We start from the raw sequence: 57,671 nt of genomic DNA on the forward strand, positions 1-57,671 counted from the left end.
GTCGAGCATATATTACCGCAAAATCCTGCCCATGATAGTCTGTGGGTGAAGTGCTTTACAAGCTTGAAAGAACGCGAAAAATATGTGCATCGTTTAGGAAATCTGGCTTTACTCTCTTGTTGTAAAAACAGCGAAGCGCAAAACTATGACTTTGATGTGAAAAAGCAAAAGTATTTCACCACTAAAAAAGGTGTTTCTCCTTTTGCGCTAACAACTCAAGTGCTAATGGAACAGGAATGGACACCCGAAGTCATTGAGGCGCGGCAGAAAAATCTGATCGGCGTTCTCAAGAAAGTTTGGCGCTTAGATTAGTAGGCTAATGCAAAGGCGATCGCTTCCTCATTTTCTCTAATCCCGAACGCGATCGCTCCTACTTTTTCTGAAGTTTAGATGTGCCTAAACCATCTGCCGAAGTGGAATCTCAATAATAAACTCCGCTCCCCTACCCGGTGCTGAGAGACATTCCAATTTACCATTGTGCTTTTCTACAACGATCTGGTAGCTAATTGCCAAACCCAGCCCCGTGCCTTTGCCAATGGCTTTGGTAGTAAAAAAAGGATTAAATAGCTGTTGTCTCACCGCCTCTGTCATTCCAGAGCCATTATCCGCAATTTTGATAACGACGCGATCGCAGTCTAGTACCTCAGTGCGAATTTTGATCCAGCTGGGATTTGCCTTAATTTCTGAGAGCGATCGCTGTTTGTTATACTCATCCAACGCATCAATGGCATTAGCGATCAAATTCATAAACACTTGATTAAGCTGCCCTGCGTAGCACTCGACTTTAGGTAATTGACCGTACTCCTTAATCATCTGAATGTTAGGATGATCCGGTTTTGCTTTCAGGCGGTTATGCAGAATCATTAAGGTACTATCAATTCCTTCGTGAATATCAACCGCTTTCATTTCAGCTTCGTCAATTCGCGAGAAATTCCGCAAGCTAAGCACAATCTCCCGGATGCGATCTGCACCCACCTTCATTGATGACAACAGGTTAGGAAAATCTTCCATCATAAAATCCAGGTCAATTGCTTCTATCTCTTCCTGAATTTCTGGCGTTGAATTAGGATACTGCTGATGATAGAGCCGCAAGAGATTTAATAAATCTTGGGTGTATTCTCTGACATGGGTGAGATTCCCAAAGATAAAGTTAACTGGGTTATTAATTTCGTGAGCAATCCCTGCAACTAATTGTCCTAAACTGGACATTTTTTCGCTTTGGATTAGTTGACCTTGAGTACGTTGAAGTTCTTGGAGAGTATGTTCTAGCTGCTGATTTTTTTCTTTTAACTGAACTTCTTTCTCCCGACGGGCTTCCTCAGCTTGTTTGCGAGCGGTAATATCCATCACGGTGACACCAATACCCATCGGCTTGCCGTCTTCTCCAGGTATGGGAAATTGAGAAGTCAACCAGTGCATCAGGACGCCTGGATTGCTAGGTAATTCACCGCACCCCTCAATGTTGAGAATCGCTTCGCCTGTCGTCAGTACTTTGCGTAACGTCGATTCAATCTCTTGTGCAACGTCGGGCAATACTTCAGCCAGGGATCTTCCTAAATGTTCTTCTACAGACACGCCATTGATCTGTGCTAACGCTTCGTTGATTTGCAGATACCGCATCTCGTCGTCAAGAATAGAGAGTCCGATCGGCGCAACGCTAATAAATGAGTTCAAAAGCTGCTCGCGCCGCGCTAATTCTTTTTCCAACGCCTTGCGATCGCTAATGTCTCGCGACATTCCAATCAAACCGATAACGTTTCCTTGGGGATCGCGGTAGATATTTTTTGTTGAGAGATACGTTACCGCGATGTCATTGATATAGACGATCTCCTCTAACGTCTGAGTTGTCCCAGAAGCCATAATTCTGCGGTCAGTCTCCATAAGTTGAGGGGCAACCTCAGGTGGAAATACCTCGGAGTCATCCTTCCCAATCATCTCCTCTACAGACTTGCCAAGTAGGCTGGCACCAATGGAGTTGACCATCAAATAGCGACCCTGAAGATCCTTGATAAAAATGATATCGGTAGTTCCTTCAATGACTGCCTGTAAGAGGTTATAGCTTACCTGGAGCGCGTCCTCTGTTTGCTGGCGTTCGGCAATTTGCTGGTGTAATTGCTCGTTCAGTTGACTCAGCTCGATCGTGCGCTCCTCAACTCTATCTTCTAGCTCTTGATTTAGCTGTTTTAGTGCTACTTCTGCTCGGTGGCGCTGGGTGTCAACAGCATTTAGGAATTTGGCATTCCACCAGATTAGAAAGCCAAAAATAACTACGTTAAAGACGCCAAAAATAGCCAGCCCAGCTTCGCTGTCATAAATCTGAGATTGGTAGCCCCATAAAATGAACCAGCCCAAGGCTGAGGGAATGCCAATCGCGGCTGGGGACATCCGCCGCGCCATCAATCCGCCTGCTTTGTCGCTTGTAACAACTGTCATCAGTCCTCGATCGGGACAAGCAAACAGGATGCCGCTAGAAAGCAGGATAAATGCGATCGCTGTGTGCAACGCCACACCTGTGTTGTAACTCTTGCCGTACAACGAGGTGATCCTGTAGATATAGCCCAAAAGGCCCAGGAAACCAATCAAAAATCCGCCTAAGCTAATGCAATGAGCCGGACGGTACACCCTTTTTGATAACAGCAAAAGGGCAGAGCCAAGCATGAAAAAGCTCAGGGCGCTATTGGGAGACATTCCCCCTGGTGCAGAAGTGCCAACAGCGCCGGCTGGGTCTTTAAACAGCAGTTCATCAATCCCTATATTCCATCCAAACCCATACTCAATGAGTGTCAATAGACCGATTAAAATGACAATGATTGCCAACATTTGAGAAAGGTCAAACGAAGACTTTCTCCGCTTATCTTTTGCGTGTTGTCTTCTGTCTTCCGCGTCGTGCCACAAACACAAAGACAAGCCACTCAGAATAAAGGCTATGCTTGTGTTAGCTTTCATGCTTACCAGCCCTGGCAAAATGCTTTTAAGGACTGTAATATCTAATATCCAGCCCAATAAAACAACACAGCCAATTAGGGTGGCAATAATACCGGCTTTTCTGGAGTAGGATTGTAGAGACGCGGCGAATTCAGTCTTTTCAGTCATAAGATGCGGACTTTAATGAATATTAGTAACTTAATATTTTTTGTTAATTAATATAAAAAACTCTTTCATATTTTGCTACATATGGGTCGTATAGATTAGCTAATTTATTTAGCTAAAAAAGCTATTTTTGCGTCAATAAAGACTGAAGTATAAACTTAATAAAAATAAACATACGATGTTTCTATTTATTATAAAACCGTATTTATATTGACGATTTATCTGTTTTTAGCCAAAAACTAAGTAAATTTACAGACAAATGCCTTGGAATCTCGGAAAAAGAACAATTCAGCGATCGCTTTTATATTTATCGCGAGGACGGTAGCGAATAGGGAAGCCGATAAACCAGCCAAGCCAAGCAATCTTGAAAAGCTTTAATAAATTCTTTTGTGTTCGCCTCTCAATCAGGTGGGAAGGCAAGAAATCGCATCTCTACGCTATGCTGGAATCGCCAGTTAAGCCTGAGTTGACAGAATGCACTGGATATTATCTGGGCCATTAAGTGTAGAAAATGTGAAAGTAGCGATCGCAATGCCGACATCTTTGCACAAAACAAAGTTGGTGCAAATGTCAGATTTGCACTACGATGGTCTGCGGCTGTCCGATGAACTGTTAGCACAAGCAATTGCAGCCAGCAATCAACTTGAACCAGACCTGGTTTTATTGACAGGTGACTACGTAACCGACGATCCAACCCCGATTCATAAGTTAGTGCGATCGCTAAAACACCTGGAAAGTCGTTTTGGTGTCTATGCCGTACTCGGCAACCACGATAATTATTACCGCCATTCAAAACAAGAGGTGCAAAATGCCCTGACTAGCATCGGCATTCGCGTCCTTGAAAACGAAATCGCTTATCCGCTGGGAAAAGCATTACCTATAGTCGGACTCGCTGATTTTTGGTCGCGGGAATTTAACCCCGCACCCGTGATGAATCAACTCGACCCCAGTACACCCCGCATCGTCTTATCTCATAACCCAGATACCGCCGAAATTTTGCAACAGTGGCGGGTTGATTTGCAACTCTCAGGTCATACTCACGGCGGTCAAGTGGTGATTCCAGGGTTTGGCCCGGGGGCAGGATTGCTGCAACACTTGCGCGACATTATTCCCCAACCGATGCAGCCCTTGGTGCCTTTTATGAAGGAATGTAATAAAGTCGTGCGGCATTGGGAATGGGCTTCCGGATGGCATCAGGTGGGAAAAAACCAGATGTATGTAAATCGCGGATTGGGAACCTATTTTCCGGGACGGTTGTTTTGTCCGCCAGAAGTTACGGCGATTACTTTGGTAAGCCAGTAGGCTCATATCTTGCACCAAGCCCTCAGAATGGAATTCTGGGGCTATTGCATTCCAAGTCCGCCTGCTTTGGCTAACCGAAAATCAAGTGTAACTTGCGTAGGCAGGTTTCGTTTGTGCGCTTTCAACCGCCTAGTGCAAGATGTCAGTAGGGCTGAGTTCCTCGGCGAAGGAGTGCTGAGTATCTTTTAACTCAGCACTGTTCTACTTAAAAATAGTTGTTAGTTGTTAGATAAAGAATCTATGTTCTCTTTCATTCGGTCAGATTTATCTGGGCTACGCGCCTATACACCGCACCCCGGTGGCACATCAGGGAGTCCAGTTGCCTCAGACATTCCTATCGACCGCCTGGATACCAATGAATGCCCGTTTGATTTGCCCAAGGAGTTAAAAGAAAAGCTGGCTTGGACTTATCAGCAGCTGATTGAGACAAATCGCTATCCTGATGGTAGCCATGCTGAACTGAAGGACGCGATCGCGCAATACGTCAATGAATCGATTTCTCCCCGGTTAAGGGAGGAGGACGCAGGCGAAAGTTTAATTAGCCCAGCTAATATTTCTCTAGGCAACGGTTCAGATGAACTAATTCGTTCTCTGTTGATTGCCACCTGTTTAGGAGGAGAAGGGTCGATTTTGGTAGCTGATCCCACCTTCTCCATGTACGCCATTCTCGCTAAAACGCTGGGCATCCCTGTAGTCAGCGTGGGGCGTAAACAAGCAAATTTTGAAATTGACCTGACCGCCGCCCAAAAAGCTATTGAACAAACCTCCAATCCGCCAATCCGGGTGGTGTTCGTGGTTCATCCCAACTCCCCTACCGCCAACGCCCTAACAGCTGCTGAGTTGGAATGGCTGCGGAGTTTGCCAGAGGAGATTCTGGTAGTAATTGACGAAGCTTATTTTGAATTTAGCCAGACAACTGTTGTCGCAGAATTACAGCAGCGTCCGAATTGGGTAGTGTTGCGGACATTTTCCAAAGCCTTTCGACTGGCAGCTTTAAGAATGGGTTACGCGATCGCACATCCGGAACTTATCCTCGCTTTGGAAAAAGTCCGTCTCCCCTACAACCTCCCCAGCTTCACCCAAGCCGCTGCATTGCTGGCCCTTTCCCATCGCCAACTGCTACTCGGTTGCATTCCCGAAATTCTCACCGAACGCGAAAAGTTACTCGACTTTCTCAAACAGCAACCAAACTTACAAATTTGGCACAGCGACTCTAACTTTATTTACCTGCGAACCCCTACAGATGAAGCCCTTACCAACTTAGCCCACCAACTCAAACAGCTGGGAACGTTGGTGCGACACACTGGCGGCGGCATCCGTCTTACGGTAGGTACTGAACAAGAAAATCAGCGATCGCGCCAACATCTCCTAGCAGCCTTAAAAACTATTTCTTAAGGAGGAAGAATTAAAAATTAAAAGTAACTTTTTTAATTTTTAATTCTCAATCATCGATCTCACGCGCCCTGCTGATAGTGTCTGGCAAAACACCGACCAAAAGCGCCAAAGCATCATCAGGTATTTGGGCAATTGTCTCTATACCAAAAAACTGCTTAAACTGCTCAATTATCTTCTGCGCTCGTTGCAGCGGCACTGGATTATCCGTTATTTGTCTAGTAAGTCGAATCCACTGCCGCCGAATCAAATAAGCATTTTGTCGTTCCTGGGCAGATTCAGGACTCACCAACGACAGATTGCCCACTGGCAGCACCTGCTTACAATCCACATCAAACAAGCCACCCACAGCCGATCCAGGCCCTGCAAACTCTGCATGGTAGCTCTTATAGAGGATCAAGCCATTGCGACGGCGACTATTAACGATCAACAGATGTTTATTACGCATCTGAGTGAGAATCTCAGAATTTTCCTCGTCAGGGTTCGGGGTTGCGTTTGTCATGTCATTAGAGAGACGATCGCGAATAACACGGGTAGGGCTTTGATTGGCATCAGCTTTGTATATAGCAGCCTGGTAGCTCTGTTCGTTTGTGCTATCCATGTCAACTTTTACTGATAGATTTTTCCGGTAAAAATATATCCGAATTGGAAGCACATAAACTTGCTTCAATTCTGTGATTTCTGGATGGAGGAAGCGCTTAAGAGTCAGTTAGACATCTGTTATATAAATAATAGTTACATTAACAAAACATTTGACATCAGTAAGTATAAGTTACCAATCTGCAATCTCGCAGTTTTATTTTATGGCATATGGCCCAACGTCAGGAAATATATTAAGTAGCACCCAACGGCCATCAGCAAAGTAGGGACACGGCAATGCCGTGTCCCTACGCATTCAAGGGATGAAAATTGTTTTCCAATCTCACGCTTTTTTCAGGAGTTGTGGTTTTGGAGTTTAGGAGTCAAGTGTTTGTGCAAAAACAGCCTTCGGGGACGCATAAACAGCAAGTCGCTCCAGCTGGGATCAACCTTGTGCAGTTCATATCCCGCCTTCAGATAAAGCTGCCTAGCTTGATGATTGTTTTCGAGAACGTGGAGGTAGATATCTTCAAAACCCCACTCTAGAGCTATTCGCTCGCAGTAGCGTAGCAATTGCAGCGCTGCGCCGCGCCGCCGACACGCCTTGTAGACAGCCAAATTGGAGATATAAGGATATTGAGAACCCCAAGGTTGCCAGGAAGAGGGACGGAGCGCCATTTCTACAGTGCCTACCACAGAATCGTCAGCGTGTTCAAACTCTGAGGGTTGGGAGTAGATGTGATCGCTATTTCCGTGATTAGTGCCGCCAGAGATAGGCTCAAGAGCGACTAAACAAATGTAATTCTCAGGAGCCAAGCGCAGCCGATTCCGCAAATCTTCATAAATTCCTAATCGAAAAAGAGGATAGAACCAGTTCCAAATCCCATTGCGCGGGTGAAAGCTATCCGCCAGGATCTCAGTCAGACCTGTTAGATCGCTTTGGCGGGCCGTCCGGATAATAAAGTGAGAGGCAATTTTGGGTTGTACGTCTTTTTCGGGTTGGCGGTGCAAAACTAAAGGAAAGCAGTGGTGAGGAGCTAGCCCAGTTGGATCTCTAGCAGGTTTCATCGTAGATCATTTTGTACAAATTTTCGCGCTTCAATATTGGTCATCAGAGGTAAATAGCCCTCCTTGAGCGTAGCTTTTTTCGCCGCCATTCCCGCTTTTGGCAACGACTAAATGCCAAAAGCCGCCCATCCCTTAAGCTTTACCTATTCCAATAAGAGTTTTTTTTGGCAACCACCTGCCCTACCGAAACGTCTTGACTTTCAAGAGCAGCTTTTATTCCAGCAAGGATACTATTGTACAAGGAGTGCATTGACCCCGTGGAGTACAGGCAGCGTCATAGACTAGGCAGAGTAAGCTTATATCCGGAGCAGCAGCATTCTTGGAGGTATTCCGCTAATAGCCTGTTGTCTGACAATTTGGTGTCGGGATAATGAAAGTGTGGGTTAAACCAGTTATAACTGAGGTTCCCGCACAAAAATTAAAGAAACTGATCCAGAGCGAGTATCTTAAATAGAAAGCAAGTGAGAAGTGCATTTTCTCCCCTAAAAATAATTAAATTAATTGAGTGGGACACCTTAGTTGCCAGTTGCCTGACGACAGAGAACAGCTATTGCCCTACCGCAACAAGCATCGGTGTTAGAGAAGCGACTTTTCAAAATCTAGCGCCTAAGGGCATATACGCTAGTGTCGCCTACGCCCAATATAATATCGGGGAGCATCAGGTAGCATTAGGGTGTTTTTCTCAGAACAGCCGAGGACGCGGCAAAAGTGAAACTAAAAACTTAAGATCAATTGGGGTGCATCGCCTGGCTTGGCCACAGCTTCCGGAGGCGGAAACAGTCATATGGGGATAGTAGCTTTATATATATATAATTCGTCTTCCTCTTACGTCCGTAAGCCATCTTGATCCCTGGAAGAATCTGTGCATGAGGATACTATTTTTAAACCGCATGGGCGTATGTACGAGCTACGCGCTACAACAGCAGGAGAGCGGGGCATGAAATCCCAAGGCAGCAAAAAGCCGAAAATTCTGGTTGTCGATGACGAACCAGACAACCTCGACCTGCTTTACCGAACATTCCATCGAGACTATAAGGTACTCAGGGCAGATAACGGCCCAGCTGCCCTGGAAATTTTGGCATCCGAGGGCGATGTTGCGGTGATCATCTCGGATCAGCGTATGCCTTTGATGAGCGGTACTGAGTTTTTGAGCCTCACTGCTACTCAGTACCCAGACATTATCCGAATTATTTTGACAGGTTACACCGATGTCGAAGACTTGGTGGAAGCCATCAACGCTGGCAAGGTCTTCAAATACGTCACAAAACCTTGGGACGCTGCCGAGCTAAAAGCGCTGGTGCAGCAGGCAATGGATACCCACAACGTCCTGAAGGTTCGCACTGAGGAACTTTGCCGGACGCTGCGCCGAGAATCGCTGCTGAATACAGTCACCAACACAATTCGCAATGCCCAGTACCGAGGCGGGGGTGGTTCCCCTCTGCGGCAAGTCCTCCAGACGATTGTAGAAACAGTCGGTCATATGTTGGAGGTGAGTGTTTGTATTCTGCGTCCCTTCCAAGAAGACCAGATGGCAGATGAAGGGTTTATTTATGAAAGGCAAGAGGCAAACGGCAAAGGGCGATTATCAGGACTGTTGACTTCTGGATTAAAAACTGAGGCACAAGGCAAAAGTGAGGATTTAGGAGCTAGGACGCTGGAAGAATACACCAGTGCGTCCTCTGTCCTCATACCTGCGTCCTTTTCTTCTCTAGATTCACATAGAGAGCAGCAAGACGAAGACACCAACTCAGGTCTAGGTCAGTTGGTGTGGGAAACGCAGGATGTGGAAGTAATCAATGATGTTGAAACTGATGAGCGATTAAGCGCTCATACCCCGGAAATCAGGCAACGGCTTGAGGCTATGCGAAAGCAGGACATTCACTCTAGCCTAGTGGTGCCACTGTATTGCCAACTGGAATTGATGGCAGTGATGGCACTACATCAGTGTGGGGAGCCGCGTGCATGGCAGGATGATGAAATTCAGCTGGTAGTAATGGTGGCGGATCAAGCCGCTTTAGCTCTTTCTCAGGCGCGGGCATATGAGCAAGTTTCCTACTTAGCACGTCGAGAGGCGCTTGTCAATACCATTACCACGGCTATCCGCTCCAGTCTTGACCCGCAGGATATTTTTGCGGCGATTACTCAACAGCTGGGACAAGCTTTGCAGGTAGATGGCTGTGCTTTGTCTCTTTGGAGGGAGGAAGATGAGTTTGTCCAGTGCGTCGGCTTGTATGACGGAGCAGAGATCCGTGTGATGGACGACGCTATGGGCGCGGAGTCGGTTATCGAACTTCAAAAGCCAGAATTTTTAACTTATAATTCAAAGCTTTTCACAGGCACTGCCTCGACAAATCAAAACTCAAAACATGAAGCTAAGAATTCTCAATTACCCCAGTCAGTGGTACCCATTGCTGGTAATCCGGTTTTGCAGCAACTACTCTCTACGCAACAACCAGTGGTAATTGACGATTTGGGTCAACAGCCAGAAATGAATGGGTTTGATCTGCCTTTGCGGAGTCCGGCGCGGGCGCTGTTGGTGGTGCCGTTACTCTCGGATGGTCGGATTATTGGCAGTATTACGCTGCGCCAAACGCACAAACCGAGACGCTGGCACGCATCGGAGATTGAATTAGCTCAAGCTGTGGCAGCGCAGGCAGCGATCGCAGTTCAACAGTCCCGACTCTACCAAAAAACCAGGCAACAGGCAGAGCGATTATTAGAATTAGACCGTCAGAAAACCGAATTTTTCCAAAACGTTTCTCACGAGTTCCGGACACCTCTAACTCTGATGCTGGGGCCCTTGGAGTCAGCTGTCAACCAGCATCAAGATTTACCTTACGATCAAGCTGCGATCGCTCTCCGCAACTCCCGCCGCCTGCTGCGACTGGTAAATCAACTGCTGGACATCCAAAGACTTGATGCCGGAAAGATGCAGGCTAGTTTCCGCCCCTGTAACTTGGTGGAATTTGTCGAGACAATTGTCGAAGCCTTTCGCCCCTACTGCGAGAAAAAAGGCTTGAATCTGCTTACCTACACCAGTCCCTGTCTTCCGGTTTACTTAGATTTGGAAAGATTTGACAAGGTACTTTACAACCTTCTGTCCAACGCCATGAAATTTACTCCCGTGGGCGGTACAATTACCGTCACGGTTGAATCTGCTGGGGATCACGTCCGAGTACAGATTGCAGACACTGGCATTGGCATTCGCCCAGAGCAAATCCCCCATCTTTTTGAACGATTTCGGCAGGCGGAAGGGTCAGTTAACCGATCCTACGAAGGCAGTGGTTTAGGTTTAGCGCTGGTGAAAGAACTGGTGGAACTGCACGGCGGTCAAATTTCCATAGGCTCAGTCTACACAGAAGGCAGCACCTTTACTGTTTGGCTGCAAACTGGTACAGCTCACCTACCGTTAGATCAAGTGTTGGAAGTGCCAACCGAAGTGCAGTTCAATCGGGCTGCGGTAGAATTAGCCGACCTGGAGATAGAAGAAGAAGCTCTTGAGAGTGAGGAGTTAATAGTTAACGCTGAGGAGTTAAAAGAATCTTCAACTCCTAACCCATCACTCCTAACTCATCACTCCTCCCACATCTCCTCTATTTTGGTGGTGGACGACAATCCGGATCTGCGAACCTATGTATCTCGCATTCTGCTAAATGAAGGCTATCAAGTCTGGACAGCACGCAACGGGGACGAAGGATTCACCATAACGAGAAATCGTCGTCCTGACCTGATTGTGACGGATTTGATGATGCCTTTGGTGTCGGGTCTGGATATGATTCGGATGATCCGCGAACAGGAGGAATTGAAGGGGACACCGATTATCTTGCTCACCGCTAAAGTGGACGAGGAAACTCGAATTGAAGGCACCAGTAGAGGGGCAGATGCCTATCTAGCCAAGCCGTTTAATGACCGGGAATTGTTATCCTCAGTACGGAATTTACTGGCTCTCAAGGAAAATGAGCGCCGGGTTTTAGAGCTAAATAGTTACTTAACAGAGTCGGTATTGAAGCGCTTTTTACCACCATCAATGGTGCAGAAGGCGGCAAAAGGGGAACTAAAGCTGGATTTGAGTCCGGAACCCAAATTGATTACCGTTTTGTTTAGTGACATTGTGGGCTTTACTCAGCTGGCAAACAACTTGCGATCGCGCAAGGTGGCAGAATTGCTCAATGAGTATCTGGAAGCTATGACCAAAGCTGTATTTGATAACGGCGGCACAGTAGATAAGTTTGTCGGAGATGCCGTGTTAGCTTTGTTTGGAGCGCCAGAGGAACTAACACCCAACGAACAGGTACGACGAGCGATCGCATCTGCACGACAAATGCACGCCTCTCTAGAGCTACTTAACCAAAAATGGATCGAAGATGGTCTGGTTGGCACTAACGGACGCAACCCTGTACAGTTTCGCTGCGGCATCCACCAGGGAACCGCAGTGGTAGGAATGTTTGGCGGTGCCGAACGATCTGACTACACTGCTGTTGGCCCTAGTGTTAATATCGCCTCTCGTCTTCAAGAAGCAGCCCAACCCAATAGCATCCTCGTTTCTGCCGCCGTTGCTGATTACCTGGACGAAGATGAAATGACCAAGCAAAGTCCACTCACCCTCAAAGGCATCGATGAAACTGTTCTCAGCTTTGCCGTGAATCCGCAAAAAATTCCTGAGGCTTAGAGTTGTCAGTGTTAAGTTAGGAGTCAAAAGTTAGGAGGCGAGGTAGAAGTTTTTCTCGTTCCCCAGCTGAGCTTCGGAATGCGATCGCGTCAGGCGGAAGCCTCACATTCTCTGTAATTTTTCTCTGTGGCGGAGGCTCGCTCCTCCCTTGGGGCGTTCCTAGTGCGATCGCAGGGTAATAATTGTTTTGCCCATGATTCTAAAAATACAGTTCTGCTTTTGAGAATGGCACAACCAATCAACCCCAATACTCCTACTCAGACAAACAATCGGCAGCACTCCGAACCACTAATGTTGTGGGTAAATTTCATCCTGGGTTCTATTTTCCTTCATGTGCTGGCAATCTGGATATTGCAGCGGATGACGGCGCTATCTGCATTTTTTGAGGTGAGTAAAGCACCTATTCCCATTGAGTTAATAACAGCTTCGGAAGCTTCCTTGCAGCCACAAGCCGAGACTCGCCGCCCACTACGCCAGCGCCAGCGTCGCTTAAGAACAGCTAATCGTTCTCCATCTCCTCCCTCAAACTCCACCGCTACCCAGCAAAACCCGCCTTTATCTCCATCCCAAACTCAAAATTCCGACGCTGCTGTGCCTTCTAGCCAGCAAAGAGAGCAGGAGGTGGTTCGTCCTGATGTCAGCACCAGACCCATAGAGCCTACACCCAACCCTAATGTGGAACCCCAGCAGCGACCACCATTCCCTGCCGATCGTCCAGTCGCAACAACACCAGCACCCAGAAGTACGCCATATCCGGCGAATGAGCAGCGATCCCCTGTTCCCGCCTCCCAACCGCCAGCAAGAACAACACCACCCCCGGCTCCTGCCTCCACAACTCCTCCACCGCCCGCTGCACCGAATCCTCTACCATCAGCACCACCTGAACCTAACCCAGGCAACTCGTCGTCGGGATCCAGCCAAGGTGCAGGCGTTGTTGCCTCCTTTATCAACGTCCGTTCTGGTAACGGTGGCAGGGACGAGCCTAGCCAGCTAGCTGAGCCACAGCGATCGCAAAAACAGTTTTCTGACCTGAATTATCCGGCAACTGCACAGACTCCAAGGGAGCCTTTAGTCTTGGAAGTAAGATTGTTAATTTCTGAGAACGGAAAAGCGGAAGTTATATCCACGAACGTCGTGCAAGGTAACGGAAATTTCGCCGCTGACCAGTTTGTTAGGGGTATAATCCAAGACTGGAAATTTAACCCCGCTATCTCCGAGGGTCAACCCGTCCAAAGCTTACTGGATGTGTCTATCAGAGTTTCCCCTCTCTCTAGATGAAAAAATGTTGAATTGTTTGCTCAACTATCGGGAATTTATGGTAATCTAGTTTTAGTATGGCAACATACATCTTTCGCGGGTGTAGTTTAGTGGTAAAACCTCAGCCTTCCAAGCTGATGATGCGAGTTCGATTCTCGCTACCCGCTTTTTGAATTGTCGGTGGAAAAACGACAGTATTTTATCGGCTCAAGAGCGATCGCGCTTTTCCCATTAGCTCAGGGTATAGTCGGCGCGATCGCTACTATCTAATCAGTTGAGGCACAAAAAGAGGCAGATATAAAAATCTGCCTCTTTTTATCATGTCCGGTAAATTACCCCTAATAGCAAAGGAACCTCACCCCTAATAGGGAAGAGGCGACTTTGGGGAAGTCAAAATCTCTCTAGAGGCCTTTTTCTTATGGGTAATTCCACAGACTTGATATAACAAATTAACAACAAGCCTGGAGTCAGTATCCTCGTGATAACGCCACACACCCGCACTCGACGGATACTAGCGCACCGAGTCTTGATTCTAACTCTAGTCTTTGCCCGTAACGGCTTCCAGAGCCTTCTCGATCTTTTGTTCAATTGAGTCAACGCCTTGGGTATTTTCAGGGCGCTTCATATTCTCAATATCAGAGTCCCCTTGAATTTCATTCAGACCCTTAGCCGCTTCCTTCTGGGTTTCTTCTAGCGAGTAGGGTTTTGACAGAACCGCCTCTTGGGATTTCAGCTCGATGTCCAGCAGATTTGCTTCTCCATCTGAGGGTTTACTTTGGGTGCCACTGATTCCGGTAGGCGGGTTATTCTTGCTGGCGCTGAAAGCTGGTGTCGCATAGGAAAATACTAGGAACGCGCACGCAACGGCAGCTATTACCAAACGCACTGGACGTACCCAGGCAGATAGGTTGAAGCGGATCGATTTCATACAGTACCTCTCTCCCAATTTGTTGAAATTAGCAAGCATTAAGGCTATTAACCAGTTCAGACGAAGTAACTGCCTGAACGCCATCTATTATTTGCTCAAATTATGGAGCTTTTGACATCTATAGGTAGGTATAGATGCAATAAATCTTTATAAAAGGCAATAAAAGGCAATATTCACCTTCAACTCGGCAATAAAAACTGAATTTTGGGTAATAAAGGATCTTCCACTACACCAATTCCAGTAAAACCCCACCGTTGGAGTAAACCTTTTATCTGGCTTCCAGAGATTGATTCGATAGCGAAACGATTTGCCACATCCGGAGCGTGGGTGTTGAGATAGCTTAGAGCGTCAAAGTCTTCGTTAAACATCAACAAATAACCCGCTCCAGTTGCAGTTTTATCTGGTTTTGCGGCAATGTATTGCCCGTCAACTTTGGAACGGATTAGGTAATAAATTTGGGAAAACATATCAATTGCTAATGGCTAATTGCTAATGGCTAATTGTTAACAGTCATCAACAATTAGCCGTTAGCTTATTTAAGATTTTCCAACTTGATTCGGGGATCAACGGCTTTGAGCAGCAAGTCTGCGAATAAGTTGCCGACAATGAGCATAAAAGCGCCCATAATCAAACTTGCCATTACTAAATAGAGGTCTTGAGCGGTAACTGCTGACAAAATCAAACGCCCTAATCCAGGCCAGTTGAAGAAAAATTCTGCAATAAAAGCACCGCTTAACAAACCGGCAAATTCAAATCCCAATAGTGTTACCAAAGGATTAATAGCATTGCGGAGGGCGTGAACATAAATGACTCGATTTTCGGGGAGTCCTTTAGCGCGAGCCGTTTGGATGTAATCTTGGCGAAGAACATCGAGTAATTCCCCTCTGGTAATTCGCTGCAAACCAGCAAAGCTGGTGATAGAGAGCGCCAAAGTCGGTAAAATCATGTGCCAGCCGATATCCAAAATTTTGCCAAACCAGGACAAGTCAGCGTGATTGATGCTGGTTCTACCACCGACCGGGAAGAAGGGGGAGGTGTACTGCGCCAGAAGCAGCAGCAACAAAGCAGTGATGAAGCTGGGAAATCCCTGTCCGGCGTAGCTGAGGACTTGCAGAATGCGATCGCTTGTCCGATTTTGGTTAACAGCGCCAACGATACCCAGAGGGATAGCGATCGCCCATGTCAAAATTACAGAAGCGATCGCCAACTCCAAAGTCGCTTGGATGCGCTCCCACAACAGCGATGCTACCGAACGCTGATAGACAAAACTGGTGCCAAAATTTCCATAGCGCACAATTTGCCACAACCAACGCCGATACTGCTCAATTGCTGGCTTATCCAAACCAAACTGTTGTCTTAATTCCTCAATTCGTTCTGGCGAAATTTTGGGATTTTGCCTCAGAGTATCTAAATAATCCCCAGGAGCCAGCTGAATAATTGCAAAACTCAAAGCTGATGCCAGCAACAAAGTCAAAAGTGCCTGTAACAACCGCTTCACCACGTAGAGAAAAGTTTCACCAGCAAGCAGCCTTCTGAGCCAATTTAAACTAGCATTGAACCTATTTTCTCTTGAAGAATCTCTAGTAGAAGTCATGTAACACAAAGTTTGGCTAATGGCTAATGGCTTTTAAACAATTAGCAATACTTCAATCAGCTAATTACTAATATTCAACCAACGTCACAATTGGCGCATCAGGCAGTCGTTGCCGCCCATTCAAATCCCTTAGCTCGATGATAAAGCCAAATCCCACCAACGTGCAGCCCGTTTGCTGCACCAATTCGGCCGTAGCACTGGCAGTTCCACCAGTCGCCATCAGATCGTCCACAATCAAAACCCGGCTTCCAGGTAAGAGCGCATCTTGATGCACCTCCAAGCGATCCATCCCATATTCCAATTCATACTCAATCGCATGAACAGCAGCAGGTAGCTTCCCACGCTTCCGGACAGGGATAAACCCAGCTCCCAGTTTGTACGCTAAAGGTGCGCCAAAGATGAAACCCCGCGACTCCATCCCAACGATATAATCCGGGGAAAACTGGGCGCACTTTTCCGTTAAAGAATCAATAGTGAAGCGCAATCCCTCCGGATCTCGCAGCAGCGTAGTTATATCTCGAAACAAAATTCCTGGCTTGGGAAAATCTGGAATGTCGCGAATCAGAGACTTGAGATCCATAGCAGCTTTAAAAAAAAGGGTGTGGGTAACTTTCGTCATCGTTGCCATTCCCAGCGAAACTATATCCAGAATGTGCAACTATCTACCTGGAAAATCGTACACTAGAAGGTTGCACGGTTTCGGAGCATTTTTAACACTCAAAACACGCTTGCAGCAGTTATTGAGTTTCTCAGTGGTAGCTGTTTGATTCAATTACAGCCCAAGACAGCCATCCAACGGCCCGACCCGATGACTCCAAATTTAGGATTAAGAGATCCTGATTTCTGTAAAATTGGGCTGTGCATATGAATTACTGGGTAGCCGATGGACACAAACTTAACAGCTAGAAGTCATTGAGTTCAAGCGTCCAATTTGTTTTAGATTGGTGCAAGCCATCAACCAGTTCAACAGCCCTGCTATTTGGAATGAATCGTTCTGTGAGCGTAATGCCATTAAATAGTCCTTTGCAAGAGTCAATGCCACTGATTCTGGACAGTCTCCCTGACCCACCAATCGCGTCTAGTGTGTGTCCGCGTCGAACAAGGACTAAGATTGACCTGATTTTACTGGCAATAGAAGCCCTGGAACTGGGGGGTTCTGAAGCAATGCTAAAAATATCCCAGGATCTGGAACTCCAGAGAGTTATCCAAAATCGGGTGAACCTCTGGCGATTGCGTAGCACCAACCCCCTGCGACGCTCTTATACTCGACGTTTGCTGACGTTTGTTGAAGCTAAGGCGCTGGTAGTAATTGCCTGCCACTTGGCGCGGCGGTTGACTGTCTTGATCCGACAGCTGCTATTTGCCTATCAACAACTCCGGGAAAAGCAGCTGCCCTTGGAACATCATTATCGCTTGTCTGAGTATCTGGAACGGTTCCGCGCCCACTTCCGGAGTCGGATGAATCCGCGTCGCGCTGCTGTCGCCATTTACAATTCTGATGACAAGTTGAACGAGTTGGCAATGGAGTTGTTGAGCGAGTTGCTATTCTGTACGGGAACGTCTGGAATGCAACGCTTTTGGAGCAGTCTGTTTGATGGCGAAGTGTGATTGGTCATTAGTCATTAGCTAATGGCTAATGGCTAATGGATCTTGAACAATTAGCAATACTTTAACTAACAACTAACAACTAAAGATGACTATTCGACGTCCGTACAGTCTGCCTAACTGCACGCTAATCCTAGAAGGGTTGAGCGATGGCACATCCGGTCAGGTGGATGCCCGACCATTAATGTCTATCCTGGTTAATGCTGAGTGCCGTTTTGCTGGTCAGGAGAAGCCGTTAACCGGGGGACGCGACTTTTTTGAAAGTTTGGTGATGGCAGTGAGTAACTATGCACAAGAATTTTTGAGTGGGGTTCCTCACTGGCACAACCTTCAGGACAAGCCGACAACAGTGCAGTTGCATAGAGTTAATGACCATCTGCACAGGTTAAGTGTTGAGATGCCAGGAAGTGCTGGCGACTCGAACACAGCAGGTGTCTCGACTGCTAACTCGGCTAGGCAAGTGGATTTGACCACAGTGCAGCTGTTTGATTTGGTGGATGCGGTGGATCAGTTCTTGGCGGATAGCAGGACGCTACCAGACATAAACCTGTCAATTGCGCCTGTTCCTAAGCGCTATGCTAAGGCGGAAGTGCCAGTGGCACAGCGCGCGGCACCAGCAGCAGTAGGGGTATCAATTTTGGGGCTGGCAGCGATCGCATTCTTTGTGATACCGCCTCCCAATGTCGAGCCACCTAAAGATCCCTCCGCCCAGCCGAATGCCAGCGCCACAACGCCTGCTAGTCCCGTAGCTTCGCAAGAGCCAACTATAAGTCCGACACCAGTAAGCGCTGATGCGACGAATCTGGAATCTCTGCTGACATCAGTGCCAGAAATTACCGATCCTACCCAGCTGCGGGCTTTGGAACGGAGACTGTATGACAAAATTGCCCAGACGTGGTCTGGCAAGCGCCGCCGATTTAGCGAACAGTTAATTTATCGCGTCGGCGTGGGCCAAGATGGAGCCATTGTCGGTTATAAACCAGTCAATGTAGCAGCACGCGATCGCGCCTCTGACACGCCACTGCCAGAATTGCTTTACATCCCAGCCGGAGGAAGCACGACAAGCAGCGATCCTATCGGTCAGTTCAAAGTTGTGTTTACCAGAACAGGCGTTCTGCAAGTCAGTCCTTGGCGTGGCTATACAGGCGAACCCAGCTTAGGGCCACAAATTACCGATCCGACCCAACTGGAGAGTTTAAAAACTCAGCTAGAAAGTCAAATCAACGGGAACTGGAAAAAAGAAAGTGTCGCCTTTCCGCGTAACTTAGTCTATCGAGTTGCTGTGAACAAAGACGGCGCGATCGCTGACTACGAACCGTACAATCAGCCTGGCTATGATTATGTCAAGCAAACTCCGCTCCCTAACTTAGTCAACCCCAACCAAAGCGCCGCAACCCTCCCTCAAGAACCTCTGGCCCAATTCCAGGTGGTATTTAAACCCAACGGTGTCGTTGAAGTGGAACAATTTCGAGAATAGGGGCTGGGGGCTGGGGGCTGGGAACTGGGGACTAGGGACTAGGGACTAGGGCTAAGAGTTAGGGGCTGGGTAAGAGTCCTTCCAATTCCCAATCCCCAATCCCCAATCCCCAATCCCTACTTCTTTGGCTTCTTCACCTTGAAATAAGCCTCTAAAACTTGTCGTACCATCGGGGCTGCCACCTTGCCGCCGCCGCCGCCAGAGTGTTCTGCAAAGGCAACAACCAAAATAGTCGGCTTGTCCGCAGGCCCATAGGCACCAAACCAAGCATGAGACAATCCCGGTGGAGCCTCTGCTGTACCACTCTTACCCGCAATTGGGGGAAGCTCTGGCACATTCACACCTTTGCCAGTGCCGCTAGTTACCACCTGCCGCAGTCCTTGACGTACCACCCGCAGCGTTTCGGGTTTCATGTTCAAAGATTTTCGCCAATTTTTAGACTCTTCATTATCCTTGAGGACGTGAGGCTTGACCCGATAACCACCATTGGCAGGGACGGCAAACATCACAGCAACTTGTAGCGGTGTCGTTTGCAAGAACCCCTGACCGATAGACATATTCACCGTGTCTCCAATTGTCCATTCCTGCTTCAATCGCTTCTGCTTCCAAGTATTATCAGCAACCAGTCCCGGTAATTCTTCTGTCCCTAACTCAATCCCGGTTTTTTCACCAAAGCCATACTGCCGAGTCCAGTGAATCAAGGTTGGGCCGCCTATACCTTTGCCAATCTGGTAAAAGAAGGTATCACTACTCATGGCCAGTGCGCCGACAAATCCCAATGGGCCAAATCCGGCATGGTTCCATTCACCAAACCGAATCCCACCAACGGTTAGGTAAGGATAGGTTGCCAATACTGTATTTGGAGAATACTTGCCCGATTCGATAGCAGCAGTAGCCGTGACAATCTTGAAGGTACTTGCTGGGGGAAAGACTCGTAAAGCGCGGTTAACGAAGGGGTTGCCCCTACTTTGCACTTTCTTCCACGTCTCAGGCGTGATCCGCTTAGAGAAAACATTGGGGTCGAAGGCTGGACGGCTGACCATCGCCAGGATAGCACCATTATTCGGGTCCATTGCTACGATCGCGCCCTTGCGATCGCCTAGCGCCTTCTCAGCTGCCTTCTGAACATCCAGATCCAGCGTTAACTGCACATCCTTCCCAGCTTTGGCTTTTTTCTGCCCCAAAATCCGCTGTACATGACCCGCACCATCCACCTCAACCTGCTGGCCGCCCCATTCTCCTCGCAGCTCTTTCTCAAAAGCCGCCTCCACGCCCATCTGACCAATCACATCACCCAGGCGATAGCCTTCATCTCTGCGCCCTTGCAGTTCTTCATCGTTCATTTCACCCGTGTAGCCTAAGATGTGAGCGGCTACTTCCTTGTTGGGGTAGTTCCGTACCCCTTCAATATCCACCTCTACTCCCTGTAGTGTGCTTCTGTACTCTTCTAGGGCTGTGATTTGTGCCGGATTGATGTCGCGGGCAATCCGTAGCAGTGAGGTAGAGTTATAGCCTGCTTTTTCCACCTGCTTTTGAATTTCGCTCTCAGGAATATTTAAAAGCTCGGAGAGCCTCTTCCGGCTCTCAGTCCACGGTTTCTCTTTTTGGGCAATAGGCCACAGAAAAACTGAGTGAGACAGTCGGCTACTTGCCAAGATTCTACCCTTGCGGTCGAAAATCGTTCCCCGTGCTGGCTGTTTGGGAATCAGACGAATCCGGTTGTTTTCTGCCAGGGCGCGATTGCGATCGCCCTCAACCATCTGCAAATACACCAAACGAGAGCCAATCCCACCCGCTAAGAGCGTGGTAACGAACAGCATAATAATGACAGACTGAAATTGTCTGCCCACAGAGCGGGTGGTTGATTGACGCCCAATTGAGGAAGGCTGGATTAAGGTCATAGCAGCAAGATGTCAGTTTATTAACTTTAAAAGGGAAACGAATGAATTATTGTAGTTTGGAGTAGTTTCCAGTAGCGATCGCCTCTACATAGTTTATCGCCACGCCTTACTAAACGAGACGGCGCAGGCGGGCAAAAGGCGACAAGGGAGAATTTTTTTCACTCACACTCAATCCCCTCCTCCCCTCCCTAATCCCCACTACCCGGTGAGCAGAATAGCAAAATTTGAATCTAATAGCTGATCAGGTTGGCGCGACAGCTAAAATAAACCAAAGTCATAGCTCTATTTTCAATTGAGCATCCCTAATCAAAGCCTTCACAAAACTCCAAACTCTGTGGAACCTCGCTGCTGGGAAACATTACTATGTCTCAAACTTCTGTCAAAGAACAACGCTCTCCGGAGACTACAGATGAACTGGATGTCGAACTCCGCAAGGTTTTTAAGGTATTCAATGGAGAAACAGCAGTTCGTGGAGTTGACTTAGACATCCACCGGGGAGAATTTTTTAGTATTCTCGGCCCCTCTGGCTGTGGAAAAACTACAACCTTGCGCTTAATGGCTGGGTTTGAGACTCCCTCGGCGGGAGAGGTGCTGATTCAGGGACAGTCAATGAATCACGTACCGCCCTACCGTCGTCCCGTGAACACTGTGTTTCAAAGCTATGCCCTGTTTAGCCATTTGAATGTTTGGGAAAATATCGCCTTTGGGTTGCGGATTAAAAAGCTGTCAAAAGCAGAAATTGCCGACCGCGTTCAAGAAGCTCTCAAGCTAGTAAAAATGGAATCCTACGCTAACCGTTACCCAGGACAAATGTCTGGCGGACAGCAGCAACGAGTAGCTTTAGCGCGGGCGTTGGTGAATCGTCCGGCGGTGATTTTGCTGGATGAACCTTTGGGCGCACTCGATTTGAAGCTGCGTAAACAAATGCAGGTGGAGTTGTCCAACTTACATCAAGACTTGGGCTTAACTTTTGTGATGGTGACGCACGACCAAGAGGAGGCGTTGAGTCTTTCTGACCGGATTGCTGTGATGCGGGGGGGTAAGGTTGAGCAAATTGGCAGCCCTAGCGAAATTTACGAGTGTCCCCGGACACCGTTTGTGGCGGATTTCATTGGCGATACAAATCTGTTTGAGGGGCGCATCGAAGCGTCTGATTATTCGACCATCAATATTGTGACTAACAGTGGACAGAAGATTGTAGTGCAGCCTCCTGAGCCTTGGAATACCAGTGGTACACATCAGGAGGTTGTGGTAAGCGTGCGTCCAGAGAAGATTCAGCTAAGCCTGTATCCCCCAGCTAGTCTGGGCAATTGCTTTGAAGGGCGGCTGAAGCACATGATGTACATGGGAACTCATGTTCATTATGTGGTGGAATTATTGTCAGGCGATTGCTTGACGGTAAGGCAACCGAACATAGTAGGAGCCGAAGTTGCCCTCAACACTCCTGTTTATGCCCACTGGTCTACTACAGATTGTTTGGCAATGAATGCAGTAATTAAAAATTAAAAATTGCTTCATTCCCGTTTCTTTATTGTTCCTTTTTGCTATTAACTCCTGTGCCTCCAACTGCTCTACCAAAATTTCCAAGGCAACTAAAACCTTTTTGGAAAATATTTTCGACACATGGATCTTTAAAGCGAGTGATTGCCAAGGCTTTTAAAATCCAGAATCCGAAATTACGCGATTTGGGAAGAATTAATCTCCCCAAAAATCGCTTCAAAATTCAAATCCAAAATGGTATAACACGACGGAAATTTTTACAGACCTCAGCCGCCGCAAGCGTGGGACTAGGCTTGTCCGGTTGCGGCTGGACGCTTGCCAAAGTGCGCTCAGCACCAGCTAATTCAGAAGGTTCCAGCAAGTTGTTGTATATCTACACTTGGGCTGGTTACACAGATGATAATTTGCTAAATCGCTTTACTAAGGAGACGGGAATCAAGGTCATTGCAGATGTCTTTGATTCCAACGAAGCGATGTTAGCGAGGCTTCAGGCGTTAGGAGGTGGGGAATATAGCATTATTTACCCATCTGACTATACGGTGAGGAAGATGGTGGATTTGGGTTTGCTCAGGGAATTAGAGCGATCGCGTTTAGTTGGTCTAGATCGGCTTGTTCCCCGATTCCAGAATCCAATTTATGACCCAGGAAACCGTTACAGCATACCTTTGAGCTGGGGAACAACGGGCCTGATTTACAATACACAGAAGTTGAAGCAGCCACCTGAAGATTGGAACTATCTCTGGGACAACAAGCAGACACTCTCAAATCGAATGACGTTACTTTCTGATGTTCGGGAAGTGATGGGTGCTGTCTTGAAAATGATGGGATATCCTTACAACTCAACAGACCCTCAGCAGATTAAACAGGCGTATGAAAAATTAGTAATTCTGAAACCCGCGATCGCTTCCTTCACTACTGATGCTTGGAAAACTCAAATTTTAACAAATGATTTGCTCCTAGCCATGTGTTTTTCGGCAGATGCTAATGAAGTCATCCCCGAAAACAAAAACTTGGAATATGTAATTCCCGAAAGTGGTTCTTCGCTGTGGACGGATACGTTAGTAATTCCCGTCACAGCGCCCAATCCAGAAGGCGCTTATGCCTGGATGAACTTTTTGTTACAACCCGATGTTGCCGCCCAAATATGCGAACGCTTAAGCTTCGCAACCCCCAATCAAGCTGCTATCAACCTCTTACCAGAAGAAGTCCGCAATAATCCAATTTTGTTTCCCCCAGAATCGCGACTAGAAAATTGCGAAGGTGTAGCACCTATTGGAAAAGTTGCCGAAGTTTATGAAGCCTACTGGACTCGATTAACAAGTGCGTAACCAATTTTATATTTTGGATTAAAGAGTTATTAGTCCAGTCAGGCAGGTTGTACTTCTGATATAGCAATCCCAACTCATTTATGAACTTCTTTCTTTCCTGCTCCGGTTGCGCCTGGACGGTTCCTTGAAAAGTATAGGATTGCTATAGTATTTGGTTTTAACAGTGCAATGCTTAAATTTATAAAAATCTAAAATCCAAAATATTATTTCACTATTCAATCCAAAATCCAAAATCCAAAATCAGATTGTGTCTACCCCAACTTCCCCTTCTTCTATCCCCAATCCCACTCCATCTGATGGAGTTCCGGAATCACCAGTTCTGATGGGCAGCAAAACACGCCCAGGCTTAAATTGGTTGGAACCAGTCGCGTTGCTTTTGCCATCTGGTATCTGGTTAGCTTTGTTGCTGGTGCTGCCAACTTTGGTGATTTTTGAGCTGAGTTTAGTCCCAGGAATTCGACCAGGGGATGTGGTTAATCCCAGCGGGCTTGATAATTATGCTCTAGTATTTCAGCCAGTTTACTTGCAGGTGATAGCGCGATCGCTATTCTTTGCCTTTGGCACTACAATAGTTTGTCTTTTGCTAGGATTCCCCGTTGCCTACTGGATTGGTCAAATGGCACCGCCAAAGTGGCGGAACCTGCTGCTATTGGGCTTTGTCTTACCTTTGTGGACATCATCGCTGCTGCGTTCCTACGCCTGGATTACGATTTTGCGTCCTACGGGTGTTCTCAACACGGTGTTAACTACTTTTGGGCTACCTGCTTTGGAGTTGCTTAACCAAAGTTCAGCAGTTTTTATTGGCATGGGTTACAGCTTTTTGCCCTACATGGTTTTGATTCTCTACGCTTCTGTAGAAAAACTCGATCGCCGTTTGTTGGAAGCATCTGCTGATTTAGGTGCGAATCCGATTGAAACTTTTTGGAAGGTAACTGTACCCCAAACTATGCCAGGAATTGCCGCTGGTTCTTTGCTGGTATTTATTAGCACTTTGGGAGATTTCGTAGATCCGGAATTGCTGGGCGGTGCTTCTAGTATGACGGTATCTCGCTTAATTTATAACCAGTTTTTAGGCGCGACTCAAAACTGGGGATTTGGCTCGTCTTTGAGTATGGTATTGATTTTTGCGGTGAGTATAGCGATCGCGCTTCTCATCAAATACGGCAATCCAACATCACAAAAGTAAGGCGAATTTGTCGGTAGGTTAGTAATTTCTCTTAACGCACCTTTAGTTTAATTAAATATCTCTTAAATATTCGCCATTGGTACTAGACAACTATTGGTTTAATTGGTACATTTATATAATGGAAATCTGTGCGCTCATATATAGTAATTTTAAAGTTTCGTAATAGGTAATTGGTTAGTAAGCCCTAACTAATAAACTGTAAAAAGTACGCGATCGCTTGCGGTAGCCACAGAAAATAAACCGCATTAGATTCGCCATGCGCGTAAGCGCTTACTAGGCGAAGGAAAGATAAGAAGGAAGAGAGGCAACAGAAGTAATTAGATAGCCTTACCCAGTATGATCGTCTTTGGTGGGCATTGCCCATTCTACTTATCTGATTATTATGAGTTATTGCTTAAATCCCGTCTGTCAGAAGTGCCAAAATCCTCAAGATGGCAAATTTTGTCAAAGTTGCGGAAAGAAGCTGGTACTATTGGGTAGATATCGTGCGATCGCGCCACTAGGACAAGGCGGATTTGGTAGGACTTTTCGGGCAATTGATGAAGCGAAACCTTCCAAGCCAGCCTGTGTAATTAAGCAATTTTTCCCGATACAACAAGGCACAAATACAGCTAATAAAGCAGCAGAGTTATTTCATCAAGAAGCTGTACGGCTAGAAGAATTAGGCAATCATCAGCAGATTCCGGAATTGTTAGCCCATTTTGAGGAAGAAAACCATCAATATTTGGTGCAACAGTTTATCAACGGGCAGAACTTAGCCCATATATTAGAACAAAAAGGTGCTTTCAGTGAAACTGAAATTCGCAGCTTGTTGACAGACTTGCTGCGCGTTTTGGAATTTGTTCATAGCAAACAGGTGATTCACCGAGATATTAAACCAGAAAATATCATTCTCCGTTCCACCCTTTCTCAAGGGGGGGATCAACTGGTATTGGTGGATTTTGGCGCGGCTAAATTTGCTACGGGAACCGCATTGGCAAGAACTGGGACAGTGATTGGTGACTTTCGATATATTGCACCAGAACAAGCGGCAGGGAAAGGTGTTTTTGCCAGCGATTTATATAGTTTGGGAGTCACCTGCATTCATTTGCTGACTAACGTTGAACCTTTAGAGTTATTTGATACTGATGAGGATGCTTGGGTTTGGCAGAATTATTTGCCAAATCCTGTAAGCGATGAGTTGCCTAGCATCTTAGATAAGATGATTCAAAAAGCTGCTAAACGGCGATATCAATCAGCCGAAGAGGTGTTAAACGCGCTAACTCCACAAAAGTCATCTGTAGCGCCAACAAATCCAAAAATTTCCCAAGCTTCCCCGTTAAAAACGTTTGATTTTGATGTGGTGACAGTAAACGCACAGGGGAGGGAAACTAACCGCCGCCGAAAGCAAACAAAATATTTCTCTGAAGACTTAGGCGGTGGCGTGACACTAGAAATGGTAGAAATTCCTGGCGGTACTTTCCTAATGGGTTCTCCAGACACGGAGAAGGGACGTAACATAAATGAAAGTCCGCAACATCAAGTAACTGTAGCACCGTTTTTCATGGGAAAATTCACTGTCACACAAGCACAGTGGAAAGCAGTAGCAAATCTGCCAGCAATGAACCAAGATTTACAGCTAGATCCTTCAAGCTTCAAAAGTGCAAAACGACCAGTAGAAAATGTATCTTGGCACGATGCTGTAGAATTTTGTGCGCGTCTGTCGAAGAAAACTGGCAAGAGTTATCGTTTACCCAGCGAAAGCCAATGGGAATATGCTTGTCGTGCTGGAACAACCACACCTTTCCACTTTGGCGAGACAATTACAACTGATTTAGCTAATTTTAACGGAATTTATACTTACGCTTCTGCACCCAAGGGAAAAAATCGTCAGTATACAACAGACGTAGGGAGTTTTCCACCAAACGCCTTCGGACTATACGATATGCACGGCAACGTTTTGGAATGGTGTGCTGATGTTTGGCATGACAATTATAATGGTGCGCCTGCTGATGGGAGTGCGTGGGAATCTGGTAAAGATAATTCATTGCGGGCGCTGCGCGGTGGTTCGTGGAATTATATTCCTCAATGCCGTAGTGCAAGTCGTAGCTGGTATGTACTGAACAGTAGGGGCAAATTCTATGGCTTTCGAGTTGCGCTTAGTGCCTCTACGTGGACTTCTTAAACCTTTACTCAATGTCTGTACTACTTAGCTATGATTGTGAGATAGAGCGCGATCGCTTCCTAGCTACTCCTTCCGGCTAATTGCTCTTTCCTTATTTTTGATGGTTATAAGAATTAGAGTGTTTTTTATATTTGACGAGTACAGCGATCGCTATGCTCGTAAACCTTCCCTATTGTAATTAATTTAATTTATAGAGTTCTAGCTTATGGCATACAGTGATTTTACAACCTTAACTAAAGTCAGAGAAGCCTTTGGGTTAACCGTAGAAGAATCTATTGATTTATTTACTGGTACTCCAGAAGTTTTGCCAAGCTCTTATCTTCAGACTACATTAAATGAGAATGTATTTTTAGCAACTGCAATCAATACAGAAAAGGCGCGTGCGGAGTTAATTATTGCCCCGGTTTTATTAGAGGTTAGGCGAATACTTAATTTTCAAATTGGTTTTTTCTCTGGCTCCGAGTTCAATGTCGATTTGCAAGCAGGTTTGAGCGGATATTGCGATTATATTCTTACTGCCTCAAAAGAATCCTATGAAATTCGGACTCCAGTTGTAACCTTGGCAGAGGCTAAAAATGAAAGTATTAAATCTGGCTTAGGACAGTGTATTGCTGAAATGGTTGCAGCCCAATTATTTAATCAACGAAGTGGAGACCCAATCGAAAGTATCTATGGAGCCGTAACTACGGGAACAGATTGGAAGTTTCTTAAGTTGACTGATAAAACCATCTGGATTGATAAGCGAGACTATTTTATCAATGAAGTAAGTCAGATTTTGGGGATTTTAGCAACATCATTTAAAGCATTTCATTCTATGAAAAATTGAGCAATTGGCTTCTAATCCGCTAGTTTTGAGTCAATTTGTATGGCATCGCCGTATAAAAAAACGGAGTAATTTTACATGAGGTAGTTGATTAAGGACATATATCCCCATATGCTAAATTTTTTATACCTGATTTTGCGTATACCATAGCTCCTAAATCAAATGGTTGGTTGAAAGCTGACGGAAGACATCCTTTAGAATAACAACTCCTAACAATTGCAGTACCTTTTTCACCTACTACCTCAACAGTCAACTGAGCAAAATCACCCCCCGCACCAAAATCCCAGGTTGATGATTGTTCACCTTCGGCAAGGGCTGTTGCTCGGATTACTCCAATATAAGCTTTTAGTTTTTGGCAGTTCTTAAGTCCATCTACAACATCTTCATAAAAATATCCCAAGCTGTTACGTCCCCAATCATTACGAACTGAGGTTGGAACCATTAATCCTGGTGTAGGCTTAGTAAGTACAGCAAAGAAGTATGGTATCAGAATTATTGTTATAGTTGGGATTAAATAAGTAGTTCTCCGAAGAAGAGAAGGTGGTTTATGTTTGGCGATTAAACAAGATAGGTAAAGGAATAAAAAAGGAAATAAAATTGGGATACCTATTAACAAAGGAGATAGAGCTATTCCTAACGTAGCTACTGCCCATAGCAGGAAAGCTTCAAATGATGAAAAGTTAGGATATTTACGAAATAAAGGGAAAATCACCTTAGAAATTAATACACTTACGCCGAGTATCCCAAGAATTAGAAAAGTTATACTAATCCAAAAAAAAGGTAGTACCAAGACGGCAAAAGTTATATCAATATGTGTTATTAGATGCAAATCTAACAAACATCCTACTAATATGCTTGGAATCACCAGTGCTAGGTTAATATCTTGTCTTCTATATCTCAAAGTCCATATAGTCGCAGCACTACAGGAAAGAGCAACAAAAAGAGTCATTGAAAAACTATAAGGGTGTTGAATTGGCTCTGGAAACCAGAAACCTATAGATTCATTTCTCTTAACAAAGCTTATCGGAGTCACAAGAGCCAAAAATAGTAAGCTACAACCGAAAATGAGTAATGTTGTGCGAAATGATTCGGCTTTCTTATTTCTTATGTTATTCGTGTTATTTTGCAAGATTCATCCTCCTTAACTGTGTATAAAGCAAGTAATACCAACTAATTTAGCTTACTCAAACACGATTTCAATATTTATCTAGTCATCTAGAAGAATAGTCACAGCAAAAATTATTCTATTACAATTCATTCAAATTATAAGTAAAACTTACATTGTTTTACTGATGGTTGTAGATATTGAAAAGAAGATGATTGTTCGATTGACAAATTAGCTAATTATCGCAACTTTATCAAGAAAATCTTAACAGAATACTATGAGTGGGCATCTAACACCCCTAGAGAGGGCGTAGAGGAATGCTTGGCATTTGATGAGGTTCGAGATCATTACTTTTGGTTTCACCTTGGCTGGGACGGCAAGCGTAGAGTTCAAGGAGTAATGGTTTACCTGCGAATTCGAGGTGGAAAGATTTGGGTTACAGACCCAAATGCGATCGCTATGCAACGGCGTATCCTGTATACTGCCTCACATCTGGTGGATGAAACCCCAAAACTATTTTATCTTTAGGAATTCCCGCAGCAACCAGTTCCTGAGTTACGCCATCTTCTGTATCATCTCGTTGCACCCAAATCTTGCTATCTATAATATCAAGATGAACAAGGCATCCATGAACACGCCTTGCCGCATCCCAACCGAGAGTAATCAATAAATAGCTATCAGCTACTTCATCAAAAACTGTTTTACAAGTAAGTTCTCCATGCGCGTATGGAATTTTAGTGTAGGGTTCAAGAACAGTCTTAATAATATTTCGATAGTTCTCTAAGGTATCCATTGCACAATTACCTCCTTCTGAGCTTCAAATACGATTAGGTTCAGATTTTCATCAGCAATCAAGAGTTGACCGATTGGTTACTCAAAAAGAGAGTTAAACGTTATGTCGCGAACTGCCAGATATAAAATCCAATTTGGATTGGTTTGACGCATTACAGCCCGGTAAAGAACAAACTGACCGACTGCATTTTTCAGGTCTTCCATTTCGGAAGCACCGACAAAGCTCTTGATCTCTACTGCAATTTTGCGTTCCTCCCGTTCGGCTGCCAAAAGTTGCCGTGCGCCAAGAGCGACATACATATCCTTTTTGCCCCATCGGAGATGAAACGGATCATGAGAAATTGTCCAACCATCTTTGACGAGTGCATTCTTCACAGCATCGTGATAGATGTCTAGGGCAGGCATAGGCAACCTATCGATAGAGCTTACAGTCCCCTATTCTAAAATTACCTTGGTTTATTGAGTGTTTATAGGGCTTAAATCTTGTTACTTCAAGGCGCGATACCTTCGCTAAGCTTCCCTAACGCAACGTGGATGTAGGAGAGCGATCGCATAACTCAAACAGACAAAAACGCGATCGCCCTTTCTTCACTCCTGACAATTTCCATCAGGTCATAGTGAAGTTAAGTCAAGTTGTTAAGTTTAAGCAATCATCAGATTGATTAGGTAGGGTGAGCAAAAGCCCACCACAACCATTGAGAATTAATAAATTGAGTTTAACATCGCACATCAGCCTCAATTAATTTGAGCGCGATCGCTTTTTCTACCTCACTGAACCCGGAAAATTAGCAGCAGGAGACACTTGCAAAATTCGCCCGTCTAACTTGCGAACCACATCCCCCACTGGCACTAATGGTTGTTTACCATTTGTATAAATCACCGCTGTTAACGCCCCTACCCGATTGCGGCGAAAAGCCGCTACATCCATCCGCACAGGCTGCTGTTGCAGCTTGAGAGCCAAGCTCATGCCGGAGGAGGCATTCCCCAGGCTATTCAGTTCCGGAAGCGATTTGTATTCCACAACCTCTAGTCCCTGGTATCCTTTTAGCCTTTCCCGCAGTAAGCTCAACATTTTTTGCTGTGCTTCCGGGTTCTGCATTTCTTGCAGACTGGCATCAAAGTTTGCCCGATCCGGCTCTGAGGGCATATTTCCCGTGAATCCTAAGACGATTTGGAAGTTCTCTTGATTGACAAAAGCAAAGAAATTCTCCGGCTGGATGTTTGCCTGAGTCAGCTGTTGTCTAAGAACTTCTAAATTTGAGGCAATAGCAGCTGCTACTTCTGGCGGTAATTCTTGGAAGCCAGCAGGCAAATCTTCCAGCGTCAATTTTATATTAGACGACGCTGGCGCTGGAGTAGGCGCTTGAGCAGGTGCTTCTTGGGCTGGTTCTGGGATAGGCGCTTGGGCAATAGTAGCAATCGAAGCACCAAACCAAAGGGTGCTGGTCAACAAACATAAACTCAAAGGATTTTTGGGCATTTGCTCTCACTTGGTTGATCCTTATTTATCAGGATAGACAGCCAAAAGCCATCTAGACGATACTCCAGATCCCGTTTCACCAGATTGCTGGCAAACGGTTGTTATAAAATATCTTGCCCCAAGCCCTCAGTCTTCCATTACCCATTTCTTACCTCTTATATTTTGCCTTTTATCGTTATGCCTTTTAGCCCCTAATAAACTAAACCGCTCTTATACTTATTACCTTTAGCCGTAAAATCTTAAAATAATTTAAAATTCGTCTTTGCCTCGATTCCACATCTATCCCAAACCCCCAAAGTTATTATGCCCATCGGCTACCTCGCCCTAGTCCTCCACGCTCACCTGCCCTTCGTCCGCCATCCTGAAAGTGACTATGTTCTGGAAGAAGAGTGGCTGTTTGAGGCCATCACCGAAACCTATATTCCTCTGCTGCACGTATTTGAGGGCTTAAAGCGGGACGGCATTGACTTCAAAATCACCATGAGTATGACACCGCCTTTGGTGTCAATGCTACGCGATCCTCTGCTACAAGAGCGCTACGACGAACACTTAGCCCAACTAGAAGAACTAGCTCAACTAGAAGTTGAGCATAACAAGAATAACGGTCATATCCGCTACCTCGCGGAACACTACACGAATGAGTTTCACACCATTCGTCAGACATGGGAACGCCACGACCGGGACTTAGTGACGGCGTTTAAACAATTCTTAGATAGTAACAACCTGGAAATCATCACCTGCGGCGCGACTCACGGGTATATGCCGCTGATGAAGATGTATCCCCAAGCAGTCTGGGCGCAAATTCAGGTAGCGGTAGAACACTACGAGCAAACCTTTGGTCGTCCTCCCAAAGGGATTTGGTTGCCAGAATGCGCCTACTATGAAGGACTAGAGCGGATGTTAGCCGATGCGGGCTTGCGCTACTTCCTCACTGATGGGCATGGCATTCTCTACGCCCGTCCTCGCCCTCGCTTTGGCTCCTACGCCCCCATCTTTACAGAAACCGGAGTTGCTGCCTTCGGTCGAGATCACGAGTCTTCCCAGCAGGTTTGGTCTTCAGAAGTAGGCTATCCCGGTGCGGCAGAATATCGGGAATTTTACAAGGATTTGGGCTGGGAAGCAGAATATGAATACATCAAGCCCTACATCATGCCCAACGGCCAGCGGAAGAATACGGGCATCAAATATCACAAGATTACCGGGCGTGGTTTAGGGTTGGGCGATAAGCAACTTTATGACCCTTACTGGGCGCGGGAAAAGGCTGCTGAACACGCCGCCAACTTTACGTATAATCGGGAGCGGCAAGTTGAACACTTGCACCACATTATGCAGCGTCCGCCTATCATCGTCTCGCCCTACGATGCAGAGTTATTTGGACACTGGTGGTATGAAGGCCCCTGGTTTATAGATTATCTGTTCCGCAAGTCTTGGTATGACCAAAGTACCTATCAGATGACGCATTTGGCAGATTATTTACGCGCCAACCCGACGCAGCAAGTCTGTCGTCCTTCTCAGTCGAGTTGGGGTTACAAAGGTTTCCACGAGTATTGGTTGAATGAGACTAATGCTTGGATTTATCCGCATTTGCACAAAGCAGCAGAACGGATGATTGAGTTAGGACGACGGGAACCTGCTGATGAACTGGAGTGGAAAGCGCTGAACCAAGCCGCACGAGAATTGCTGCTGGCGCAATCTTCTGACTGGGCGTTTATTATGCGTACTGGAACGATGGTACCGTATGCGGTACGAAGAACGCGATCGCATCTCATGCGCTTCAACAAGCTCTACGATGACATCAATATCGGTAAAATCGACAGCGGTTGGTTAGAAAAAGTCGAGGAAATTGACAACATCTTCCCCGAAATCAACTATCGAGTTTATCGTCCCTTGTAATACAGATACCCCCAACCCCCCGAATTCCGGGGGGTTTTATTAGGTTTGGCAAGCCCCCCTTCTTTTTAGAGAGTGTCTGGATCAATATTTAACTCTCTGAGTTTAGCGGCTAATCGCTGGGCTTTTTCCTCTGCTTGCTGTCGTGCATCTTCTGCTTGCTGTCGTGCTGCTGCTTCCTCATTATGGGTAAGGAGTTTTTTATCTGTTGCTGGCTCGTAAAAGTGCAGTTCTCCAGATTCCAGCCGCAACTCCAGCTTCAAAACTTCACTGGTTAACGATACTGTACCATCCGGCAAAGTTGTTGTTGCTACTGGCAAATAATTACCTTCAACTAAGCGTAAACCCTGGATTTGGGGATTGAGATAATCCCCTGTAGGATCGTATTGATAATACTCACTTACTCCCAAAAAAGCGTAAATTCCTTTTTTTGCACCTTGATCTTTGGCGCGGGTAGTTTTTGAAGTTATCTCCAACACGAAATCAGGCGTTTTATTGTTTTCTTCCCAAGTTTTGAAAGTACGGCGTTCCTTGTTTTCTACTCCAAAGACGACAAATGTTTCCGGTGCAACAACTGACTCCGGATTACCTTTTTCATAGTAAATAAATAAATTGCCAGCGACGTATACATCAGGACGATTTTGAAAATAAATTCGCAGCGCACTCCGAGCATAAATTAAGTAATTACACTGCACATCACCTTCCGCCATCGGCTTACCGTCATCATCTGGATACTCAATCTGGATTGGGATATATTCTTCCAGCGAGACTGTTGTTGTCATCTCTATCCCTCAACTAAGGCTATCTCCAATTTATATCAACTTGTCTGAGCGTGCAGTATTTCTCCATAGAACGTTGCAAACCAATAAAAAGCCTGATCTTTTTTAAATCTTATTTTTTAGTTATAGAGGTGGGTTATGAAAAATATTCTTGAAACGAAAAGATTAATTTTACGTCAGTTTAATGAAAATGATGCTGGCAATTTATTTGAATTAAATAGCAATCCTGAAGTTATACGCTTCATTAATGGATGAGATTGCACTTGGTAATCGGTTGCTTAAATCTACTTGGGGTAAAGGCTACGCAACTGAAGTATCTCAAGAATTGGTGTTAAATGGTTTTGCCCAATGGTGGTCAACAGAGTGGCTGCTTGAGCATTAGCAGATAATAAAACATCCATAAAAGTCATGGAAAAGGTTGGTTTAAAGTTTGAAAAAGACTTTATTTTTAAAGAAAGTCAACTTCCAAATATAAAAACATCGGAACAAAAAGTGGTTATGTATGCTCTGCATAAAGAAGAATATCAAGTAGGTTTAAGTGAGGTAATAAAATAAACCGAAAACCAACCTACTTATCTGATTGCCTTTCTTACCACGGGCTACCAACTATTGTAAAAGCTGCCCAATAGTAGGGATGCGATAAATTTTGATTCCCAAGTCCTGCCAGTTCTGGCGGTAGAGATATATTTCCTCTCGGAGAGTGCAACTGACCATTTTCTATGCGTACCTGCCCTTTCAACATTGCTATCTGGGCTTGCCGCAACGCTTCTGCTTTAATAGGCGCAGTAGTCAGATGCCGATAAAACTCTGTCATCAGTCCCAAAGTTCCTTCATCTGATACATACCACAGACTAGCTAAAGCTGATTTTACGCCACTGTTAACTGCTAACCCGGCAAAGCCTAACTCTGCATCTTTATCACCTAAAGCTGTTCTACAGGCACTTAACACCAACAGTTCTACTGGTGGGTTGTTCCAGCTTAAGTGCTTCATTTGATTCAACCGCAGTTTTTCGTTCCAAAACTGAACGTAGGAGTTGCTGGGAACTCCCGGTAGAAAGTCAGCATGAGTCGCTAGGTGAATAATTTTAAAAGGCTGCAAAGCGCGTTGCGACTGCAAATTATTTAGAGTAAATTTTTGGTTGAGAAAGGATTTACCCCGCCGCAGCTTTTGTGTAATAGCAGATAACTCCACTGGCACAGCAGGTAATGGTTCTTGTTCCTTAAATATTGACGCACCCATTGCCAAAACTGGGGAATTTTTGATGTCAGCGTATCTGGTATCTGTGAGTTTGAAAGCAGGGATGCGTCCAATACTATATTTTTCTATGAGAAACTTTTGCCCATCATGAAATGCTGCCAATGGCATAGTGCGTAAGCCAACACCCATGCAAAAAATTAAGCTGTCTATGTTATTAGTTTCTAAGTCTGCTTCCAGTGGCGCAATAATCCACTGATGAAGCCGCCGGGCTGCTGGAAAATAGTCTTTACTACCTTGGATTGAGTGATTGACAATATTCTTTCGGAAGTCTTTAACTGTTTCCAGTAAAACTTCGCGCTTAGCTGCTAGAATTCGCTTGTGAATTGGTTTACCTTTTGGAGTAATCAACACGAGTTCTAGTTGTTGTTCGCGGGGAAATACGTAAATCAGGGCAGTGTTTTCCCCGGTTTGCTTGCTGATTCGGTCTAAAGTATTGGCGACATCCTTAGCTGTTATTGACTTGTCGGGGAAAGCTACCCGAAAATAATCCTCATATTGCTTTTCCCAAGTTGTCTCGATTTGCGGCACCGCCTCAGTTAAGTTGCCTTCGTCAAGGGCGATTTCTACTTTTGAGGGTTTAGCAGCTTGGGCTATGGAGATGGGGTTAGGAGTGGAAGCGATCGCAACTTCCAGTATGGGTTCGCTGCTGACGCTTCCTATGATGTATAATCCTGCCAAGCTAACGCCAATGCTACTTACTACTGATTTCATAAACCGCTCACTGATGTTGAGTTACATAGAATTTGCTCTACTAGGCAATGCCGTCCATTGATGATGTTAGCTTGAATATCAGCTTGTCTTGGGGATATTGCCAACCCTCTTGAGAGGTATCTTCTGTCTAGAAAGGGGAGAAAGGTTTTAAAGCAAAGTACGCAGAGGTTCTTGTTTTGAGTGGATCGGGTAGTGCGGAACTTAAAAAATCTGTAACCTGTCAAAAGTTTTATATTCAAGAACTAGCCTTTAGTTTTCTCTTCTGGAATGAAAGGCTGCATTATTGTTTTACAAAAAAGTAACCCCTTATCTTTTTGGAAAGAATGGCTATAAAGACTGCATGGGTATTTCCAGGTCAGGGTTCCCAAAGGATAGGGATGGGGCTGGATTTAGTAAATATACCTACTGCTAAAGCCAAGTTTAAGCTGGCAGAGGAAATTTTAGGCTGGTCGGTTTTGGAAGTCTGCCAAAGCAACGAAACAATGCTATCGCGGACTTTCTACACCCAACCTTGCATTTATGTTGTGTCGAGTATTCTTGCTGACTTGATGAAGCAGCAGGGACACCAACCCGATTTTGTGGCAGGCTACAGTATGGGCGAGTACATCGCTCTTTATGCTGCTGGAGTGTATGATTTTGAATCGGGGTTACGCCTGATTAAGCGCCGCGCCGAGTTGATGGATAAGGCTCCAAGTGGGATGATGGCTGTGTTGATCGGATGCGATCGCATTCTTCTCGAACAACAAATCCAGCAAACTCCTAATGTGGAACTAGCTAGTGATAATTTAGACCAATTGGTAATCTCTGGATCTCCAGCAGCTGTAGCCTTGGTGCTATCCCAGGTAGAGGCGAAGCGTGTGGTTCCCCTGAAGCTTTCTGGTGCTTTTCATTCTGCATTCATGGCGACAGCTGCCTTCGCGTTCCAGCAAGCGTTAGATTCTATTGAGTTTCAGACAGCCGAAATTCCTGTTTTATCAAATGTAGAACCCTTGCCAGCAGTTGATGCCACAGTTTTGAAAGAACGTCTGGGTCGGCAAATGACTGGTGCGGTTCGCTGGCGAGAAATCACCCTGCAATTAGCAGCAGAAGGTGTAAAACGGGTGGTAGAAATTGGTTCAACCCAAGTATTGACAAATTTACTTAAACGTGCAGAATTACATGATAATGTTTCTGCTCGCCTCGGCTTTGCATTGGCCAATGTTACTAGCGAAAGCGAATTATATAGTTTCGGTTGTCAGCGCGTTCATAAGCCGCTGGTGTGTTTCTAGAGAGGATCTGGGTCAATATTTAATTCTCTAAGTTTAGCGGCTACTCTTTGCGATCGCTCTTCTACTCTCACCCGACCAAAAAATAGCCAACTGGCAAGAAATAGAAGCACAATAAAAAAAAGACAGGCATAACGCCTGTCCTACACGCAATTATTCAGCACAGAAACTAGAAATTCATTTCTGCGGCTTGCACTTTTTCTACTTGCTTCTTCTTCAGCACTAGCATGACTTGAGACAGCATGATGGCGAAGATGAATGCCATCAACCACTTGACGCGGGTGGGACTTTGCAAGACGATTTCGGTGTCTACTTGACCAAATCCACCGACGTTAGGATTGTTAGTTAAAGCTTCGCCTGCTTTGACTTCTTGCCCTTCGGAAACGACAAGATCGGGGCCTGCGGGAATTGTCTCAACAACGGCATTGCCTTCTGCTGGCTGAATCGTGACTTGAGAGCCACCTTCTTCTGCTTGGGCAATAGAGGTGATTCTACCAGCGACAGAAGCGTTATAGACGGCGTTGTTGCTCTTTTCACCAGTCGGGTAAACTTGTCCGCGTCCCCGGTTTCCGCCGACATGAATGGAGTATTTACCGAAGTAAACTCCTTTTTCGGTTTCTGGGTTGGGAGAAAGAACTGGGAAGACAATTTCCTGGTATTGATCGCCGGCGATAGGGCCAACGATAACGATGTTTTCTTTGTCTTCGTTGTAGGATTGGAAGTAAAGTTCCCCGACTTTTTCCTTCATTTCTTCGGGAATTCTGTCTTCTGGGGCAATCTTAAAGCCTTCGGGCAACATCAATACGGCACCCACGTTCAGGGGGCCTTTGCTGCCATCACCTTGCACTTGCTGTATGTTGGTGTCGTAGGGGATTTTGACTACGGCTTCAAATACGGTGTCTGGCAGAACTGATTGAGGAACTTCAACTTTGGTGGATTTCGCACCCAGGTGACAGTTGGCGCAGACGATCCGCCCGGTGGGTTCGCGGGGGGTTTCCGGATAGGTTTGCTGGGCCCAGAAGGGGTAGGCGCTAGCTGACTGGGGAAGGACGCGATCGCTTGCGAAGAATAATGATAGGGTGGCGATCGCCACCAGGATGCTTTTAGCAATTACCCGCTTGCCTAATTTACACATCGCCGCAAAAGAAGCTTTTCTCATCTATTAAGGAGGGGTAGGAAGTGTCAATTTCAAACAATTTTGGATGCGTGGATGGGTGGATTTTAGATTGAGTCTGAAATCTAAAATCTAAAATCCCTATGTCCACCAGGGGTTTTCGCCAGTACGGAAGTCCGTTTCCGTCCAGGGTGTTAAAGTAACTTTGTCTTCAACGACTGCGGCGTGAACCAGTCCCAAGGACAGAGGTGCTGGGCCCCGGACTACTTTGCCAGTGTTGTCATACTGGGAACCATGACAGGGACAAATAAACCTGTTTTCGCCGGAGTTCCAGGGAACTACGCAGCCTAAGTGGGTGCAGACAGCGTTTAAACCGTAATTCTCGATTTGTTTGTCTTCTGTCACCACAATGTAGGTGGGGTCGCCTTTGAAGCCCTGAACTAAGCTGCGATCGCCTGGATTGTGATTCGCCAAAAAGTCGCTCACAATGATGTCGTTGCCGATGGCATCCTTAGCAGTTAGACCACCGCCTCCTGTACCGCTCGACGGCGGGATAAAATACTTGACAACCGGATATAGTGCGCCCAGTGCTGTTCCTGTAATGGCACCAAAAGTTAACAAGTTCATAAATTGGCGACGTCCCATATCGGGAACGTCTGCTGATCCAGAAAGTTGAGCCATGATTTCGTCTTCAGTGTATAGCTATGTAAACAATTTGGGGATATTTCCCCGAATTTGTTAAACCCTGACTAATAAATGTATATCAAACAACCACTACTCAGGGCCGCCACAAACCCTTTTGTGGAAAGGTTTACAGCCTTGCTTAGGGTATTATTACATTCTTTTGCACCGTATCATAATTTTAAGAACCGCTTCCTTTATGACGATATGTGAATAAAATTTATAACAATAAAAAATTATGACAGGACAAGACCTTCAGCAACTGCTGCTTTCCAAGTGGGGACGCTCATACGATATCCAGATTAGGCGGGTTCAGAACAAGATTTTTGTTCAGGTGATGTGGAAATATTTAGAGCAGGTGTCTTTTCCGCTGTCAGAGGCGGAGTACATAGCGCACCTGGAGACTGTCGCTGGTTATCTCCATGCTTGGGGTGGAGCATCAACGGTGCAAGAGTATATTGAACAGACACGCGATCGCCCTCGTCTGGGCAAAGCGGTAAGCATTCCCCTAGATTTGGGCGATCGCGCCTCCGAATGGATACTCTGAGAAATTGGGAACGAGATAAATATCTTAACGTCCTAACAGCTTTACCAAACCGATACCGCCGAAGTAAAGACCCAGCACCGCACCAGCGAGAAGACTTTGGGTAAGCGGGTCGGTGGAAGGTGTCAGCACCGCACCCAATACAGTTGCTCCCAGAATCACCAGCCGCCAGCCAGAAAACATTTGCGCTGAAGAGACAATTCCCAAAAAGCCCAACAATAGCTGGATTATGGGAATTTGAAACGCCAAGCCAGTGCTAAACATCAAAAGCAGCACAAACTCAAAATACTTGTCAATTGACCATAGTTGTTCTACGACATCTGCACCGTAGCTGATGAAAAAATTCAACGCGGCTGGAATAAGTGCTACATAAGCGAAAAACAGACCGGTCACAAACAGAAAGCTTGACCCCAAGACAACTGGCCCTATTAAGCGACTTTCGCGGCGAGTTAGCCCTGGTAGAACAAACTGGATAATCTGGTAGAGGATAAAAGGACTGGCGACTAGCAAGCCACTGTAACCAGCGACTTTGATAGAGACAAAAAAGTATTCTCCTGGTGCAAGTTGGAGAAACTTAACTCCCTGCGCCGGGATTTCCAATAAGCGGACGATTTCCTTGACAAACAGGAAACAACCTGCAACACCAACAACAACAGCGATCAGCGCATAGAAAATTCGCCGCCGCAACTCTTCCAGATGGTCGAACAGGGACATTTCGACTTCAGCAGGGAGTTCATCAAGATATTCATCTTCGGGTGAAGTTGCCAATTCTAAGTCTGGCGGGAGTGCGGTATCGACTTCGGAAGGAAGCGTCATCGGTCAAGGGGTTGGTTTCAGTATTTGTTGACTATTTTATCTATGTCTTGCTGTCTGGGTGATTAAAAAATGGGGAAAAACGTGATTGAGAAGATGCTAACCCTGTCCCGATTTTTTATTTTTTTAGCGCGGTTGGCTGACCATCGGCGTATTTTGCTACTTGGTCGGAAACTTCTGGATTGTACAGGCGCAGGTAGTTCCAGTAGTTGCCAAACACGTTTTTGACGTAACCTTGGGTTTCTTCAAAGGGAATATTTTCCACAAATTCGTCTGGATCGCTGAAACTTCTTTCGCCCAGCCACTTCGATAGAATCGTGGAACCAGCATTGTAACTAGCGATCGCGTAGAGGGAATTATTCTTGTAGCGATCGTGCATTTCATCCAAAGCCCAGGTGCCTAACTTGATATTGTCTTTGGGGTTGTCAAGTTTATATTGCTTAACTCCCATTTTTTCGGCAACCGATTTACCTGTTGCTGGTATTATCTGCATCAAGCCCATAGCGCCAGAAGAAGAACGAATTTTTGGCTCAAACCTTGACTCTTGGCGGATTACAGAGAGGACGAGTAGGGGATTGAGTTGATGCTTGGAAGACCAAGTTTCAATAGTTTCGATATAAGGCAACGGATAGAGAGCTTGCCAGTAAGCCTTCTGTTGCCGTAAAGTTTCGTACTGGGCTTGTTCTTCAGGTGTTTCGCGGTCTTCCAGACTAGATATTTTAGAGATTCCTTGAAGGCGATCGCCTTTGGCGAGTCTGATTAAACCATCGGTAAATTGTTCTGCCACACTTGGCTTGATCCGGTTTTTGTATTCCGCTTGCCAGAGTGCCCAAGCATCTTTGTCTTGACCCAGCTGGTAAAGTTCTTGTAAAGTCGCAGAACCTACGGGTAGAACTGGTCGCTTGGCAGGCCAATTTACTTTAGGATCTAGCTTGCGTACTGTGGAAAAATCTCCCGCATCCCAGCCCAGATGCACAGCAGACCGCCACGCATAGTAAGACTGTGGGTACTTAGTCACCACCTGCTCAAAAGCCTGTTTCGCCTCCTGCTGTTTTCCTAGCTTTTTAGCCCATTTACCTGACCAAAAGGTGGCTTGACGACCTAACTCGCTATCAGAATTTTCGGTGGCAATTTGTTTTGCCCATTTCCAGGCGCTTTGGTAATCTTTAGCTCTTGCCCTACTTTGAGCCATTTTCCAGCGATATTGTGCGGCTGCATCGGAATCGCCATATTTGGTTAGTAATGTTTGACGAGCTTCGGCGGCTCCCTCAGAACTTTTGAGACTATCCAAAACGGAAGCTTCTAATACCAGTGCTTCGCCAGCTCGATCGGGGAATTGATTAATAACTTGATCGAGATAAGGTACCGCTTCTATCGCGGGGCCCATTTTGGCAATTTGGATCAGAGCTGTGGCGGTTTCTTCGGCTTTGGGGAAGTCCTGCACCATTTGTTTATAGGCGCGGACTGCTTGTGGTCTTTTCTCGGCTAGCTGGAGTCCCCTAGCGGCGAGGTAGGCGTTCTTAGGCGTGCGGGGGGCATTAGCATAAGCGGCGCTAGCTTGACCGTATTTCCGGTTTCCCCAGTAGGCTAGAGCGATCGCTTCCCAGTCTTCCGGCTTGATCGCGTCCGGATAACCAACTAACTTGTCTAGCACGGAGGTAATGGAGGGTGTGTCAAAGGCGTATCTTGCCAGCAACAGCATCAATTCCGGCTGATTGGGATTTTCTTTGAGCAAAGACCGTGCTATTTCCAGGGTGCGAGGATGGCTCTCGAATTCCTCAATTGCTTGCTGCCAATATTCTTGATCCGTCTTTCCTAGTACATATAAAGCTTCAGCTGCCACGGGTTCTTTAGAATGGCGTGCCAACTCTTCCCAAGTTTGTTTGGCTTTACCTTTGTCGCCAGTAAGCTCGTAAGCTTGCGCTCGTTTGAGGAGAATATGTCCGGATAAAACCGGATATTGACGCTCTAGGGCTTTTAAGTGGGAGAGTGCCTTTTCACCTTGCTTTGCAGCAATCGCATCGCTAGCCAACAGATAACGGGCGCGACTGCGGTCGAGAGATAATTTTCCGTTAGCGATCGCTTCTAGTTGCGATGTCCGCTCTTCTGCTGGTAGCGATACTAAACGGGCAACAGCTGAGTCGTCATTTTCCCGCATTAACAAGCTGTTCTGCACTTGGAAAGGAACCCAAGTAACCAATCCCTCCAGCCAGCCGCTATACTTCTTGGGTAACATGGTTGTGCCAATCACCAAGGCACTTAATCCCGCAACGGCAGCCAGGACGACTTGATTTTTCCTTCTTGATTGGTTGGCTCGCGAGAAAACCAGACGCGAGTTTTTCCGGGCAAAAATAGGACGTGACCTTCTCATATAACCTCCGTGCGACGGACATCCATCTCTCTTTTCTGGGATTCGGTGGTTGTTAGTGCTATCCCTTTGTCAAGCTTTGAACCAGTCCTCGTACCTCCAAGGTGAGCCTTTTTGCGATTATGCGATCGCTGACTAACACTCACAAATATCCTTGATTAACAAAACGCTGAAATTTAACGCTACTGCTCCGCCGCGTTTGATTTTTCTTGGGAGATGCCCTAGCAATTGGATTGTAAAAAAAGGCGGTGGAATTGACCGGAAATGTGACACAGCTGCCTGAAAACCTCACTAGTACCTTGCAGGAACTGATTCCAGAAACTAAATTGAAAGCCCAACAAGTCCGCAATGCCATAATGCGGCTGGGTGTCGATAGCCCTATTCGCAAAATCATCCTGTGGATTGGAAAAACCTCAGACTCTGAATAAGAATAGCTTGTGCTTGCCTCAGCAGTTTTTTATGCACAATCAGCCAAAAAACACAAGTGCAGAACGCTGTAAATTAGCTGGCAAATGTGAATTAATGACCTCTGTGCTAAGGCTGCTGGCACATAGCCGAAGGCATGGAACACTCTTTAAACCAGGATAATCGATTTAAGTGAGAAACCGATTACAAAACATTGCATTAAGCTGCTCTAGGCAAAATATTGGTAACAAGCCTCTGTCAAAAGTGGTGTCCTCCTAAATTTCTTGTTAAAAAAAATTAAGACTAACAGTTTTTGCCAGAATCGATAAATTACCACAGATTAAAATCTATGGTTAAGTGATGTGTGACTTTTAAGAAAGTGTCATGCTGTAGGCAAACAATACTGTACGGTTAAGGGCTGATCCCTCTAGCTTCGCGATGGATGCACCTGTACTCTATGAAAATGAGGGTGACACTTCTAAAAGCCCCTTTTTAAACCTTATTGGGGAGCTTGGAGGTTCACAACACTAACCGAAAAATAGGGACATGGTATTACCATGTCCCTACATTTGCCCTTGAATTTTTTATCTTTAATTGTTTAGCGCAGTATCTGAACGCCTGAGTGTTTTTCTACTAACTTAGAAACTTCTGGATTATACAACCTCAGATAATTCCAATAGTTACCAAAAACTTGTCTGACATAACCCTTTGTTTCATCAAAAGGTATTTCTTCGACAAATTCATCTGGATCGATAGATCCTTTTTGCTTAAGCCATTTCGAGACATTACCAGGGCCTGCATTGTAACTAGCAACGGCTAACATGGAGTTGTTGTTATATTCCTTGTGGGTAAAGTCAAGAAACCAAGTTCCCAATTTTACGTTATCGTTGGGATTTTCCGTATTAAATTGCTTAATTCCAATTTTTTCGGCAACCCACTTACCTGTTCCTGGCATCACTTGCATTAAACCAACGGCACCAGCAACAGAACGGATTTTACTTTCAAACCGCGACTCCTGACGAATTAAAGCTGTTACGAGTAGAGGATTGAGCTGACGCTGTTGCGACCAGCTTTCGATAATTTCCAGATATGGGAAAGGATAGAGACTGTGCCAGTAAACGGGTTGTTGCCTGAAAGCTTTGTATTCCTCTAGTTCGGCGGGTGTTTCACGGTCTTCGAGAGTAGAAATATAAGAGATTCCCTTCAGGTAGTTGCCTAATCCTAGCTGCATGATGCCTTCAGTAAATTGTTCGGCAACGGTGGGCTGCATTCGGTTTTGGAATTCGGCTTGCCAAAGCATCCAAGCATCCCGGTGTTGACCTAGCTGGTACAACTCTTTTAACTTTTCGGAGCCAGCAGGTAGGACTGGGTGTTCGATGGGTCGCACTACTTGCGGGGACAACTGACGCACGGTGGTAAAGTCTCCCACATCCCAGCCTAATAAGACGGCAGAACGCCACGCATAGTAGGATTGGGGATACTTAGCTAGTACGTGTTCAAAAGCTGCTTTCGCTTCCTGCTGTTTCCCCAACTTAGTTGCCCATTTGCCGACCCAAAAGCCAGCTCTGGGAGCCAAAATGTTATCGGGATTGTTGATTGTGATCGGTTGCGCCCATTTCCAGGCTTCCCGGAAATCTCCTAGCTGTGCCTGTTGTTGAGCTACTTTCCACCGATATTCTGCGGCTATGTCGGAACTGGCATATTTAGTTAGCATCAATTGCCTCGCGTCGGAGGCTGATTGAGAGCTTCCCAGTTGTTCGAGGATTTTGGACTTGGCTAGGAGTGCTTCACCTGCTTCGTCGGGAAAGTTGTTGATAACGCGATCTAGGTAGGGTAATGCTTCTAGGGGTTTGACTAATTCTGCCAAACGCCGCAAGCCGAGTCCGGTTTCATCGGCATCGGGAAATTTAGAGATTAAGGATGAGTAGGCAATTCTGGCTTCTGGTGTTTTGGCGGAAATTTGTAGCCCTCTGGCGGTGCGATAAGCGTTACGGGCCGTTTGGGGTGCGCGAGCATAGGCGATGCTGGCTTTTTCATAACTGCGGTTTTCCCAGTAGTTAAATGCGATCGCTTCCCAATCTTCGGGTTTTAGCAGGGTTGTGCCTTGTTTCTTGGCAGCAGCATCCAGGGTAACTAGCCGATCTTGTACGGCAAAAATTCCCGGCTCCTTCCCAGCGTATTTTACTAGCATTAAGAGCAACTGCGGCTGATTAGGATTTTTGCTCAACCTAGTACGCACAATTTCCAGGGTGCGGGGATGGCTGGGGAAGGATGCGATCGCACTGTCCCAATATTTCGGATTCTTTTTACCCAACACATACAGTGCTTCGGCTGCTGCTGGTGAGTCGGGATACTGTTTGACTAAATTCTGCCTAGTCGTCTGCGCTTGAGTGTCACCAGCAACTTCGTAAGCTTGAGCGCGTTTTAGGGCAATATAGGGTGCCATAACTGGATAGTCTGACTCTAATCCTTCCAGCAGCTTGAGCGCCTTTTTCCCTTGCTTAGAGCCAATCAAATCGCTAGCCAAAAGATAACGAGCGCGGTTACGCTCTATAGATTGATTGCTGGAGGCGATCGCTTCGAGTTGTGCTTCCCGCTGCGCCGTCGGGAGCGACGCTAATGGCAAAACCGAAGGAGCAGATTGGCTCCCCTGATTCTGGCTTGACTGCTCCTGAGGCTGAATATTAACCATCAATTTCCCTAACAAACTGGTCAATTGTGGTACTGACAGAGTTGCCCCAGCTACCAAGGCAAGTAACCCTGCCCCTACAGCCAGAGAAATTTGGGTTTTCCGCTGCTTCAACATCGCTTCTTTTCCGCCACGTCTGAATCAAATTCCCTGAGACTCTAGCATTTTAATCAAAGTTTCCGAGTTAGCTGATACTCTGGCGAAAAATTAGCTGACTTGGGGCAACCCTGTAAGGGAACGTTACAAAAACCTGGCTTTTGATTTTGATCGATACTGGTAACTAATACAGGTAAACAATCAGCAGAACACAGGAATGGAATTTCGATCGACTGATACGCCACGTTTGGACTGGTCTGGGGATGCCCTCGCTGTTGGGCTATTTGAGGATGGATTGGAGATAACTGGCGATTTGGCGGCGCTGGATGAAAAACTCGCCGGGACTATCAAGGAATTGATTGAAGAGACGGAATTTAAGGGAAAAGAAGGCAGTAGCGCTGTAACTCGCGTTGGTGGAAGTAGCCCTATCCGCAAAATTATGTTGGTGGGATTGGGTAAACCAGAGGCTTTGAAGCTGGAAACTTGGCGGCGGGCTGCTGCTGTTGTTGCCCGGTTAGCGAGAAAGGAAAAGTGCAAAACTCTGGGGGTTAGTCTGCCAGTGTGGAATCAGGATGCAGAGGCGAGTGCGAGTGCGATCGCGCAAGGCATCCTCTTAGCTTTACATAAGGATAATCGGTTTAAGTCTGAACCGGAAGACAAAGATGTGCAGCTAGAACGTGTTGATTTACTCTCGTTGCCCGGTCAAGAGTCGGCAATTAATCGCGCTAAAGCGATCGCTGATGGCGTGATTCTGGCGCGGGAACTGGTCGCAGCACCAGCGAATGAGTGTACGCCGATAACTATGGCCGAAACTGCACAAGCGATCGCAGCAGAACACGGTCTACAATTAGAAATTCTGGAACAACAAGAGTGCGAACAGCTTGGCATGGGGGCATTTTTAGCTGTTGCTAAAGCTTCTGATATGCCCCCCAAGTTCATCCACCTCACCTACAAACCAGAAGGAACGCCCCGCCGGAAATTGGCAATTGTCGGCAAAGGTCTTACCTTCGATTCTGGTGGTCTTAACATTAAAGGTGCTGGCAGCGGCATCGAGACTATGAAGATGGATATGGGTGGTGGTGCCGCCACGCTTGGCGCTGCTAAGGCTATCGGTCAGTTGAAGCCAGATGTGGAAGTCCACTTTATCTCTGCTGTGACTGAGAATATGATTAGCGGTCACGCTATGCACCCAGGCGATGTCCTCAAAGCTTCCAACGGCAAAACGATTGAAGTTAACAATACCGATGCCGAAGGTCGATTGACTTTGGCGGATGCACTGGTATTTACGGAAAAATTGGGCGTTGACGCTATTGTTGACTTAGCTACACTTACAGGTGCCTGCGTAATTGCACTGGGCGACGATATTGCTGGGTTGTGGAGTCCAGACGATGCAGTTGCCAACGAGTTGCTGAAGGCTTCGGAAATGGCTGGGGAAAAGCTGTGGCGGATGCCTATGGAAGAGAAATACTTTGAAGGACTCAAGTCGCAGATTGCCGATATGAAGAATACTGGCCCTCGTCCAGGTGGTTCGATTACTGCGGCTTTATTCCTGAAGGAGTTCGTCAAGGAAACGGCTTGGGCGCACTTAGACATTGCCGGCCCGGTTTGGGCGGATAAGGAAAACGGCGTTAACAATGCTGGTGCTACGGGTTACGGCGTTCGTACTTTGGTGAACTGGGTACTGAACTAGGGATTGGGGATTGGGGATTGGGAAAGAGGCAGAATTGCCTGTTTTCAATTCTTAATCCCCAATTTTGAAGGTATTATTACTCAATCTCGTAGTAAATGCTAAATCCCCACAAGGCGATCGCTTTTGCTCCCTTCGACTGATGATTCTACTGAGGTAGCACTTTAGCCTGAATATAGTTGTACCTTGTAGTGGTGTAATTCTACCATTTCGGAGGCAAGGATGTTAGAGCGGGAAACTCTCGCCAATAGCCAGTTTTAAAAATCCAATTGGACTTACTCTAGGTTTATTAAAAATTTACAATATCAACCAAAATAGCTGCAAATTTAAAGATTATATAAAATTACTAATCTTTAATAGCAAAAATATGATGTATTGAGTATTATGCCTAAATCAACTGCGATCGCATTCTGCGTTTAAACCCCTAGTAATATACTAAGCATATTTACGCATTGCCTGAGCTGAATAGCTACTACAGAGGGATAAGTTTTCGCAAGGGCTTTGTAAGAGCGATCGCCAGTAAAGTTCCTCTCGCAACGACGCAAAACTTAAATCGTTTTAGGATAATACCCAGAGCCAAAGCTAAGGGAATCGAATCGAGGTTCAATAGGAAAAACCACTAGCTGTAGTGTAGGTAAAAATTAGTTACTGCCTAGTTTTCCAGTTTGGTTTATACCAGAACCTAAAAATATACCGCCGTAATATGGCATCTACCACTAGCACCACAGGTGAAAATAATGGTTGACTTTACCGTAGCTATTCGAGCGTATAACGCCCAAAAACGCCTCCCAGATGTTTTAGAGAGATTGCGATCGCAAATTAATACAGAGCAGATAAACTGGGAAATTGTAATTGTTGACAATAACAGCACTGACAACACAGCCCAGATTATTCAAGAATATCAAGCAAATTGGCCTAAAGATTATCCCCTCAGATATTACCTTGAACCTGAGCAAGGAGCAGCAGTTGCACGACAACGCACAATAAAAGAAGCCAAAGGCACCTTTATAGGTTTTATTGATGATGATAATTTGCCGACTCCCAACTGGGTTGCAGCAGCTTATTCCTTCGGGATAGCGCATCCAAACGCCGGAGCTTATGGAAGTGAAATTCGCGGAGAATTTGAAGCCGCTCCGCCAGAAAACTTCAACAAAATAGCTCCAATTATGGCTATCGTAGATCGTGGTGACAAACCATTCCGCTATGACCGTGTACTTCCCCCTGGTGCCGGAATGGTGATTCGCAAACAAGCCTGGTTAGAAAGTGTTCCTAATCGTCTGTTTCTAAAAGGGCCAGTTGGTACATCTTTAACAGTAAAAAGTGAAGACATAGAAGCACTTTCATACCTGAAGCGGCAAGGTTGGGAAATTTGGCATAATCCGGAAATGTGCATTTACCATCAAATACCAAAATGGCGTTTAGAAAGACAATATTTGATGGATTTGTGTCGGGGCGCTGGTATTGGTCGGCACCATATTCGGATGATCGCCTTTAAACCTTGGCAAAGGCCCTTGATTATCCCCTTCTACATAGCAAGCGACCTCCGCAAAGTAATTCTCCACTTCATCAAAAATTACCGCATTCTCAATACCGATAACATTGCAGCTTGCGAAATGCAGCTATTTTTAAGTACGCTTTTCAGCCCTTTGTATATTTGGAAACAGCATTATTTAGCTTCTCAGTCTCCAGTTGTCGAAAAAAAACAGCCAAATTTGAGCCATTGCTAATAAATAAAAGTAGCGCAAAATCCAATTGATAGGAACCTGAAAGCGAAAACACCTGACGAGTCGCCTTGTACAGAGAAAGGAAGCCTGCTAGTCACGACATTATTTGTATAGCCCCAGGCAACAAAGCCTGCGAAGGGTAACTAAGTAATGAAAAAAATCATCATGTATCGGGATAAACTGCTTCCTTACTCGGAAACCTTTATCCCAACTCAAGTAGAAAGTCTTTCATCCTATACAGGATTCTACGTTGGTACTTCACGAACTCCGGAATCTAAATTCCTTATTCCCCAGGAAAGAAGCATCACACTCAGCGATTTAGTCTCGCGTCCGGGGATTTGGAAAACCGCTTTTAAAATAGGTGGCATTGTTCATCCTAAATGGTTTAAGTTTATGCAAGATTTATCTCCTTGCATAATGCACGCTCACTTTGGCCTTGACGGAATTTGGGGACTCTTGTTAGCTGAAAAGTTGGGGATTCCTCTGCTGGTAACTTTTCGGGGAAACGACATCACAGGAATGCAAGCCAGTGAAATCAAGCAAGGGCGTGTGCAAATGCTTGATTTCTTTTTTAAGCGAGGTCAGTTTTACAGAGATTTTTACGTAAGCAAACGCCAGCAGCTATTTAAAGAAGCTCGGTATTGCATTGCTGTCTCTGATTTTATCCGTTCCCAATTAATAGAAAAAGGATGTCCGCCAGAAAAAGCTGTAGTCCTCTATACTGGGGTGAATGTTGATAAATTCACCCCAGATCCTAACGTGGTGCGTGAGCCAATAGTGCTATTTGTGGGGCGGCTGGTGGAAAAAAAGGGTTGCGAATATCTCATCCGGGCCATGTCGCAGGTGCAGGCAATAATGCCTGAAGTCGAGTTAGTAATGATTGGAGATGGTTCACTGCGTTCCACTTTGGAAGAACTAGCTAAAAGTTCCTTAAAACGTTACAGTTTTTTAGGATCGCGATCGCACGACGTTGTTAAAGAGTGGATGAATCGAGCTTTTTTGCTCTGTGCGCCTAGCATCACAGCTACCACAGGAGATTCTGAAGGCTTACCTAATGTTGTTAATGAAGCCGCAGCAATGGGTTTACCTGTTGTCGCTTCTATTCATGCTGGTATCCCAGAAGCTGTAGTTCATGGAGAAACGGGTTTCTTAGTGCCAGAAAAAGATTGGGAAGCTATGGCTAAACATATCTTAACTCTGCTAGGCGATTCCTCCTTGAGAAACCGTTTTGCTATGGCTGGGCGCAACCGCGTAGAACAAGAGTTTAATTTAAAACGCAATACAGAAAAGTTAGAAAAAATTTACAATGGCATTCTGGCTGAATTCTGCTAAAACTGTGAAATGTTCATGGTGACGGCGTTCAAGCGTGTCAAACTAGACGATGACATCTACTGCGATCGCAAAGGGGTAACTTAATGGCTGATTGGCACCTAAAAACACCAGTTGCTATTTTCATCTTCAAGCGCCCCGATACCACCCAAAAGGTATTTGAAGCAATCCGTCAAGCAAAACCACCCAAGCTGTTAGTAATTTCTAATATTCCCCCAGCTAACAAACCAGACCAAGCTGAACTAAATGCAGCTGCTCGTGCAATTATTGAACGTGTTGATTGGGACTGCGAAGTTCTAAAAAATTACTCTGATACTTTTCTTAGCGCTAAAGATCGCATTTACAGTGGCTTAAACTGGATATTCGAGAATGTAGAAGAGGCAATTATCTTAGAAGATGACTGCGTACCTCATCCCAGTTTCTTTCGGTTCTGTGAAGAAATTCTCGAATATTACCGAGATGAGCCGAAAATTATGGGAATTAGCGGCAGTAACTTCCTTAAGGGAAGCACTCGGACAGATTACAGCTACTATTATTCTCGTTACCCTAATTTGTGGGGATGGGCATCTTGGCGACGAGCATGGCAACATATGGATCTGGAAATGAAGCTCTGGCCAGAAGTCCGAGATCAGGGATGGCTGATGGATGTATTATCAGATGCTCGTGCTGTAAATTGGTGGAGTAACGTATTTCAAGCTGTCCACGAAAACCGTAAAGATACTTGGGATTATCAATGGGTACTTTCCTGCTGGTTGCAACAGGGATTGTATGTTGTGCCTAATGTTAATCTAGTTTCTAATATTGGCTTTGGTTTAACCTCAACGCATACCAGAGATATTTATGATTGGCGGGCTAATATGCCTATTGAAGCCATGTTATTTCCGCTTAAACATCCCAATTTTATTTTGCGGGATTCCCAATCTGATAGCCTTGTTTTAGAAAGATATTATTATGGCAGTACAACTCCAAGTTTAATGCAGCGTGTGAGCAGAGAAGCAAGACGAGCTAGAAGCCTGATAAAAAAGAAAATTTTTGCCCGAAAATAGTTCAAAAGTAGCTATTTAAAGCATTGTACTACTCATTAATAAGCGCGGCGTACCTATGAAGGTACTACTAATTACTTTTGGTGATGCTATAGCAGTCCTAAATGATTCGTGAAGGCGAGATACCCGATTTCTTAGAGAAGTCGGGTATCTAGAGGGCTGGGTCACAACTCAAATAGGATTGCTATACTCTCCCCTTTTTGTCTCCCTTATTAAGGGTGGCGAAGGGGGATGTGTATCTAGCGTCTCAAAAATAAAGCCTATAACTTGTACGCAGCCAAAATCTGCTAAAAAACCATTCAGTATATTTAAGTAAATATTGATACCTTAAGACCAATGATGCTTAGTTCGTTCTCAAGGGTTTCTTTAGAATGAGATATTATACTTACAAGTACAACTATATTATTCAGGAAAATATCAGGGAATTTACAAAAACTTTTTCAAGTCTTCACATTTATCCGTAAGTAGTTTACGTTATTTTTACAGTCATTTCTAGAGTTTCCACTAGAATTGTGACATGGAAAACTAACCTCACACCTTACTCAGACAATTGGGGGCTAGTGTATCTATCGAAAGTTAGCGATAACCCTGAGAAATATGAGGTGATACATGAAAGCAGTGATACTAGCTGGAGGACTTGGTACTCGTTTAAGTGAAGAAACCACTATTAAACCAAAACCTATGGTTGAAATTGGTGGTAGACCCATACTGTGGCACATTATGAAGACATACTCTGCCTATGGGATTAATGACTTCATTATCTGCTGCGGTTATAAAGGTTACATAATCAAGGAGTATTTTGCCAACTACTTCTTGCATATGTCCGATGTCACTTTTGATATGCGGTTTAACCAAATGAATGTTCATAGCGGATATGCTGAACCTTGGCGAGTCACATTGGTAGATACGGGTGAAAACTCCATGACTGGTGGACGGCTAAAGCGAGTAAGAGAGCATATTGGCAATGAAACTTTCTGCTTCACCTATGGAGATGGTGTCAGCAGTGTAAATATTAAAGAATTAATTGAGTTTCACAAAGAACAAAAGACTTTAGGAACATTGACTGCGACCCGTCCGGCTGGACGCTTTGGAGCGCTTTCTCTGGGAGAAGAACAAGATAAAATCATCAGCTTCAGAGAAAAGCAAGATGGAGAGGGAGCCTGGATAAATGGTGGTTATTTTGTTCTGGAGCCAGAAGTAATTGACTACATTGCAGGCGACTCCACAGTTTGGGAAAAAGAGCCATTAGAAAAACTAGCTGACTCTGGACAACTTGCTGCTTACAAACATCCTGGTTTTTGGCAGCCGATGGATACTTTACGCGATAAAACCTATCTTGAAGAACTTTGGAAAAGTGATAAAGCACCTTGGAAGGTGTGGCAGTAAAATAGTTAGGAGTTAGGAGTTGGAAGTTAAGAGCGGTCAAGGTATTTATGACTCATACCTGAAACTTTATAACTTCTTAAATAGTTCTCAATCATCTTAGTTTCAGGTGCAAAAATACCATGTATGACTTTGCAATCATCGGGGGGGGAATTGTTGGTCTTTCGACTGGCATGGCATTGGGCAAACGCTATCCGAACGCCCGCATTGTAGTGCTAGAAAAAGAAAGCAAATGGGCATATCACCAGACTGGCAATAACAGCGGTGTTATTCACTCTGGTATTTACTACAAGCCAGGGAGTTTCAAAGCTAAGTTTTGCCGAGACGGTTGTCGCTCAATGGTGGAATTCTGCCAAGAGTATGACATTGCTCATGAAATTTGCGGCAAGGTAATTGTTGCGACAGAAGAAAAAGAACTGCCGCGACTAGAAAATCTTTACAAACGCGGCTTAGAAAACGGACTGAAAGTTACTAAGATTAGCGCTTCAGAAGTCAAAGAAATTGAACCTCATGTCAACTGCGTGGCGGGAATTCGAGTTTATACAACTGGAATTGCCGACTATAAGCAGGTGGCTCGGAAATATGCTGAGTTGATCGAGTTGCAGGGTGGAGAGCTTCGTCTAAATACCAAAGTTGAAAAAATTATTGGAAAAGGCGATACTCAGGTAATTGAAACCAACAATGGTATCTATGAGACGCGCTGCACGATAAACTGTGCCGGACTGCATAGCGATCGCATTGCCAAACTTTCCCAAGTCGATCCCCAAGCCAAAATAGTCCCCTTCCGAGGGGAATACTACGAACTGGTTCCAGAAAAACGCTATCTCGTCAAAACCTTAATTTATCCAGTTCCCAACCCAGACTTTCCGTTCCTGGGCGTCCACTTCACAAAAATGATTGATGGCAGCGTCCACGCAGGGCCAAATGCGGTCTTGAGCCTCAAACGCGAAGGCTACAAAAAAACCGACTTTGACCTACGAGACTTTGCTGAAGTCATGACCTACCCTGGCTTCTGGAAACTAGCAGCCAAACACGCCGACGAAGGCATCCAAGAAATAATTCGCTCTTTCAGCAAAGCCGCCTTTGTCCGCAGTTTGCAAAAGCTTATTCCTGAAGTCCAAGCGGCCGATCTCGTTCCCACCCACGCCGGAGTTCGCGCCCAAGCTTTAATGAACGATGGCAAGCTAGTAGACGACTTTTTGATAGTCAAAGGTAATAACTCCGTCCACGTTTGCAACGCTCCTTCCCCAGCTGCGACTTCTTCAATTGAAATCGGCAAAGCAATTGTCGAACAACTTCCCCAACCGCAGCATCTACAATCAGCAATCAGCGTATAGGATTAGCAGCAATGAAAATATTTGTCACTGGAACCGAAGGCTATCTTGGCTCATTATTAGCCCCCCTCTTGATGCAACGCGGACATGAAGTTATCGGCTTAGATACAGGCTTCTACAAAGTAGGCTGGCTCTATAACGCCACCGACCTAACTGCCAAAACTCTGAACAAAGATTTGCGGCAGATTACCGAAGAAGATTTACAGGGTGTAGAGGCAATTGTTCACATGGCTGAACTCTCTAACGACCCTGCTGGACAACTGTCACCTAACATCACCTACGACATTAACCACAAAGGTTCAGTTCGCCTTGCTAATTTAGCTAAATCAGCAGGCGTGCGTCGCTTCGTTTATATGTCATCTTGCAGTGTTTATGGCGTTGCTACTGAAGGCGATGTCACCGAAGAATCTCCCGTCAATCCTCAAACAGCCTATGCAGAATGTAAAACATTCGTAGAACGGGATGTCCAACCCCTAGCTGATGACGATTTTTCCCCCACCTTTATGCGGAATGCCACCGCTTTTGGTGCCTCTCCCAGAATGCGTTTTGATATTGTTTTAAATAACCTGGCAGGACTGGCTTGGACAACTAAAGAAATCAAGATGACCAGCGACGGGACACCTTGGCGGCCCTTGGTTCACGCTCTTGACATCTGCAAGGCAATTGTTTGCACCCTAGAATCTCCGCGAGACATTGTTCACAACCAAATCTTCAACGTAGGGGACACTGCTCAAAATTATCGAGTGAAACAAATTGCAGAAATTATCGCTGATGTCTTTGAAGGATGCAAATTAAGTTTTGGAGAAAGCGGTTCAGATAATCGCAGTTATCGCGTTTCTTTTGAGAAAATTAATACTACCCTACCCGGCTTCAAATGTGAATGGAATGCCGAACTGGGAGCCAAGCAGTTATACGATTTGTTTAAGCAAATTGATATGACAGAAGACATTTTCTTATTTAGAGGCTTCACTCGGTTAAAACAGCTCGAATATCTGATTCGCACTCAGCAAATAGATAGAGACTTTTTCTGGAAAAAGTAAGCAAGGCTTTTTTCACTAAAATTATGCCAAATTTTTGTTGGCATCTACCACTTAGCATTTCAAGGGTTGAATTGCAAGTTCAAAACAAAATGGGGTTTAAGTTTTAGGCAAAGGAAAAAATTATAACTATCTTTTGTCTAAAATCTATCCTTAACCCTAGTTAAGCGATGCTCTATCGTCCGTAAACACTTGATTTAGTTGGATTGTATACGATGAAATTTACAGAAACCAAGCTCAAAGGTGCATTCATTATTGACTTAGAGCAACGCCCAGATGATCGAGGCTTTTTCGCTCGTACTTTCTGCATGGAAGAATTTCAAGAGCACGGGTTAAAGCCAACTGTTGCTCAATGCAACTTGTCTTTTAATCACAAGAAAGGAACGCTGCGGGGTATGCACTATCAAATCGCTCCGGCGACTGAAACTAAATTGATTCGCTGTACTCAGGGAGCAATTTATGATGTGATAGTGGATATGCGTCCTAATTCCGCTACATATCTTTTACATATTGGCGTAGAATTAACTGCTGAAAATCGTCGGGCTTTGTACGTACCAGAAATGTTTGCTCACGGCTACCAAACGCTCACGGATGCAGCTGAAGTGACGTATCAAGTGGGTGAGTTTTATACTCCAGGTTATGAGCGAGGACTGCACTATGACGATCCTGTTTTGGGAATTGAATGGCCTTTACCTGTTAGCGAAATTTCTGTTAAAGATGCAGCTTGGCCCTTACTACAATCAATTCCTCTAGGAGTTTAGTGGTGATTGGCGAGGAGCGATCGCAAGGTGAGTTCTACTAGGTTGCATAGGGTCTTATGCCTTTGCTGTAACCAAAGTCAGAAATCGTATCAAAAGGTTAACTGTCGTTTCGCTCAAGCCAGATAAACCGTCTAGGGGTAACGTCCTTCTTTCTTACATTCTTGAACCTTTCCGCGACTTAAAACCTGGTCAGCCTGTCCCAACACACATTAATTATTTGGGTTATATGCAGATAGCGAGAACTTTTTTATAACTCGTCTATTGCGTGGATGTAATCAGCTTTTTCAATGATGTCTTTGTTCCGAAAAAAGACTATGACATTTGGAGAGGCTGACACTATTTCTCAATAAAAATTGTCTATAAATTAGGCTTATATGACATATTTTCTCAGAATTAAGTAAGAAAGATAGTTAGCTTATAATTAACTTGCCAAATATTATTTAATCGGAGTTTATGAGTTAAAATTACCAAAGGCTGAATATTGAATGGCTGCTAATTGTAAACAAAATTCTAGACAAAAATGCAGCTTGAAACAAATGAGAAGCAACAAAAATAGGAGTTAGGAATGATTATTGTCGATAAGGCATTGCAAGCACGCGCCGAAGCTGGAAATCCGATAAAAGTAGGCATGATTGGTGCCGGCTTTATGGGCCGAGGAATTGCTAATCAAATTATTAATTCTGTGCCGGGGATGGAGTTAGTAGCAATCTCTAACCGTAGCTTGGATAACGCTAAGCGGGCATATAATGAGGCGGGAATTGGAGATTTGCAAGTTGTCAAGAGTGTATCTGAATTGGAGGATGCGATCGCTCGCGGCAAATATGCAATCACCGATGATGCCATGTTGCTGTGCAAAGCCGAAGGCATTGACGCGCTAGTGGAAGTTACAGGCGCAATCGAATTTGGCGCTCATGTGGCAATGGAAGCGATCGCTAACCGCAAGCATATCATCCTCATGGATGCCGAACTCGACGGCACAATTGGCCCCATTTTAAAAGTGTATGCAGACAAGGCTGGTGTGATCATCACCGCTAGCGATGGCGACCAACCAGGCGTGCAAATGAACCTGTATCGGTTCGTTAAAAGTATCGGCTTAACCCCGCTGCTGTGCGGCAATATTAAAGGCTTACAAGATCCTTACCGCAACCCAATTACCCAAGAATCTTTCGCCAAGCAGTGGGGACAAAAACCCCACATGGTGACAAGCTTTGCCGATGGTACCAAGATATCCTTCGAGCAAGCGATCGTTGCCAATGGGACAGGCATGAAAGTCATTAAGCGCGGTATGTTGGGATACGACTACAGGGGTCATATTGATGAACTGACCACTAAGTACGACATTGACCAGCTTAAAGAATTGGGTGGTATTGTTGATTACGTCGTCGGTGCCAAACCAGGGCCGGGTGTATTTGTGTTTGGAACTCACGACGACCCCAAGCAACGCCACTACCTGAATTTGTATAAATTAGGTGAAGGCCCCCTTTACAGCTTCTACACTCCCTATCATTTGTGTCACTTTG

At 45.4% G+C, this 57,671-nt stretch carries 48 protein-coding genes, 1 tRNA gene and 1 pseudogene (2 of these 50 cut by a window edge); 30 read left to right on the forward strand and 20 right to left on the reverse strand.

The annotated features are described in order from the left end of the window. Window positions 1–312, forward strand: the 3' portion of a protein-coding gene (locus tag H6F63_RS21305) for a DUF262 domain-containing protein (protein WP_190639456.1). 1,374 nt of this gene lie to the left of the window's left edge; only the last 312 of its 1,686 coding nucleotides appear in the window; its start codon lies beyond the left edge, outside the window; it ends in the stop codon at window positions 310–312. A gap of 84 nt (window positions 313–396) precedes the next feature. Here H6F63_RS21305 and H6F63_RS21310 read toward each other — a convergent pair whose 3' ends face one another. Then, window positions 397–3,093 carry a PAS domain-containing protein gene (locus H6F63_RS21310; RefSeq protein ID WP_190639457.1) on the reverse strand — a complete coding sequence of 899 codons (2,697 nt, stop codon included), beginning with the start codon at window positions 3,091–3,093 and terminating at the stop codon, window positions 397–399. A gap of 471 nt (window positions 3,094–3,564) precedes the next feature. Between H6F63_RS21310 and H6F63_RS21315 the strand changes: the two genes are divergently transcribed. Next, on the forward strand, window positions 3,565–4,392 hold the full coding sequence (locus tag H6F63_RS21315; RefSeq protein ID WP_190639458.1) for a metallophosphoesterase: 828 nt from the start codon (window positions 3,565–3,567) through the stop codon (window positions 4,390–4,392). A 240-nt stretch (window positions 4,393–4,632) separates the two neighbouring features. Next, complete coding sequence (locus tag H6F63_RS21320; protein WP_190639459.1) at window positions 4,633–5,787, forward strand: histidinol-phosphate transaminase; 1,155 nt, start codon at window positions 4,633–4,635, stop codon at window positions 5,785–5,787. A gap of 46 nt (window positions 5,788–5,833) precedes the next feature. On the opposite strand, the gene H6F63_RS21325 is transcribed toward H6F63_RS21320, so the two are convergent. Next, the gene (locus H6F63_RS21325) at window positions 5,834–6,385 is read right to left on the reverse strand and encodes a hypothetical protein (protein WP_190639460.1); all 552 of its coding nucleotides are present in this window, start codon (window positions 6,383–6,385) and stop codon (window positions 5,834–5,836) included. Between the two features lie 332 nt (window positions 6,386–6,717). Then, window positions 6,718–7,431, reverse strand: coding sequence for a GNAT family N-acetyltransferase (locus tag H6F63_RS21330; protein WP_190639461.1), 714 nt, complete (start codon window positions 7,429–7,431; stop codon window positions 6,718–6,720). Window positions 7,432–7,892: 461 nt separating this feature from the next. Between H6F63_RS21330 and H6F63_RS21335 the strand changes: the two genes are divergently transcribed. The 4 genes from H6F63_RS21335 (at window position 7,893) to H6F63_RS21350 (ending at window position 13,524) form a co-directional block, all read left to right on the forward strand. Continuing rightward, a complete protein-coding gene (locus H6F63_RS21335; RefSeq protein ID WP_190639462.1) occupies window positions 7,893–8,225 on the forward strand; it encodes a hypothetical protein in 333 nt (110 codons plus the stop codon). A gap of 143 nt (window positions 8,226–8,368) precedes the next feature. Continuing rightward, window positions 8,369–12,100, forward strand: coding sequence for a response regulator (locus H6F63_RS21340; protein ID WP_190639463.1), 3,732 nt, complete (start codon window positions 8,369–8,371; stop codon window positions 12,098–12,100). Window positions 12,101–12,226: 126 nt separating this feature from the next. Further along, window positions 12,227–13,378 (forward strand): energy transducer TonB, encoded by a 1,152-nt coding sequence (locus tag H6F63_RS21345; RefSeq protein ID WP_190639464.1) that lies wholly within the window; start codon window positions 12,227–12,229, stop codon window positions 13,376–13,378. A gap of 75 nt (window positions 13,379–13,453) precedes the next feature. Continuing rightward, window positions 13,454–13,524, forward strand: a tRNA-Gly gene (locus H6F63_RS21350). 371 nt (window positions 13,525–13,895) lie between these two features. On the opposite strand, the gene H6F63_RS21355 is transcribed toward H6F63_RS21350, so the two are convergent. The 4 genes from H6F63_RS21355 to H6F63_RS21370 all read right to left on the reverse strand — a co-directional run bounded on the left by H6F63_RS21355 (window position 13,896) and on the right by H6F63_RS21370 (window position 16,459). Further along, the gene (locus tag H6F63_RS21355) at window positions 13,896–14,285 is read right to left on the reverse strand and encodes a low temperature-induced protein (protein ID WP_190639465.1); all 390 of its coding nucleotides are present in this window, start codon (window positions 14,283–14,285) and stop codon (window positions 13,896–13,898) included. Between the two features lie 179 nt (window positions 14,286–14,464). Further along, window positions 14,465–14,752: a hypothetical protein gene (locus H6F63_RS21360; protein ID WP_190639466.1), complete on the reverse strand. Its 288-nt coding sequence runs from the start codon at window positions 14,750–14,752 to the stop codon at window positions 14,465–14,467. 65 nt (window positions 14,753–14,817) lie between these two features. Further along, the gene (locus H6F63_RS21365; protein ID WP_190639467.1) at window positions 14,818–15,879 is read right to left on the reverse strand and encodes an ABC transporter permease; all 1,062 of its coding nucleotides are present in this window, start codon (window positions 15,877–15,879) and stop codon (window positions 14,818–14,820) included. A gap of 67 nt (window positions 15,880–15,946) precedes the next feature. Beyond that, complete coding sequence (locus H6F63_RS21370; RefSeq protein ID WP_190423464.1) at window positions 15,947–16,459, reverse strand: adenine phosphoribosyltransferase; 513 nt, start codon at window positions 16,457–16,459, stop codon at window positions 15,947–15,949. A gap of 404 nt (window positions 16,460–16,863) precedes the next feature. Between H6F63_RS21370 and H6F63_RS21375 the strand changes: the two genes are divergently transcribed. After that, on the forward strand, window positions 16,864–17,487 hold the full coding sequence (locus H6F63_RS21375) for a DUF3038 domain-containing protein (RefSeq protein WP_190423466.1): 624 nt from the start codon (window positions 16,864–16,866) through the stop codon (window positions 17,485–17,487). Between the two features lie 85 nt (window positions 17,488–17,572). Further along, window positions 17,573–18,961, forward strand: coding sequence for a DUF4335 domain-containing protein (locus tag H6F63_RS21380; protein WP_190639468.1), 1,389 nt, complete (start codon window positions 17,573–17,575; stop codon window positions 18,959–18,961). A gap of 116 nt (window positions 18,962–19,077) precedes the next feature. Here the strand turns inward: H6F63_RS21380 and mrdA are convergent, their stop codons facing one another. Next, window positions 19,078–20,862 carry a penicillin-binding protein 2 gene (gene mrdA / locus H6F63_RS21385; RefSeq protein ID WP_190639469.1) on the reverse strand — a complete coding sequence of 595 codons (1,785 nt, stop codon included), beginning with the start codon at window positions 20,860–20,862 and terminating at the stop codon, window positions 19,078–19,080. A gap of 363 nt (window positions 20,863–21,225) precedes the next feature. On the opposite strand from mrdA, the gene H6F63_RS21390 reads away from it, so the two are divergent. The 5 genes from H6F63_RS21390 (at window position 21,226) to H6F63_RS21410 (ending at window position 27,866) form a co-directional block, all read left to right on the forward strand. After that, window positions 21,226–22,368, forward strand: coding sequence for an ABC transporter ATP-binding protein (locus H6F63_RS21390; RefSeq protein ID WP_190639470.1), 1,143 nt, complete (start codon window positions 21,226–21,228; stop codon window positions 22,366–22,368). Between the two features lie 215 nt (window positions 22,369–22,583). Further along, window positions 22,584–23,690, forward strand: a complete 1,107-nt coding sequence (locus H6F63_RS21395; RefSeq protein ID WP_190639628.1) for an extracellular solute-binding protein — start codon at window positions 22,584–22,586, stop codon at window positions 23,688–23,690. Between the two features lie 322 nt (window positions 23,691–24,012). Further along, complete coding sequence (locus H6F63_RS21400; protein ID WP_190639629.1) at window positions 24,013–24,876, forward strand: ABC transporter permease; 864 nt, start codon at window positions 24,013–24,015, stop codon at window positions 24,874–24,876. A gap of 382 nt (window positions 24,877–25,258) precedes the next feature. Then, on the forward strand, window positions 25,259–27,040 hold the full coding sequence (locus H6F63_RS21405) for an SUMF1/EgtB/PvdO family nonheme iron enzyme (RefSeq protein ID WP_190639471.1): 1,782 nt from the start codon (window positions 25,259–25,261) through the stop codon (window positions 27,038–27,040). 205 nt (window positions 27,041–27,245) lie between these two features. After that, window positions 27,246–27,866, forward strand: a complete 621-nt coding sequence (locus H6F63_RS21410; protein ID WP_190639472.1) for a hypothetical protein — start codon at window positions 27,246–27,248, stop codon at window positions 27,864–27,866. A gap of 88 nt (window positions 27,867–27,954) precedes the next feature. On the opposite strand, the gene H6F63_RS21415 is transcribed toward H6F63_RS21410, so the two are convergent. Then, entirely contained in the window at window positions 27,955–28,992 is a 1,038-nt protein-coding gene (locus tag H6F63_RS21415) for a hypothetical protein (protein ID WP_190639473.1), read from the reverse strand. A gap of 237 nt (window positions 28,993–29,229) precedes the next feature. On the opposite strand from H6F63_RS21415, the gene H6F63_RS31155 reads away from it, so the two are divergent. After that, window positions 29,230–29,496 carry an element excision factor XisI family protein gene (locus H6F63_RS31155; RefSeq protein ID WP_347276830.1) on the forward strand — a complete coding sequence of 89 codons (267 nt, stop codon included), beginning with the start codon at window positions 29,230–29,232 and terminating at the stop codon, window positions 29,494–29,496. Here H6F63_RS31155 and H6F63_RS21425 read toward each other — a convergent pair. The 3 genes and pseudogenes from H6F63_RS21425 to H6F63_RS21435 all read right to left on the reverse strand — a co-directional run bounded on the left by H6F63_RS21425 (window position 29,426) and on the right by H6F63_RS21435 (window position 31,240). Beyond that, window positions 29,426–29,761 carry a XisI protein gene (locus H6F63_RS21425; protein WP_190639474.1) on the reverse strand — a complete coding sequence of 112 codons (336 nt, stop codon included), beginning with the start codon at window positions 29,759–29,761 and terminating at the stop codon, window positions 29,426–29,428. The genes H6F63_RS31155 and H6F63_RS21425 overlap by 71 nt on opposite strands. Continuing rightward, window positions 29,749–30,165, reverse strand: a pseudogene (locus tag H6F63_RS21430) (element excision factor XisH family protein). Before H6F63_RS21430 ends, H6F63_RS21425 begins: the two are co-directional and overlap by 13 nt. Window positions 30,166–30,523: 358 nt before the next feature. Beyond that, on the reverse strand, window positions 30,524–31,240 hold the full coding sequence (locus H6F63_RS21435) for a hypothetical protein (protein WP_190639475.1): 717 nt from the start codon (window positions 31,238–31,240) through the stop codon (window positions 30,524–30,526). Between the two features lie 303 nt (window positions 31,241–31,543). Between H6F63_RS21435 and H6F63_RS21440 the strand changes: the two genes are divergently transcribed. Continuing rightward, window positions 31,544–33,133, forward strand: coding sequence for a glycoside hydrolase family 57 protein (locus H6F63_RS21440; protein WP_190639476.1), 1,590 nt, complete (start codon window positions 31,544–31,546; stop codon window positions 33,131–33,133). Between the two features lie 65 nt (window positions 33,134–33,198). Here H6F63_RS21440 and H6F63_RS21445 read toward each other — a convergent pair whose 3' ends face one another. After that, entirely contained in the window at window positions 33,199–33,912 is a 714-nt protein-coding gene (locus tag H6F63_RS21445; protein WP_190639477.1) for a Uma2 family endonuclease, read from the reverse strand. A 244-nt stretch (window positions 33,913–34,156) separates the two neighbouring features. Between H6F63_RS21445 and H6F63_RS30650 the strand changes: the two genes are divergently transcribed. Continuing rightward, on the forward strand, window positions 34,157–34,291 hold the full coding sequence (locus H6F63_RS30650; RefSeq protein WP_277875803.1) for a hypothetical protein: 135 nt from the start codon (window positions 34,157–34,159) through the stop codon (window positions 34,289–34,291). A gap of 26 nt (window positions 34,292–34,317) precedes the next feature. After that, window positions 34,318–34,464, forward strand: coding sequence for a hypothetical protein (locus H6F63_RS29495; protein ID WP_199298191.1), 147 nt, complete (start codon window positions 34,318–34,320; stop codon window positions 34,462–34,464). 34 nt (window positions 34,465–34,498) lie between these two features. On the opposite strand, the gene H6F63_RS21455 is transcribed toward H6F63_RS29495, so the two are convergent. After that, on the reverse strand, window positions 34,499–35,878 hold the full coding sequence (locus H6F63_RS21455; RefSeq protein WP_190639478.1) for a CHAT domain-containing protein: 1,380 nt from the start codon (window positions 35,876–35,878) through the stop codon (window positions 34,499–34,501). Window positions 35,879–36,201: 323 nt separating this feature from the next. On the opposite strand from H6F63_RS21455, the gene fabD reads away from it, so the two are divergent. After that, on the forward strand, window positions 36,202–37,146 hold the full coding sequence (gene fabD, locus H6F63_RS21460) for an ACP S-malonyltransferase (protein ID WP_190639479.1): 945 nt from the start codon (window positions 36,202–36,204) through the stop codon (window positions 37,144–37,146). A 166-nt stretch (window positions 37,147–37,312) separates the two neighbouring features. On the opposite strand, the gene petA is transcribed toward fabD, so the two are convergent. Together petA and petC are read right to left on the reverse strand one after the other, a co-directional pair. Continuing rightward, window positions 37,313–38,302 carry a cytochrome f gene (petA, locus tag H6F63_RS21465; RefSeq protein WP_190639480.1) on the reverse strand — a complete coding sequence of 330 codons (990 nt, stop codon included), beginning with the start codon at window positions 38,300–38,302 and terminating at the stop codon, window positions 37,313–37,315. Between the two features lie 96 nt (window positions 38,303–38,398). Beyond that, window positions 38,399–38,938 carry a cytochrome b6-f complex iron-sulfur subunit gene (gene petC, locus H6F63_RS21470; protein WP_190419496.1) on the reverse strand — a complete coding sequence of 180 codons (540 nt, stop codon included), beginning with the start codon at window positions 38,936–38,938 and terminating at the stop codon, window positions 38,399–38,401. A 238-nt stretch (window positions 38,939–39,176) separates the two neighbouring features. On the opposite strand from petC, the gene H6F63_RS21475 reads away from it, so the two are divergent. Beyond that, complete coding sequence (locus H6F63_RS21475) at window positions 39,177–39,485, forward strand: DUF3067 family protein (protein WP_190419498.1); 309 nt, start codon at window positions 39,177–39,179, stop codon at window positions 39,483–39,485. Between the two features lie 24 nt (window positions 39,486–39,509). Here the strand turns inward: H6F63_RS21475 and tatC are convergent, their stop codons facing one another. The 3 genes from tatC to H6F63_RS21490 all read right to left on the reverse strand — a co-directional run bounded on the left by tatC (window position 39,510) and on the right by H6F63_RS21490 (window position 42,809). Beyond that, entirely contained in the window at window positions 39,510–40,298 is a 789-nt protein-coding gene (gene tatC, locus H6F63_RS21480) for a twin-arginine translocase subunit TatC (protein WP_190639481.1), read from the reverse strand. A 115-nt stretch (window positions 40,299–40,413) separates the two neighbouring features. Further along, window positions 40,414–42,666 carry a transglycosylase SLT domain-containing protein gene (locus H6F63_RS21485; protein WP_190639482.1) on the reverse strand — a complete coding sequence of 751 codons (2,253 nt, stop codon included), beginning with the start codon at window positions 42,664–42,666 and terminating at the stop codon, window positions 40,414–40,416. Further along, a complete protein-coding gene (locus H6F63_RS21490) occupies window positions 42,663–42,809 on the reverse strand; it encodes a hypothetical protein (RefSeq protein ID WP_190639483.1) in 147 nt (48 codons plus the stop codon). Before H6F63_RS21490 ends, H6F63_RS21485 begins: the two co-directional genes overlap by 4 nt. Before the next feature lie 120 nt (window positions 42,810–42,929). On the opposite strand from H6F63_RS21490, the gene H6F63_RS21495 reads away from it, so the two are divergent. After that, on the forward strand, window positions 42,930–43,091 hold the full coding sequence (locus tag H6F63_RS21495) for a hypothetical protein (RefSeq protein WP_190639484.1): 162 nt from the start codon (window positions 42,930–42,932) through the stop codon (window positions 43,089–43,091). Between the two features lie 575 nt (window positions 43,092–43,666). Here the strand turns inward: H6F63_RS21495 and H6F63_RS21500 are convergent. Beyond that, the gene (locus tag H6F63_RS21500) at window positions 43,667–45,874 is read right to left on the reverse strand and encodes a transglycosylase SLT domain-containing protein (RefSeq protein ID WP_190639485.1); all 2,208 of its coding nucleotides are present in this window, start codon (window positions 45,872–45,874) and stop codon (window positions 43,667–43,669) included. 196 nt (window positions 45,875–46,070) lie between these two features. Here H6F63_RS21500 and H6F63_RS21505 point away from each other — a divergent pair, with 196 nt between their 5' ends. The 9 genes from H6F63_RS21505 to H6F63_RS21545 form a co-directional block, all read left to right on the forward strand. Continuing rightward, window positions 46,071–47,543, forward strand: a complete 1,473-nt coding sequence (locus H6F63_RS21505; RefSeq protein ID WP_190639486.1) for a leucyl aminopeptidase — start codon at window positions 46,071–46,073, stop codon at window positions 47,541–47,543. 734 nt (window positions 47,544–48,277) lie between these two features. Next, a complete protein-coding gene (gene hpsE, locus H6F63_RS21510) occupies window positions 48,278–49,267 on the forward strand; it encodes a hormogonium polysaccharide biosynthesis glycosyltransferase HpsE (RefSeq protein ID WP_190639487.1) in 990 nt (329 codons plus the stop codon). Between the two features lie 147 nt (window positions 49,268–49,414). Continuing rightward, entirely contained in the window at window positions 49,415–50,596 is a 1,182-nt protein-coding gene (locus tag H6F63_RS21515; protein ID WP_190639488.1) for a glycosyltransferase, read from the forward strand. Window positions 50,597–50,679: 83 nt separating this feature from the next. Next, complete coding sequence (locus tag H6F63_RS21520) at window positions 50,680–51,639, forward strand: glycosyltransferase family 2 protein (protein WP_190639489.1); 960 nt, start codon at window positions 50,680–50,682, stop codon at window positions 51,637–51,639. A 606-nt stretch (window positions 51,640–52,245) separates the two neighbouring features. Then, entirely contained in the window at window positions 52,246–53,022 is a 777-nt protein-coding gene (rfbF, locus tag H6F63_RS21525; protein WP_190639490.1) for a glucose-1-phosphate cytidylyltransferase, read from the forward strand. A 119-nt stretch (window positions 53,023–53,141) separates the two neighbouring features. Further along, window positions 53,142–54,356 (forward strand): L-2-hydroxyglutarate oxidase, encoded by a 1,215-nt coding sequence (lhgO, locus tag H6F63_RS21530; RefSeq protein ID WP_190453162.1) that lies wholly within the window; start codon window positions 53,142–53,144, stop codon window positions 54,354–54,356. Window positions 54,357–54,367: 11 nt separating this feature from the next. Further along, window positions 54,368–55,393, forward strand: a complete 1,026-nt coding sequence (locus H6F63_RS21535) for an SDR family oxidoreductase (RefSeq protein WP_190419524.1) — start codon at window positions 54,368–54,370, stop codon at window positions 55,391–55,393. A 212-nt stretch (window positions 55,394–55,605) separates the two neighbouring features. Next, entirely contained in the window at window positions 55,606–56,151 is a 546-nt protein-coding gene (gene rfbC / locus H6F63_RS21540; RefSeq protein ID WP_190639491.1) for a dTDP-4-dehydrorhamnose 3,5-epimerase, read from the forward strand. Between the two features lie 565 nt (window positions 56,152–56,716). After that, window positions 56,717–57,671, forward strand: partial view of an SAF domain-containing protein gene (locus tag H6F63_RS21545; RefSeq protein ID WP_190639492.1) — the 5' portion only. The gene runs 359 nt beyond the window's last position; only the first 955 of its 1,314 coding nucleotides appear in the window; it begins with the start codon at window positions 56,717–56,719; its stop codon lies beyond the right edge, outside the window.

The organism is Trichocoleus sp. FACHB-40, from assembly GCF_014695915.1.
Taxonomy (GTDB): Bacteria; Cyanobacteriota; Cyanobacteriia; order Cyanobacteriales; family FACHB-T130; genus Funiculus; species Funiculus sociatus.

Bases quoted from the DNA above. Each gene is read 5' to 3' on its own strand.
- H6F63_RS21310 (WP_190639457.1), bottom strand. From the start codon at position 3,093: ATGACTGAAAAGACTGAATTCGCCGCGTCTCTACAATCCTACTCCAGA.
- H6F63_RS21315 (WP_190639458.1), top strand. From the start codon at position 3,565: ATGCACTGGATATTATCTGGGCCATTAAGTGTAGAAAATGTGAAAGTA.
- H6F63_RS21320 (WP_190639459.1), top strand. From the start codon at position 4,633: ATGTTCTCTTTCATTCGGTCAGATTTATCTGGGCTACGCGCCTATACA.
- H6F63_RS21325 (WP_190639460.1), bottom strand. From the start codon at position 6,385: ATGGATAGCACAAACGAACAGAGCTACCAGGCTGCTATATACAAAGCT.
- H6F63_RS21330 (WP_190639461.1), bottom strand. From the start codon at position 7,431: ATGAAACCTGCTAGAGATCCAACTGGGCTAGCTCCTCACCACTGCTTT.
- H6F63_RS21340 (WP_190639463.1), top strand. From the start codon at position 8,369: ATGAAATCCCAAGGCAGCAAAAAGCCGAAAATTCTGGTTGTCGATGAC.
- H6F63_RS21355 (WP_190639465.1), bottom strand. From the start codon at position 14,285: ATGAAATCGATCCGCTTCAACCTATCTGCCTGGGTACGTCCAGTGCGT.
- H6F63_RS21360 (WP_190639466.1), bottom strand. From the start codon at position 14,752: ATGTTTTCCCAAATTTATTACCTAATCCGTTCCAAAGTTGACGGGCAA.
- H6F63_RS21365 (WP_190639467.1), bottom strand. From the start codon at position 15,879: ATGACTTCTACTAGAGATTCTTCAAGAGAAAATAGGTTCAATGCTAGT.
- H6F63_RS21370 (WP_190423464.1), bottom strand. From the start codon at position 16,459: ATGGATCTCAAGTCTCTGATTCGCGACATTCCAGATTTTCCCAAGCCA.
- H6F63_RS21375 (WP_190423466.1), top strand. From the start codon at position 16,864: ATGAATCGTTCTGTGAGCGTAATGCCATTAAATAGTCCTTTGCAAGAG.
- H6F63_RS21380 (WP_190639468.1), top strand. From the start codon at position 17,573: ATGACTATTCGACGTCCGTACAGTCTGCCTAACTGCACGCTAATCCTA.
- mrdA (WP_190639469.1), bottom strand. From the start codon at position 20,862: ATGACCTTAATCCAGCCTTCCTCAATTGGGCGTCAATCAACCACCCGC.
- H6F63_RS21390 (WP_190639470.1), top strand. From the start codon at position 21,226: ATGTCTCAAACTTCTGTCAAAGAACAACGCTCTCCGGAGACTACAGAT.
- H6F63_RS21400 (WP_190639629.1), top strand. From the start codon at position 24,013: ATGGGCAGCAAAACACGCCCAGGCTTAAATTGGTTGGAACCAGTCGCG.
- H6F63_RS21405 (WP_190639471.1), top strand. From the start codon at position 25,259: ATGAGTTATTGCTTAAATCCCGTCTGTCAGAAGTGCCAAAATCCTCAA.
- H6F63_RS21410 (WP_190639472.1), top strand. From the start codon at position 27,246: ATGGCATACAGTGATTTTACAACCTTAACTAAAGTCAGAGAAGCCTTT.
- H6F63_RS21425 (WP_190639474.1), bottom strand. From the start codon at position 29,761: ATGGATACCTTAGAGAACTATCGAAATATTATTAAGACTGTTCTTGAA.
- H6F63_RS21435 (WP_190639475.1), bottom strand. From the start codon at position 31,240: ATGCCCAAAAATCCTTTGAGTTTATGTTTGTTGACCAGCACCCTTTGG.
- H6F63_RS21440 (WP_190639476.1), top strand. From the start codon at position 31,544: ATGCCCATCGGCTACCTCGCCCTAGTCCTCCACGCTCACCTGCCCTTC.
- H6F63_RS21445 (WP_190639477.1), bottom strand. From the start codon at position 33,912: ATGACAACAACAGTCTCGCTGGAAGAATATATCCCAATCCAGATTGAG.
- H6F63_RS30650 (WP_277875803.1), top strand. From the start codon at position 34,157: ATGGATGAGATTGCACTTGGTAATCGGTTGCTTAAATCTACTTGGGGT.
- H6F63_RS29495 (WP_199298191.1), top strand. From the start codon at position 34,318: ATGGAAAAGGTTGGTTTAAAGTTTGAAAAAGACTTTATTTTTAAAGAA.
- H6F63_RS21455 (WP_190639478.1), bottom strand. From the start codon at position 35,878: ATGAAATCAGTAGTAAGTAGCATTGGCGTTAGCTTGGCAGGATTATAC.
- fabD (WP_190639479.1), top strand. From the start codon at position 36,202: ATGGCTATAAAGACTGCATGGGTATTTCCAGGTCAGGGTTCCCAAAGG.
- petA (WP_190639480.1), bottom strand. From the start codon at position 38,302: ATGAGAAAAGCTTCTTTTGCGGCGATGTGTAAATTAGGCAAGCGGGTA.
- petC (WP_190419496.1), bottom strand. From the start codon at position 38,938: ATGGCTCAACTTTCTGGATCAGCAGACGTTCCCGATATGGGACGTCGC.
- H6F63_RS21475 (WP_190419498.1), top strand. From the start codon at position 39,177: ATGACAGGACAAGACCTTCAGCAACTGCTGCTTTCCAAGTGGGGACGC.
- tatC (WP_190639481.1), bottom strand. From the start codon at position 40,298: ATGACGCTTCCTTCCGAAGTCGATACCGCACTCCCGCCAGACTTAGAA.
- H6F63_RS21485 (WP_190639482.1), bottom strand. From the start codon at position 42,666: ATGAGAAGGTCACGTCCTATTTTTGCCCGGAAAAACTCGCGTCTGGTT.
- H6F63_RS21500 (WP_190639485.1), bottom strand. From the start codon at position 45,874: ATGTTGAAGCAGCGGAAAACCCAAATTTCTCTGGCTGTAGGGGCAGGG.
- H6F63_RS21505 (WP_190639486.1), top strand. From the start codon at position 46,071: ATGGAATTTCGATCGACTGATACGCCACGTTTGGACTGGTCTGGGGAT.
- hpsE (WP_190639487.1), top strand. From the start codon at position 48,278: ATGGTTGACTTTACCGTAGCTATTCGAGCGTATAACGCCCAAAAACGC.
- H6F63_RS21515 (WP_190639488.1), top strand. From the start codon at position 49,415: ATGAAAAAAATCATCATGTATCGGGATAAACTGCTTCCTTACTCGGAA.
- H6F63_RS21520 (WP_190639489.1), top strand. From the start codon at position 50,680: ATGGCTGATTGGCACCTAAAAACACCAGTTGCTATTTTCATCTTCAAG.
- rfbF (WP_190639490.1), top strand. From the start codon at position 52,246: ATGAAAGCAGTGATACTAGCTGGAGGACTTGGTACTCGTTTAAGTGAA.
- lhgO (WP_190453162.1), top strand. From the start codon at position 53,142: ATGTATGACTTTGCAATCATCGGGGGGGGAATTGTTGGTCTTTCGACT.
- H6F63_RS21535 (WP_190419524.1), top strand. From the start codon at position 54,368: ATGAAAATATTTGTCACTGGAACCGAAGGCTATCTTGGCTCATTATTA.
- rfbC (WP_190639491.1), top strand. From the start codon at position 55,606: ATGAAATTTACAGAAACCAAGCTCAAAGGTGCATTCATTATTGACTTA.